Annotated in this window: 52 protein-coding genes (2 of these 52 running past the window's edge); 24 read left to right on the top strand and 28 right to left on the bottom strand. The window is 69.0% G+C overall.

Annotated elements, in window-relative coordinates; translation table 11 throughout:
- The 10 genes from ACFSXZ_RS13470 to ACFSXZ_RS13515 all read right to left on the bottom strand — a co-directional run.
- Positions 1-735: the 5' portion of a glycosyltransferase gene (locus ACFSXZ_RS13470; RefSeq protein WP_378265001.1), read on the bottom strand. Its footprint begins 351 nt before the window's first position; only the first 735 of its 1,086 coding nucleotides appear in the window; its start codon is at positions 733-735; its stop codon lies beyond the left edge, outside the window.
- Positions 736-794: 59 nt separating this feature from the next.
- On the bottom strand, positions 795-3,308 hold the full coding sequence (locus ACFSXZ_RS13475; RefSeq protein WP_378265003.1) for a glycosyltransferase: 2,514 nt from the start codon (positions 3,306-3,308) through the stop codon (positions 795-797).
- A complete protein-coding gene (locus ACFSXZ_RS13480) occupies positions 3,305-4,510 on the bottom strand; it encodes a DegT/DnrJ/EryC1/StrS family aminotransferase (RefSeq protein ID WP_378265005.1) in 1,206 nt (401 codons plus the stop codon). The genes ACFSXZ_RS13475 and ACFSXZ_RS13480 overlap by 4 nt, the downstream gene beginning before the upstream one ends.
- A 391-nt stretch (positions 4,511-4,901) precedes the next feature.
- Positions 4,902-6,179: a nucleotide sugar dehydrogenase gene (locus tag ACFSXZ_RS13485; RefSeq protein WP_378265007.1), complete on the bottom strand. Its 1,278-nt coding sequence runs from the start codon at positions 6,177-6,179 to the stop codon at positions 4,902-4,904.
- A 61-nt stretch (positions 6,180-6,240) separates the two neighbouring features.
- Positions 6,241-7,194: an NAD-dependent epimerase/dehydratase family protein gene (locus ACFSXZ_RS13490; RefSeq protein WP_378265009.1), complete on the bottom strand. Its 954-nt coding sequence runs from the start codon at positions 7,192-7,194 to the stop codon at positions 6,241-6,243.
- Complete coding sequence (locus ACFSXZ_RS13495; protein WP_378265011.1) at positions 7,191-9,098, bottom strand: polysaccharide biosynthesis protein; 1,908 nt, start codon at positions 9,096-9,098, stop codon at positions 7,191-7,193. The genes ACFSXZ_RS13490 and ACFSXZ_RS13495 overlap by 4 nt, the downstream gene beginning before the upstream one ends.
- Positions 9,099-9,241: 143 nt before the next feature.
- Entirely contained in the window at positions 9,242-9,895 is a 654-nt protein-coding gene (locus ACFSXZ_RS13500) for an arsenate reductase/protein-tyrosine-phosphatase family protein (RefSeq protein WP_378265013.1), read from the bottom strand.
- Positions 9,896-9,906: 11 nt separating this feature from the next.
- Positions 9,907-10,974 carry an LCP family protein gene (locus ACFSXZ_RS13505; protein ID WP_378265015.1) on the bottom strand — a complete coding sequence of 356 codons (1,068 nt, stop codon included), beginning with the start codon at positions 10,972-10,974 and terminating at the stop codon, positions 9,907-9,909.
- A gap of 13 nt (positions 10,975-10,987) precedes the next feature.
- The gene (locus ACFSXZ_RS13510; protein ID WP_378265017.1) at positions 10,988-12,586 is read right to left on the bottom strand and encodes a polysaccharide biosynthesis tyrosine autokinase; all 1,599 of its coding nucleotides are present in this window, start codon (positions 12,584-12,586) and stop codon (positions 10,988-10,990) included.
- Positions 12,587-12,808: 222 nt separating this feature from the next.
- Positions 12,809-13,120, bottom strand: a complete 312-nt coding sequence (locus tag ACFSXZ_RS13515; protein ID WP_378265019.1) for a hypothetical protein — start codon at positions 13,118-13,120, stop codon at positions 12,809-12,811.
- A gap of 823 nt (positions 13,121-13,943) precedes the next feature.
- On the opposite strand from ACFSXZ_RS13515, the gene ACFSXZ_RS13520 reads away from it, so the two are divergent.
- On the top strand, positions 13,944-16,550 hold the full coding sequence (locus ACFSXZ_RS13520; RefSeq protein WP_378265021.1) for a LuxR C-terminal-related transcriptional regulator: 2,607 nt from the start codon (positions 13,944-13,946) through the stop codon (positions 16,548-16,550).
- An 88-nt stretch (positions 16,551-16,638) separates the two neighbouring features.
- Complete coding sequence (locus tag ACFSXZ_RS13525; RefSeq protein ID WP_378265023.1) at positions 16,639-16,971, top strand: hypothetical protein; 333 nt, start codon at positions 16,639-16,641, stop codon at positions 16,969-16,971.
- 197 nt (positions 16,972-17,168) lie between these two features.
- Here the strand turns inward: ACFSXZ_RS13525 and ACFSXZ_RS13530 are convergent, their stop codons facing one another.
- Positions 17,169-17,603, bottom strand: a complete 435-nt coding sequence (locus ACFSXZ_RS13530; RefSeq protein WP_378265025.1) for a hypothetical protein — start codon at positions 17,601-17,603, stop codon at positions 17,169-17,171.
- Positions 17,604-18,002: 399 nt separating this feature from the next.
- Here ACFSXZ_RS13530 and ACFSXZ_RS13535 point away from each other — a divergent pair, with 399 nt between their 5' ends.
- The 4 genes from ACFSXZ_RS13535 to ACFSXZ_RS13550 all read left to right on the top strand — a co-directional run bounded on the left by ACFSXZ_RS13535 (position 18,003) and on the right by ACFSXZ_RS13550 (position 23,788).
- Entirely contained in the window at positions 18,003-18,764 is a 762-nt protein-coding gene (locus ACFSXZ_RS13535) for a GAF and ANTAR domain-containing protein (protein ID WP_378265027.1), read from the top strand.
- Between the two features lie 132 nt (positions 18,765-18,896).
- Entirely contained in the window at positions 18,897-21,665 is a 2,769-nt protein-coding gene (locus ACFSXZ_RS13540; RefSeq protein ID WP_378265029.1) for a sensor domain-containing protein, read from the top strand.
- Positions 21,666-22,080: 415 nt separating this feature from the next.
- Positions 22,081-23,190 (top strand): type IV pilus twitching motility protein PilT, encoded by a 1,110-nt coding sequence (locus ACFSXZ_RS13545; RefSeq protein WP_378265031.1) that lies wholly within the window; start codon positions 22,081-22,083, stop codon positions 23,188-23,190.
- Between the two features lie 223 nt (positions 23,191-23,413).
- Entirely contained in the window at positions 23,414-23,788 is a 375-nt protein-coding gene (locus ACFSXZ_RS13550) for a hypothetical protein (RefSeq protein WP_378265033.1), read from the top strand.
- 18 nt (positions 23,789-23,806) lie between these two features.
- Here the strand turns inward: ACFSXZ_RS13550 and ACFSXZ_RS13555 are convergent, their stop codons facing one another.
- On the bottom strand, positions 23,807-25,396 hold the full coding sequence (locus ACFSXZ_RS13555; RefSeq protein ID WP_378265035.1) for an amidohydrolase: 1,590 nt from the start codon (positions 25,394-25,396) through the stop codon (positions 23,807-23,809).
- A 71-nt stretch (positions 25,397-25,467) separates the two neighbouring features.
- On the opposite strand from ACFSXZ_RS13555, the gene ACFSXZ_RS13560 reads away from it, so the two are divergent.
- The 5 genes from ACFSXZ_RS13560 to ACFSXZ_RS13580 all read left to right on the top strand — a co-directional run bounded on the left by ACFSXZ_RS13560 (position 25,468) and on the right by ACFSXZ_RS13580 (position 29,364).
- Positions 25,468-26,193 (top strand): enoyl-CoA hydratase/isomerase family protein, encoded by a 726-nt coding sequence (locus ACFSXZ_RS13560; protein ID WP_378265037.1) that lies wholly within the window; start codon positions 25,468-25,470, stop codon positions 26,191-26,193.
- The gene (locus ACFSXZ_RS13565) at positions 26,190-27,713 is read left to right on the top strand and encodes an AMP-binding protein (protein ID WP_378265039.1); all 1,524 of its coding nucleotides are present in this window, start codon (positions 26,190-26,192) and stop codon (positions 27,711-27,713) included. Before ACFSXZ_RS13560 ends, ACFSXZ_RS13565 begins: the two co-directional genes overlap by 4 nt.
- Complete coding sequence (locus ACFSXZ_RS13570) at positions 27,704-28,339, top strand: TetR/AcrR family transcriptional regulator (RefSeq protein WP_378265041.1); 636 nt, start codon at positions 27,704-27,706, stop codon at positions 28,337-28,339. The genes ACFSXZ_RS13565 and ACFSXZ_RS13570 overlap by 10 nt, the downstream gene beginning before the upstream one ends.
- A 58-nt stretch (positions 28,340-28,397) precedes the next feature.
- Entirely contained in the window at positions 28,398-28,724 is a 327-nt protein-coding gene (locus ACFSXZ_RS13575; RefSeq protein ID WP_378265043.1) for a hypothetical protein, read from the top strand.
- 175 nt (positions 28,725-28,899) lie between these two features.
- The gene (locus ACFSXZ_RS13580) at positions 28,900-29,364 is read left to right on the top strand and encodes a GNAT family N-acetyltransferase (RefSeq protein WP_378265045.1); all 465 of its coding nucleotides are present in this window, start codon (positions 28,900-28,902) and stop codon (positions 29,362-29,364) included.
- Between the two features lie 24 nt (positions 29,365-29,388).
- Here the strand turns inward: ACFSXZ_RS13580 and ACFSXZ_RS13585 are convergent, their stop codons facing one another.
- On the bottom strand, positions 29,389-30,561 hold the full coding sequence (locus tag ACFSXZ_RS13585) for an acyl-CoA dehydrogenase family protein (protein WP_378265047.1): 1,173 nt from the start codon (positions 30,559-30,561) through the stop codon (positions 29,389-29,391).
- Between the two features lie 122 nt (positions 30,562-30,683).
- On the opposite strand from ACFSXZ_RS13585, the gene ACFSXZ_RS13590 reads away from it, so the two are divergent.
- A complete protein-coding gene (locus ACFSXZ_RS13590; protein WP_378265049.1) occupies positions 30,684-31,373 on the top strand; it encodes a 4'-phosphopantetheinyl transferase family protein in 690 nt (229 codons plus the stop codon).
- A gap of 155 nt (positions 31,374-31,528) precedes the next feature.
- Here the strand turns inward: ACFSXZ_RS13590 and ACFSXZ_RS13595 are convergent, their stop codons facing one another.
- Together ACFSXZ_RS13595 and mihF are read right to left on the bottom strand one after the other, a co-directional pair.
- Positions 31,529-32,644, bottom strand: a complete 1,116-nt coding sequence (locus ACFSXZ_RS13595; RefSeq protein ID WP_378265051.1) for an isochorismate synthase — start codon at positions 32,642-32,644, stop codon at positions 31,529-31,531.
- A 112-nt stretch (positions 32,645-32,756) separates the two neighbouring features.
- Complete coding sequence (mihF, locus tag ACFSXZ_RS13600) at positions 32,757-33,068, bottom strand: integration host factor, actinobacterial type (protein ID WP_378265053.1); 312 nt, start codon at positions 33,066-33,068, stop codon at positions 32,757-32,759.
- A gap of 262 nt (positions 33,069-33,330) precedes the next feature.
- Between mihF and ACFSXZ_RS13605 the strand changes: the two genes are divergently transcribed.
- The 5 genes from ACFSXZ_RS13605 (at position 33,331) to ACFSXZ_RS13625 (ending at position 38,890) form a co-directional block, all read left to right on the top strand.
- Positions 33,331-34,959 (top strand): long-chain fatty acid--CoA ligase, encoded by a 1,629-nt coding sequence (locus ACFSXZ_RS13605; protein WP_378265055.1) that lies wholly within the window; start codon positions 33,331-33,333, stop codon positions 34,957-34,959.
- Positions 34,960-35,038: 79 nt separating this feature from the next.
- Positions 35,039-36,226: a peptidase C39 family protein gene (locus tag ACFSXZ_RS13610; protein ID WP_378265057.1), complete on the top strand. Its 1,188-nt coding sequence runs from the start codon at positions 35,039-35,041 to the stop codon at positions 36,224-36,226.
- 272 nt (positions 36,227-36,498) lie between these two features.
- Complete coding sequence (locus ACFSXZ_RS13615; protein ID WP_378265059.1) at positions 36,499-37,599, top strand: S-(hydroxymethyl)mycothiol dehydrogenase; 1,101 nt, start codon at positions 36,499-36,501, stop codon at positions 37,597-37,599.
- Complete coding sequence (locus ACFSXZ_RS13620) at positions 37,596-38,201, top strand: gamma-glutamylcyclotransferase (RefSeq protein ID WP_378265061.1); 606 nt, start codon at positions 37,596-37,598, stop codon at positions 38,199-38,201. The genes ACFSXZ_RS13615 and ACFSXZ_RS13620 overlap by 4 nt, the downstream gene beginning before the upstream one ends.
- Positions 38,202-38,242: 41 nt before the next feature.
- Positions 38,243-38,890 carry a TetR/AcrR family transcriptional regulator gene (locus ACFSXZ_RS13625; protein WP_378265063.1) on the top strand — a complete coding sequence of 216 codons (648 nt, stop codon included), beginning with the start codon at positions 38,243-38,245 and terminating at the stop codon, positions 38,888-38,890.
- 79 nt (positions 38,891-38,969) lie between these two features.
- Here the strand turns inward: ACFSXZ_RS13625 and ACFSXZ_RS13630 are convergent, their stop codons facing one another.
- The 3 genes from ACFSXZ_RS13630 to ACFSXZ_RS13640 all read right to left on the bottom strand — a co-directional run bounded on the left by ACFSXZ_RS13630 (position 38,970) and on the right by ACFSXZ_RS13640 (position 42,043).
- The gene (locus ACFSXZ_RS13630) at positions 38,970-40,277 is read right to left on the bottom strand and encodes a citrate synthase (protein ID WP_378265065.1); all 1,308 of its coding nucleotides are present in this window, start codon (positions 40,275-40,277) and stop codon (positions 38,970-38,972) included.
- Between the two features lie 198 nt (positions 40,278-40,475).
- Positions 40,476-41,414 (bottom strand): carbohydrate kinase family protein, encoded by a 939-nt coding sequence (locus ACFSXZ_RS13635; protein WP_378265067.1) that lies wholly within the window; start codon positions 41,412-41,414, stop codon positions 40,476-40,478.
- Positions 41,415-41,425: 11 nt separating this feature from the next.
- Positions 41,426-42,043, bottom strand: coding sequence for a TetR/AcrR family transcriptional regulator (locus ACFSXZ_RS13640; protein ID WP_378265069.1), 618 nt, complete (start codon positions 42,041-42,043; stop codon positions 41,426-41,428).
- 70 nt (positions 42,044-42,113) lie between these two features.
- Between ACFSXZ_RS13640 and ACFSXZ_RS13645 the strand changes: the two genes are divergently transcribed.
- The gene (locus ACFSXZ_RS13645; protein ID WP_378265071.1) at positions 42,114-43,250 is read left to right on the top strand and encodes an acyl-CoA dehydrogenase family protein; all 1,137 of its coding nucleotides are present in this window, start codon (positions 42,114-42,116) and stop codon (positions 43,248-43,250) included.
- Positions 43,251-43,284: 34 nt separating this feature from the next.
- Here the strand turns inward: ACFSXZ_RS13645 and ACFSXZ_RS13650 are convergent, their stop codons facing one another.
- The 10 genes from ACFSXZ_RS13650 to ACFSXZ_RS13695 form a co-directional block, all read right to left on the bottom strand.
- Positions 43,285-44,499, bottom strand: a complete 1,215-nt coding sequence (locus tag ACFSXZ_RS13650) for an amidohydrolase (protein WP_378265073.1) — start codon at positions 44,497-44,499, stop codon at positions 43,285-43,287.
- Positions 44,500-44,568: 69 nt separating this feature from the next.
- Positions 44,569-45,474 (bottom strand): aldose 1-epimerase family protein, encoded by a 906-nt coding sequence (locus tag ACFSXZ_RS13655; RefSeq protein WP_378265075.1) that lies wholly within the window; start codon positions 45,472-45,474, stop codon positions 44,569-44,571.
- A 144-nt stretch (positions 45,475-45,618) separates the two neighbouring features.
- Positions 45,619-46,890 carry an MFS transporter gene (locus ACFSXZ_RS13660; protein ID WP_378265077.1) on the bottom strand — a complete coding sequence of 424 codons (1,272 nt, stop codon included), beginning with the start codon at positions 46,888-46,890 and terminating at the stop codon, positions 45,619-45,621.
- Positions 46,891-46,976: 86 nt separating this feature from the next.
- Positions 46,977-47,648, bottom strand: coding sequence for a pyridoxamine 5'-phosphate oxidase (gene pdxH / locus ACFSXZ_RS13665; RefSeq protein ID WP_378265079.1), 672 nt, complete (start codon positions 47,646-47,648; stop codon positions 46,977-46,979).
- 258 nt (positions 47,649-47,906) lie between these two features.
- Positions 47,907-48,659, bottom strand: coding sequence for an urease accessory protein UreD (locus ACFSXZ_RS13670; protein ID WP_378265081.1), 753 nt, complete (start codon positions 48,657-48,659; stop codon positions 47,907-47,909).
- Positions 48,656-49,348, bottom strand: coding sequence for an urease accessory protein UreG (gene ureG / locus ACFSXZ_RS13675; RefSeq protein WP_378265083.1), 693 nt, complete (start codon positions 49,346-49,348; stop codon positions 48,656-48,658). Before ureG ends, ACFSXZ_RS13670 begins: the two co-directional genes overlap by 4 nt.
- A complete protein-coding gene (locus ACFSXZ_RS13680) occupies positions 49,338-50,024 on the bottom strand; it encodes an urease accessory protein UreF (RefSeq protein ID WP_378265085.1) in 687 nt (228 codons plus the stop codon). Before ACFSXZ_RS13680 ends, ureG begins: the two co-directional genes overlap by 11 nt.
- Entirely contained in the window at positions 50,024-51,742 is a 1,719-nt protein-coding gene (locus tag ACFSXZ_RS13685; protein ID WP_378265087.1) for an urease subunit alpha, read from the bottom strand. Before ACFSXZ_RS13685 ends, ACFSXZ_RS13680 begins: the two co-directional genes overlap by 1 nt.
- 7 nt (positions 51,743-51,749) lie before the next feature.
- The gene (locus ACFSXZ_RS13690; RefSeq protein WP_378265089.1) at positions 51,750-52,088 is read right to left on the bottom strand and encodes an urease subunit beta; all 339 of its coding nucleotides are present in this window, start codon (positions 52,086-52,088) and stop codon (positions 51,750-51,752) included.
- A 94-nt stretch (positions 52,089-52,182) separates the two neighbouring features.
- Positions 52,183-52,485 (bottom strand): urease subunit gamma, encoded by a 303-nt coding sequence (locus ACFSXZ_RS13695; protein ID WP_378265091.1) that lies wholly within the window; start codon positions 52,483-52,485, stop codon positions 52,183-52,185.
- 241 nt (positions 52,486-52,726) lie between these two features.
- Here ACFSXZ_RS13695 and ACFSXZ_RS13700 point away from each other — a divergent pair, with 241 nt between their 5' ends.
- From ACFSXZ_RS13700 to ACFSXZ_RS13725, 6 genes are all read left to right on the top strand, one after another.
- A complete protein-coding gene (locus tag ACFSXZ_RS13700; RefSeq protein WP_378265093.1) occupies positions 52,727-53,869 on the top strand; it encodes a citrate synthase 2 in 1,143 nt (380 codons plus the stop codon).
- Positions 53,870-54,138: 269 nt separating this feature from the next.
- Entirely contained in the window at positions 54,139-54,993 is an 855-nt protein-coding gene (locus ACFSXZ_RS13705) for an ABC transporter ATP-binding protein (protein WP_378265095.1), read from the top strand.
- Complete coding sequence (locus ACFSXZ_RS13710) at positions 54,993-55,802, top strand: ABC transporter permease (RefSeq protein ID WP_378266444.1); 810 nt, start codon at positions 54,993-54,995, stop codon at positions 55,800-55,802. Before ACFSXZ_RS13705 ends, ACFSXZ_RS13710 begins: the two co-directional genes overlap by 1 nt.
- Positions 55,766-56,941: a sensor histidine kinase gene (locus ACFSXZ_RS13715; protein WP_378265097.1), complete on the top strand. Its 1,176-nt coding sequence runs from the start codon at positions 55,766-55,768 to the stop codon at positions 56,939-56,941. Before ACFSXZ_RS13710 ends, ACFSXZ_RS13715 begins: the two co-directional genes overlap by 37 nt.
- Positions 56,938-57,555, top strand: coding sequence for a response regulator (locus ACFSXZ_RS13720; RefSeq protein WP_378265099.1), 618 nt, complete (start codon positions 56,938-56,940; stop codon positions 57,553-57,555). The genes ACFSXZ_RS13715 and ACFSXZ_RS13720 overlap by 4 nt, the downstream gene beginning before the upstream one ends.
- 22 nt (positions 57,556-57,577) lie before the next feature.
- A protein-coding gene (locus ACFSXZ_RS13725; RefSeq protein WP_378265101.1) for a serine hydrolase domain-containing protein crosses the window boundary here: on the top strand, positions 57,578-57,671 show its 5' portion. 1,280 nt of this gene lie beyond the right edge of the window; 94 of the gene's 1,374 nt are visible here — the first part of the coding sequence; it begins with the start codon at positions 57,578-57,580; the stop codon falls past the right edge of the window.

Here is a 57,671-nt window from a genome sequence, read left to right on the forward strand (position 1 = left end):
CACCGACGGATCGCTCGCGACCTCCCGGTCGACGGCTTCGAGGTCGGTGTTCTCGCCGGGACCGACGGCGGTCAGCGTCACCGAGCTGTCCAGCCGCTTGGCCTCGGCCAGTACACGCAGCAGGAAACCTCGGTTCTTCTCCGGAGCGGCGCGTCCAATGTGGACGAGCGAAGTACCGCGCGTCCGTGGTTCGCGGAGCTCCCGAGCCCGGGCGAAGCGGGCCACGTCGACCCCGTTGGGCAGCACCCGATAACGCGGGTCACGACCGGTGGCACCGGCGAAAGCGACGGAGGCCGCGGTCACGCCAAGCACGTCGGTTGCCGAGACGCGCAGGAATCCCCGCAGCAACGCCCGTTGTGCCCGGCGAGGCAGGGTGTCCGGCCTGCCGTCGCCTTCGCTGCTCATCCGCGCGATCCGCACCCGCACTCCGGCCAGCGCGGCCACCAGCAGTACCAGCCCACTGACCACGCTGATGTGGGACACCACGACATCGGGCCGCACCCGGCGCAGATATCCCCACCACCGGAACGGAAAGAGCGGCTTCGGCCGCACTTGGCACCGGTGCACGACCGCGCCGGCCGCCCGGAACCGGGGCGCCAGCCGCCCCTCGCTGTCCCCGGTGACCACGAAGACCTGGCGCATCTCGGACGGCGGGATCAACTCGCACAATTCGAGCGCGACCGTCTCCACGCCACCCCGGTCCAGCGTGCCCATCACGTTCACGACGGTGGTCATCGTTGTTTCTCCGCGCGCGTTGTGGTCACCTTTACTGCCGCGGGTCGGCACGAAGGGTTTCATCGCCGCCTCGCCGCCGGGACCTGGGCCAGCCACGCCGAGAACTTCCCTTCCAGCAAGGACTGCTCGAAGGTCTGCGCGAGTTTGAGGTTGTCGCGGGACTGCTCTTCCCATGCCTGCTGATCGGTCAGCAGCCGGGCCATCGCGGCGGCCAGCGCCCGGTGATCATCGACCGGGACCAGGCACGACGGGGACAGCAGTTCGGGAATACCGCCGATCCGCGAGCCGACCGCGGGCAGCGCGCGGGCCATCGCCTCGATGAGCGCCCTCGGCATGCCTTCGGTGCGGGAGGGCAGCGCGAACAGCGAGGCCGAGTCCAGCAGCCGCCGGATGGCCGCGCGGTCGTCGACCACCCCGGTGAACCGGACCCGCTCCGCCAGCCCCATCGCATGCGCCAGCTCGATCAACTCGCCGTGGACCCGCCCGCCGCCGATGATCGTGGCGCTGAGGTCCAGACCACTGTCGACGAGCTCGCGAACCGCCCGCAACAGCACGTCGTGCCCCTTGTAGTGGTTCTCCTGGCTGCCGATGGTGACGACGCGGAACGGCGCGGGGCGCCAAGCTCTCGATTGCGCGGCGAGCGTCCCTGGGCGAAGCAGGACGTTGGACAGTCCGATGCTCGGCGTGCCGGGACGGCGGGGATAGCGCCGTTGCAGCGTCCGGTTCGTGACGTACAACGACGCACCGGCGTGACGTACCAGCCAGCGCATCTGGGCTTCGGCGAGCGGTGCGAGACGGCGGCCCACCGAACCCAGCACGCCCGCTCGCAGGACGTCCGCGGGATCCCCGATGACCTCCACGGCGTACTCACGCCGCAGGACACGGCAGACCGCCGCCGCGATCGACCCCATGACGCCGGGCACCCGCAGGATGATCGTGTCGGCCGTGGCGACGGCTCGCGCCACCGCCACCACCAGCGGCACCAGCCGGCGCATCAGCCCGCCGACCCCGACGTAGTACGGCAACGGCACGAGCGTGACCCCACCGGGCAGCGCCACCGTGTCGGCAAGCGCCCGAGGATCACCCCGGCCGACCACCCGGACCTGGTTTGTGGAGGAAGGTGGATTTGCTGGGCCGGAGGCGGCGACAGTGGCCGTCCACCGCGTTGGTTGTCCGCCGGAGGCCGCTGCACGCGGCCGGACACGCTTTTCGTCCGGCCGCCGATCGGGCACGGATGGTCCGTAGGAAACATCCCTTCCTCCACTACCGGGGTGCAGGTAGCGGTCCCAGGACTGGGCGCGCGTGGCCGGATCGAGGGCGGTCCAACCGCCGTCCGGGCGCCGGGCGAATCGGGCTTCGGTGAAGATGCTGAACACCCTCGGCCGCGCTTCGGCCGCGGCGGTCGCGTGTTCCGCGCTGGACTCGATCACGTCCGCGACGGCCGCCGCGATGCGCGCGTCGTCGAACAGTTCGACCGCGAGCCGCCGGGCGCGGGCACCACGTTCGACCAGTTCACCGCGAAGATGTTCGGCGCGGGCCAGCCGGAGGGCGGCGGCCAGTTCGGCGGCGTTCCCCCGGCGGACGACCCATCCCGAGCCGGGCACGACGGTGTCCGGCAGCGCGCCCGCGTCGCTGACGATGCTGGGCACGCCCATCGCGCAGGCCTCGCGCGCGGCACCGTGATTCTCCGACAGGGACGGGGAAACGCTGACGTCCGCGGCCGCGTAATACGGCCGCACATCGTCCACGGTGTCGAGCCAGGTGACGCCGCTGCCGGGATTCGCGGTGCGGAACCGGTCCATCAATTCGAGCCGGTGCCGCTCGCCCGCGGGCCCGAACCCGCCGCCGACCAGGATGAGGTGGCTGTCCGGATACTCGGCGTGGAACCCGCGCCACGCGTCGAGCACCACGTCGTGCCCCTTGATCCCCCGCCCGCGGTGCACGAGCCGCTTGGGCGCGTACACCAGCGCGACCATGACCGCGACGAAGGTGTCCGGCGCGATCCCGAGCGACTCGCGGGCACGGGCGCGCTCCTCGCCCGAGGCCGGCCGAAAATAGCCGAGGTCGGCGCCGTAGAAGATCACCGGCGTCTGCTCCCGCGTGCGGCCGAACGCGCGGTAGTACCGGGCGGTGAACTCGCTGGCCGCGATCGTCACCGTGTCGAGCCGGGCCAGCCGCCGCTCGAACATCCGGATCAGCGCCGACTCCAGGTAGAGCGGGCCCGCGACCATGTGCACCCTGGGCGCGCCGAACCGCAGGCTGGCCAGCCTGGTCGCCAGCGCGGACGCGTAAAGGTGGTAGTGCAGGACGTCCGGCGCCAGTTCGCGGAGCGTACGGCGGAGCCGCAGCAAGCCGGCCGCCGCGCGGCGCGGCGAGCGGAAGCTGAAATCGAACGGGCTGTCCACCACGGCCACTCCGCGCGCGGCCAGCGCCCTGGACAGCGGCCCCTCGGGCGGCGGGAGCACCGCGACCACCTCGTGCCCCCTCGCGCGCAGTTCGTCCACATGCGACAGTGTGAAGAGGCCACCCTGAGCCGTCTTCAACACCAGGACGACCCGGAGCGGGCGGATCACGCCGTCGCCGCCTTGAGCACCTTCACCACCGCGGCGACCACTTCCATCATGTCGCTGGTGTTCAGGCCGGGATGGACGGGCAGGGTCAGCGAGGTCTGCCCGAGTTCGGCGGCGATGGGCAGCCGGGCCGGCACGTCTTCGACCGACTCGAAGGCCCGTTCGCGGTAGATCTCCGCGCAACCGCCGTATCCGCACGGAATACCCTCGGCCATGATCGCCGTGACGATCCGGTCGCGGTTCCAGCCGCGCGCGAGTTGCTCGGGCCGGACGTGCGCGTAGAACCGGTGGTAGGAATGCTCGATGTGGGCGGGCGGATCCTCGACCCGGATGCCGGTCTGGCCACGCAGCACATCGAGCAGGAGCCCGGCGTTGGTCTGCCGCTGCTTCACCCAGTTCGCCAGCTTGGCCAGTTGGAGACGACCGACGGCGGCCTGGATCTCGGTCAGCCGGGCGTTGGTGCCGAAACTGTCGTGCAGCCATCGCGACCGCGGCTGGTGCGGGCTCCGATGCATCTCGGCGACGTTCTTGCCGTGGTCCTTCAACTCCCAGCAACGCCGCCACAGCTTGAGGTCGGAGGTGGTGACGGCGCCGCCCTCGCCCGCGGTGGTCATGATCTTGTCGTCGCAGAACGACCAGGTGGCCAGGTCACCGAAGCTGCCGACCGACTGGCCGAAGTACCGCGCGCCGTGCGCCTGCGAACAGTCCTCGATCACCTGGATGCCCCGGTTCTCGGTCATCTGCAGCAGCGTGGACATCTCCGCGGGATGGCCGGCGAAGTGGACCACGACGACCGCGCGGGTCCGCTCGGTCAGCACCGCCTCGACGGTTTCCGCGGTGACGCACTGGGTGCGCAGCTCGACGTCGGCGATCACCGGCTTCGCTCCACAGTGGACAACGGAACTGGGCACGGCGAAGAAGCTCGCGGCCGGCACGATCACCTCGTCTCCCGGCCCGATGTCGAGCGCGCGCAGCGCCAGTTCCAGTGCCACGGTTTCGTTGGACATCGCCACGGCGTAGCGGGTTCCCACCGCCGAGGCGAATTCGTGCTCGAACGCGCGTCCGTGCGGACCCGTCCAGTAGTTCACCCGGCCCGAATTGAGCACTTCCCGGACCGCGGCGACTTCTTCACCGTCGAAAATGGGCCAGGTCGGCAGCGGCGCGGTGCGGACCGGCCTGCCCCCGTCGATGGCTAATGCGATCATTGTCGGCTCCCGTAGGTCGAAGCGACTCCTTCGAGCCGGGTGGCGGACATGGCGTCCGGACCCGGTTGCCGGTGGGGGACCACGATCTCGGTGTGCTTCCGGCCCGGGAGGAAGCCGGGCCGGCAGGCCCCGGCTGGGCGGGCCCGGTACCGATCCGACCAAAAGCAGGCGGAAACGGTCCGCAGCCAATCTGCTGGTAGACAACCGTTTCCGCCATGGCTGTGGTCGGATTGGCAACGATCGGCGCAGTGTCGCCCAGCCGGGCAAAGGGCCCCGCTCCGCAGCGTTCCGGCGGGGCCGCCTGCTCCCTCGACCGCCCCGCGGCCCGGTGCGGCGAGCAGGACCGTCCGGGCCCCCTGCGCCCGGACGGAGATTCGGATGACGACGCGGTTCACAGGTGCTCCACCTGGCTTCCGCGCAGACGGTTCCGGGTGTCGAGGACCAGGTCGGAACCGCGCTCCACGATCTCGTAGTCGACGTCGTCGTGGTCGGTGAGCAGGACGACCGCGTCGGCCTGCCGCACGCACGACTCGGTCAACTCGACGAGCTTCATCGCCGGCGGGCACCGGTGGGCCTCCACATGGGAGTCCACCACCCGGATCACCGCGCCCTGTTCGGCCAGCAACTCGACCACGCGCAGTACCGGAGACTCACGGATGTCGCCGGTGTTCGGCTTGTAGGACAGGCCCAGCAGCAGGATCACGCTGCCCTGCACCGCCTTCCGCCGCCGGTTGAGCGCGGCGGTGAGCCGCTGGACCACGTAGTCCGGCATGTGGTCGTTGATGTCGTTGGCCAGCGCCACGAACCGGAACTCGCGGTTGAGGTCGTGACGCACCCGCCAGGACAGGAAGCCGGGGTCCACCGGCAGGCAGTGCCCGCCCACGCCCGGCCCCGGACGGAAGGGAAGGAAACCGAACGGCTTGGTCGAGGCCGCCTCGACGGCTCCCCAGATGTCGACCCCGAGTTCGTGCGCGAACATCGCGATCTCGTTGATCAGGGCGATGTTGACGTGCCGGAAGGTGTTCTCCACCAGCTTGGCCAGCTCCGCCTCGCGGGTGGTGGCCACCGGGACGGTGCGCTCGACCAGCGCGTCGTAGAGCGACTTGACCGCAGCCAGCGATCTTTCGTCCACCCCGGAGACGATCTTCGGCGTGTTCGCGAGTGTCCATTTAGGATTACCCGGATCAATCCGTTCCGGGCTGTACCCCACGAAGAAGTCCCGCCCGGCGCGCAGTCCGCTGCCCTTTTCCAGCAGCGGCACGACGATTTCTTCGGTGGTACCGGGATAGCTCGTCGACTCCAGCACCACCGTCGCGCCGGGCCGCAGGTGCGCGGCGATGCCGTCGGCGGCGGACTCGACGTAGCCGAGATCGGGCACGAAGTCCTTCAGCGGTGTCGGAACGGTGATGATCGCGGCGTCGAAGGCTTCCGCGTCCTCGTAGGAGACGGTGGGCCGGTAACGCCCGGTGGCGAGCGCCTGGCACAGCTCCCCGTCCCCGACATCGTCCACATAGGACCGTCCGTCCTTGAGCGACCAGACGCGCACCGCGTCCAGGTCCAGCCCGACGACGGAGAAACCCGCTGCGACCGCCCGCATGGCGACCGGCAGCCCGACATAACCCTGGCCCACCACGACCAACCGGAGGTGACGGCCCATGAGATCGTTCACCCTCGTTCTCCCGCACCATCGCCGTAGCCGGCTCGAGTGCCGCGGCTCGAGACCTTTTCGCTCATGCGGGCACCTCCTTCGCCTGGGGCTCCGCGAGCGACTCCAGCCACGAGATCGTGCGCACCAGACCGTGCGCCAGCGGGACCGGATGGACACGCGGGAACAGCTTGGTGAGCACTCCCGGCTCCGCCTGCGAATGCCTGACGTCACCGGGCCTCGGCGGGCGGTACCGGACGTCGAGTGGACGGCCCAGCAGGTCGGAGAGGACGGCGACGATCTCGTTCACCGTGGTGCGCGTGCCGAAGGCCAGGTTCACCGGCCGTATCCCGCTCATCCGGCTCGCGACCGCTTCCGCCAGTATCTCCACCACCGAGCCGATGAAGGTGAAGTCCCGGCTCTGTTCACCGTCGCCGTAGATGGTGAGCGGAAGGCCGTGCAACGCGTTGAAGACGAACGACGGGATGACCGCGGCGTAGGCATGATTGGGCGCCTGCAACGGCCCGAAGATGTTGAAGAAGCGGAAAACGCAGCACTCGAGACCGAAGGAGGACTGATAGGCCAGCGCGTACGATTCGGCCGCGAGTTTGCTGACCGCGTACGGGCTGGACGGCAGGCAGACCAGGTCGGGCGTCTTCGGGAGCGTGGGGTTGCGCCCGTAGACGGAGCTGGAGGACGCGACGATCACGTGAGCACCGCTTTCCCGCGCGGCCTCGAGCACTGTCATCGTGCCGGTCACGTTGGTTTCGTGGCTACGACGGGGATTTTCGATCGACCTGAGCACCGCGGGCACGGCGGCGAGGTGCACGATCGACTCGGCGCCCGCGCACGTGGCCGCGACCGCCACGGGGTCCAGCACCGAGCCTTTCCGGAATTCGACGTCGAGCCCGTCGAGATTGCTCAGTTTGCCCGTGCTCAGGTTGTCGAGCACCACGACCTCGTAGTCCCGCCGGCTCAGCAATTCCCGGCAGAGGTTGGCGCCGACGAAGCCGGCACCGCCGGTCACCACGACCTTCATCGGGGCTCGACTCTCTTTCCGGACCGGGCCGCCACGACGGTGGCCACCCTGTCCATCTCGACCGGACTGCCCGTCCGCGGGGCGACGATCCGGGGGCTTTCCACGAGTTCGGCCATCGCGGCGGCGCTGCCGAACCGGCTGTGCCGGGCCAGCACGGTCCGGGCCGGCAGCGGCGGCACCTGGATGTGCGAGATCGCGGGATGGACCGGGCGATGGTCCTGCTCGCCCTCGCCGAAGAGTTCCTCGTGGAGCTTTTCGCCCGGGCCGAGGCCGGTGAACACGATCGGCGAGTCGCTCCCGGACATCTCGATGAGCTGTTCGGCCAGGTCTCGAATGCGGGCGGGGGCGCCCATGTCGAGCACCAGGGCTTCGCCGGAGGCACCGATCACGGCGGCCTGGATGACCAGTTGGACCGCCTCCGGCACGGTCATGAAGAAGCGGGTCACGTCGGGATGGGTCACGGTCACCGGAAGGCCCGCGGCGAGTTGCTCGGCGAAGGTGGTCAGTACGGAACCGCGGCTGCCCAGGACGTTGCCGAAGCGCACGGAGAGGTAGACCCCGTCGGTTCGTCCCGCGGCGTCGGCGACCAGCCTTTCCGCGACGCGCTTGGACCGGCCGAGCACGCTGGTCGGGTTGGCCGCCTTGTCCGTGGAGATGTTCACGAACCGGCGCACCCCGGCCCGGCGCGCGGCATCGAGCACGTTCATGGTGCCCAGCACGTTGGTCTTCCATGCCTCGTCGGGATGCCGCTCCAGCACCGGCAGGTGTTTCAACGCCGCGGCGTGGAACACCAGGTCCGGGCGAAGCTCTCGGAGCAGCCCGCGCATGGCGTCGGCGTCCCTGATGTCGGCGAGAACCAGGCTCGGCGAATCGAGCCGGGCCTCGCCGTGGATCGACAACTGCACCCCGTGCAGCGCGGTTTCGTCCCGGTCCAGCATGAACAACTCCGCGGGCGCGAACCGGTGGATCTGGCGGCAGAGCTCCGAACCGATCGAACCGCCCGCCCCGGTCACCAGCACGCGCGCTCCCCGTAGGCGGCCCGAAACCGAGTCGAGGTCGGTGTCGACCGGACGGCGTCCCAGCAGTTCCGTGACATCCACGTTCCGCAGATCGGCCATCTTCATCCAGGGCTGGAGCTGCTCGCTCAACGGCGGCAAGGTCTTCACATCGAGGCCTGCCGTCCTGGCCAGTGCCTTGACCGCCCGGATCTTCGCCGGGGCCGGGTTCGGCACCGCCACGACGAGTTGCCGCGCGCCGGTCTGCCCGGCCACCGCCACCAGTTCCCGCCAGGTACCGCGCACCGGGACGCCGCGAATCCGGCTGTTGCGCAGGGCGGGGTCGTCGTCGAGCAGGGCCACCGGCAGCGTGTTGCCCGCACCGCCGGACACCATCGTCCGCACCAGTTCCCGGCCTCGCACGCCCGCGCCGTAGACGATCACCCGGTGCGCCGAGCGCGGATCAGGCCGGGCCCTGCGGTCCCGGTAGCAGCGGACCGCGAGCCGCGCGGCCACGGAGAGGGCGAGCGCGAGGAACGCCGCGATGAGCGGCACCGAGCGCGGCACCGAGGGAGTGCCGCACAGCACATCCATCCCCAACGCCGCGAGACAGACCGCCGCGGTCACGCCGGCCAGGCCGAGCGCCTCGTCGAGGCTGCCGACCGGATACCGGCCGAGGTACAGCCGGCTGACGGCGCCGGCGATCCAGGTCATCGCCACGGTGACGGCCGTGATCCGGGCGAGGCCGGCCAGGTCGGCCTGACCGAGATCGAACTCGTAGCGCAGCCACGTCGCCCCCGTCAGCGCCACTGCCCAGCACCCGGCATCGACCAGCGGTGCGCCCACCCGGGTCAGCCACCGCGGCGCGGCCACCGAGGCCAGCGGAAAAAAGATGGAGGTTGGTCGCATGGATCGCAGTTCTCCCTAGAATGCGTTCGGCAAATGTTGCCGACAACGCCCCAGGATGCCGCGGGGTCTGGGGAGACATCGAGGATTCGTTCGACCTTGCTGACGTTCAGCTTAGCATTTTCGGAGTCTGCCCGGTCGTCGGTTCACCGTATCGAGTCGATTGCCGGAAAGCGGTTACTCAAGGTTCGCCCGCCATTCCCGGAACCGAGCAACGCGATAAGACCCAGCAAGGATTCCTCGATCAACTTCGCCGCGTGGTGGTGGCCGCCGGGGCCGAGCGAGACGGGGTCGGGAACCGCATCCTCTTCCGGCGGCACATAAAGGGCCGTGCCCCGCAATCTGCGGGCCGCCGCCACCGCCGCCTTCGCCCGTTCCACCGGGTCACCGGGAAGCGTGTCCGGGCGGATCGCCTTGGCCAGTCTCGTCATTTCCCGCAGGCAGAAGGTGGTGCGCAAGGCGGAGGGCTGGAGTTCCACGGCCGCCTTGCGGTGCCTTCGTTCGGCGGTGAGCACCAGATCGGAGCCCGCCACCGTGGGCGCGTCCAGCGGATACGACCGGAACCCGCGCGCGATACCGGCCAGTCCCCACCGGGCCAGCTCCGCACGGCTGAACGGATGCATCGTGGCACCGAGAACCGCGGAAGTCCCGGCGCTGGCCACGGTGAACCGGGCCGCGTCCACCACGCCCAGCCTTTCCCGCAGCAAATGCCGGGCGAGGATTTCGGCGAATGCCGAACGGCAGATTCCCCCGGTACACACGAACAGAATCCGGAACGTGGATTGGCTGGGCAGTGTCATCGGGAGACTCCTCACGAGTCGCCGGGGTATTTTCGGAGATAACGCGCGGGATCGCCGTCGGCGACCGCCTGCCAGAGTTCGGCCGCGCGCGCGTAGTCGAGCCGGGCCACCGCCCTGGTGCCCTCCCAGGCCAGGCCGTTCACCGGCGCGGCCACGAAGGTGATGGCGCGGGCACTGAGCCCTCGCAACCGCCAGGCCATCGAAAACAGTTCGCCGTCGCTCATCGTGTCGTCGACGTCTATCCACCGGCTGAGCGTGTCCAGGAACTCGTAACCCCGGATGGGACTGGACAACAGCCCGTTGGCACCGACCTTGACCAACAGCGCGCGCATGGTCTCCTGCCTGCGCCTGACCCGGTCCAGGTCGCCGTCGGGCAGTTCGTCGTGCCGTCGCACGTAGGTCAGTGCCTGCGCGCCGTCCAGATGGTTCGGACCACGGGAGAAGCTCACTCCCCCCATCGAGACCGGCGAGGCGACATTCACCTCGATGCCGCCGAGGGCATCGGTCACCGCGCGGAGACCGGCGAAGTCCAGCACCGCGAAGTGGTCGACACGGATGCGGGTGAGGTACTCGATGGTCCGCACCAGCAGCGAGGGCTCTCCGCTGTCGTACCCCGCGCTGATCTTGTCCATCCCGTGGCCCGGCACGTCCACCCAGCTGTCCCCGGGCAGCGACACCACGGTGGCGCCGGTGTAGTCCGGCTTGATCCGCACCAGGATGATCATGTCGGCGCGCTGCGCGGCGGACGGGTCCTCGTTCGCGTCGGCGCCCGCCGCCGCAGGCGGCGCGGGGGAAAGCGAATCGCTGCCGACGAGCAGGAACGTCTTCGCCGCGGTGGCGGGCGGCCTGCTCGCCTCGTCCATGCCGGCGAAGACCCCCGAGAACCGGTGGACCTGACCGGTGAAACGCTGGCCGGTCAGGTAGATCCCGCCGATGACCACCACGAGCAGCACGGCCACCGACAGGATCACGATCTTCGCCAGTCTGCGGCCACGCCGCGGGCCCGGCCGCCGGGACGGCGGGCCGCCGGGCTCGGTGTCGGCGGTGCCCGCCGGTTCCGTCGGATGAGCTACGGACATCGCGGCCGTCGCTTCAGTAGACCTGGTCCGGCGCGGGTGACCGGCCCTCTGTGCCATTCGGTGAACGCCCCGCACCTTCGGACGGCGCGTTCGGCCGGTCGTTCTGGCGAGGCAACTCGCCATTCGCGGGCAGGCCACCGGCGGGCAGGCTGCCGGTCAGCGTGCCGAGCGGCTTTCCGTTGCCGTTGCGCTTGGCCGCCCGGCGCGGGCCGGCCGCGACCTTGGACAGCCGCATCGTGCCGTCGAGATCGGGAGCGGTCTCCTCCAGCGCGGAGTAGTACTCGTAGTAGGGGCTCGACGTCGAGCCGGGCGCCATCGAGAGCACCGTGCCCAGGGGCCGTGCGGACACGGCTTCCAGCGCCGCGAAGGCCGCCTTGACCTGGTGGCGCTTCGTCTTGCCGTACCGCACGACGACGAGCGCGCCGTCGCAGGCCGCGGCGAGGATGGCCCCGTCGGTCACCGGCAGGAGCGGCGGCGCGTCCAGCAGCACCGTGTCGTATCGCTGGTTCAACTCGGCCAGTACGTTCGTCATCTGCCGCGAGGCGAGCAGTTCGCTCGGGTTGGGCGGGATCGGCCCGCTGGCGAGCACGTCGAAGAGCGCGGACCCCCACGGTTGCAGGGCCTCGTCCAGGCCGAGTCGCCCGGCCAGCACGCTGGTCAGCCCGACGGCACCTTCGAGGCCGAGGTAGTCGACCGCACGCGGACGGCGCAGGTCCGTTTCCAGCACCGCCACCCGCTGTCCGGCCCTGGCGAGCACGATGGCGAGGTTGCACAGGGTCGTCGTCTTGCCTTCGCCGGGGACCGCGCTGGTCACCACGATCGCCTTGCGGGCCCGGTCGACGTCGATGAACTGAAGGTTCGTGCGGATCTTCCGGAACGCCTCCGCGCGCGGCGAACGCGGATGTTCCTGCACCGTCAGCGGATGCCGGGGCACGTCGGGGTCGTAGGCGATGGTGCCCAGGCTGGGCGCGCCGGTGAGCCTTCTGAGTTCCTCGGCCGATTTGACGGAGGTGTCGAACGCGTGCCGAAGCAGGGCGAGACCGAACCCCGCGATCAGTCCGAAAAGGACACCGAGCGCGTAGTTGACCGCGGGCCGGGGCGCCACCGGTTCCGTCGGCAGCGTCGCCGGTTCGACCACGCGGGCGTTGATCGTCGCGGGCAGATTGTCGGCAGGCCGTTCGAGCTGGGAGACGAGCCGGGTGAACGCGTCGCCCGTGGCGTCGGCGATTTCCTTGGCCAGCAAGGGGGAACGGTCGGTGGCCGTGGCGGTGAGCAGAACCGTGTCGGGCTGGGAGCCGACACTGATCCGTGACGCGATCTCGTCGGCGGACATGCCGAGCCGCAACTGCCCCGCGACATCACGCGCGACCCGCGTGCTCGCCAGAAGTTTCGTGTAGGACTTCACCTTCTGCTCGGACAGCAGGTTTCCCTGATAGGCCGCGGAAGCGTTGTCCGTACCGGACTGGGCGGAGACGTAGATGGTGACTTGCGCCGAATATTCTCGCGGGGTGGACCAGGTCAGGACGGCGGCCACCGCCAGCCCGGCCAGCAGGCCGAACAGGACGATCTTCCACCGTCCACGTGCCACCCGCACATAGTCGTACCAGGTCACGCTCATTCCTCCGCGAGTTCGCGCGCCACGCGGTCGTGTCGGCAGGGCGCTCCTTGCCGAACTCCCTCACGCGAACCAGTTCGGCGCCCACAAAGCAGCGGGAAAGAAGGGGCGCGCTCTGTGGTCACCTTGACAGCCGCGAGTCGGCACACCGCACCTCCGCGAGTTCGCGCAGGTGATCGGCTGGGACTGGGCCGGGGTCGGCTGCCGAGTTTACACACTTCAGTCGCGGTGATCCGGGCCTTCACCTGAAGGTGTGGGCGGACAATGATCTTCCGGCGGTGGCAGCTCTTCGGCGAGAATGGTCTCGACCTTTCGCGAAGCCCGGCGCAGCGAGGTGGCGATCACGAAACCGAGCGGAATGACCAGGAGCAGGGCGAGCAGAATCACCGACCACAGCCAGAAGCCGCCCATCGCCGTTCCCCTTTCCGGGGTCGTGATTCGAAGGCCGGGGACCGGGGCCGGAACGAGTGCGCGCATTCGCCGCCACTCGCGGTAGGCATCGGCACGGCCCACCGCGACGTTACATCGCACGTCGTCGATCAACACCGGCAGCCCGGTCGAGGAGTCGCATTTTCACAGGAACCCTGCGAATACGAAGTTCGGAAATGGCACCGGACGCCGGAAGATCGATGATGCCGTCAAAAATGACATCCTTCATCGAGTCGATCAGCAACAGAGGCGCATTCGAACAGCGACCGAGATCAGAAAAGACAACCAGGAAAGGTGACAGAAGTACACGAGCGAGAGCAGGTCCGGACTCGCACACCCGACACGGTGACAGTGAGTAGTCGCACCTCGAGGCCATGCGGTCATCCAGCGCCGGTCCGGCCGCGGGATCAAGACGCCAAAGGGACCTTCTGGCAAGAACTTCACGCCCACACGACATGGTGCCGCCGCAACACGCGACAACGGGATATCCGGTTACTTATAGTATCCACTGTGGACCACCGGAGAGGCCTGGACAAGGGAGCGGACCAGGGCCGCCGGCCGCGCCCCGGAGGCCGGGCGGCCGACGGCCGGCTTCACCGAACCGGGATAATCCGCGAAAGATCACTTCTCACCACGACGGCACCGACGCCACCGGTGCCCGCCGATCATCGTCACCGCGCGGCTGACGCGACGTCATCCGGCGCGGGTGAAATAGATCCGGAACAAATTACGCCAGACAGGTGATATATGCCGTCCTCCGTGTTCTTCTTGACGCATCGCCAATCACTGTTGGCACGCCCGGGCGAACGCTTTCTCACTCGTTCAGGAGATCTTTCGACCGAGTCGTTCCCCGGTACTAGCAAGCTCGGCGAATTCTCATAGCCTTGGCAGTCCGGACCGAACGGAGAACGCGATCAAGCCCGCCATGCCCGAACCCAAGATCACGCAGCCGCCTCCGCCGCGCGAACTCATCCGGCGCACGCGGCTGGGCGGAATGCTGCCCGACGTCACGGAAACGGAGGACGACCCGGTCGTCACCGTCGTGTGCGCGCCCGCGGGGTTCGGCAAGACCACCCTGGTGTCGGGGTGGGCCGACGCGAGCCGGGGCACGGCCGGTCCGGGCGCCGTGGTCTGGGTGAACGTCGACGCGGCCGACAACGACCCGTCCGTGTTCCTCTCCGGCGTCCTGGCGGCGTTCAACCGCGTCCTGGCGGGCACGCGGGCGGCACGGGTGCCCGAGCCGCGGCGGACCGGGCAGGATTTCGTGGCGTTGCTGGCCGACACCGTGAAGCGGCACGAAGAGCGAATTTGGCTGGTGCTCGACGATTTCCACGAACTGGGCGAACAGATCGCCCAGCAGATCGTGGACACCCTGCTCAGACGGATGCCCCGCAACTTCCGGCTGGTGCTCTCCGGCCGGGTCGACCCGCCGGTCGCCCTCCATCGCCTGCGCATCGCGGGGAGGCTGCGCGAACTGCGCGCGGCCGACCTGGCCTTCTCCCGTGCCGAGACCGCGGAGGCGATCGCACTGCACGGCGTCCACCTCTCCGAGGAACACCTCGACCGGCTGGTCTCGCTCACCGGAGGGTGGCCCGCGGCGATCCGGATGGCCGCGCAGGCGCTGCGGAATTCCCGTGACCCGGCAACGATCCTGGACTCCTTCGTGGAAACCGACCGCGCGGTCGCGGAGTACCTGACGGGTGAGGTGCTCTCCCCGCTGCCGGAGGACCGGCAGGACTTCCTGCGCCGCACCAGCGTGACGGCACAGGTCACTTCGGGCCTCGCGATGGCGCTCACCGGGAGGACCGACGCGGCCGCCGTGCTCGAGTCGCTGGCCCGGTCCAGCTCGCTGATCTCACGGTCCGGCTCGGACGGTGATCGCTACCGGATGCATCCCTTTCTGCGCACGTACCTGATGAGCGAGTTGCGCCGGCAACTGCCCACGCTGTTCGCCGACCTGCACGGCCTCGCCGCCCGGTGGTTCGCCGAACAGGGCGACCGCGTCAGCGCCGCCGCCTACGCCGCGAACGCGCACGACCCGGAGCTGTCCGCGAGCCTGGTCACGCGGCACGGGCTCGGACTGGTCCTCGGCGGTGATTTCCCGGCGCTGCGGGCACTCGCCGCGACGCTGTCCACCCAGGCGCGTGCCGACGCCGAGATCGGGCTCATCCTGATCCTGGGCGACCTGGCCGCCGGGGAACGGGCGGCCGCGGAAATGCGGATCTCCGGGCTGAGCGAGGCGGTGCGGCGCAATCCGGCCGAACGGGTGCGTGATCTCGATCTGGTGGTGCGCACCCATTGGGCCCGGCTGGCCGGCCGGGTGGTGCCCGCCATGGACGAGCTGGGGGAACGGCTGGACCGGATAGCCGATCCCGACCTCCTGATGCTCGCCCTGATCAACCGTGGCACCGCGATGTTCTGGCTCGGTGACCACCAGGCGGCAGGCCGGGACCTCAGCTGGGCGCTGCGCATCGCCACCGCGCACCAGTTCGACTACGCGATCGTGCACTGCCTGAGCCACCTGGCGGGCGTGGCCTCGGTGGACAGCGACTATCCGCGGATGCGCCGCATGGCGGACGAGGCGCTGCGCTTCGCCGAAAAGCACGACCTCGCGGACAGTCCGGTCTGCAGTTTCGCCTACACGGTCGCGGCCTGGGTCGCCTACCAGTTCCTCGAACACGACCGCGCCCGCGAACTCGCCCGCCGGGCCGTCGAGGTCCTCGGCACGAGCAACGACCGGACGGTGGAGTTGTGTGCGTTGTCCTTCGAGGCGGCGGTCGACTTCGAGTGGGGTGACGATCCGCACGCCGCGCTGGTGCGGATGCGGCGGCAGTGGGCCACGGTGAGCCGCCAGGATCCGGTGCAGCCGACGCTGGTCGCGCATCTGGCCCCCATCGAGCAGCGCATGGCGTTGCGTCTGGGCAGGCCGGACTGGGCCGCCGAGGCCGAACGCCGGGCCTCCGCCTGGCTCGGCGACCACGGCGAGGTGCACCTGCTGCGCGCCCGGATGCATGCCCACTACGGCCGGGTGACCGCGGCGCGGGCACTGCTGGACAAGATCACCAAGGGACGGGTGCCCTGCCTTCTGGTGGCCAGCCGCATCGAAGCGCACCTGCTGGCCGCCGTGCTGGCCGAACGCGCGCACGACGGCCGGACCGCCAACCTGGAAATCCGCGCCGGGATCGAGCTGGCCGAACCCCGGCGCGCCCTCCGGCCCTTCTACGACGCGGGACAGGAGATCCGGCAGTTGCTGGTCCCCCAGCTCGGCCGGTTGGGGCGGCTGGATCCGTTCGTCGAAGAGATCCTGGACGCGATACCTCCCGCGCCCGCCGGGGTCACCGCGGAGCTGACCCCGCGGGAAGTCCAGTTACTCAGGGAACTGCCGTCCCTGGCCACCATCGAAGAGATCGCCGGGAGCCTTTATGTGTCGGTCAACACCGTGAAGACCCATTTGCGCAATGTCTATCGAAAACTGGGAGTGACCTCGCGCCGGGACGCGGTGATCGCGGCGCGGGAGCGCGGCTTGCTGTAGCCGCGCCGAAGTTGATGTTCGAGGGTAGCGAGGCCGGTACGCGTTCCACGGGCCGGCGAAACGGGTGAAGACCCGGAGAGAGGGAGTCATGGAAATGGTGTCCGAGGATCTGATCCGAGCGTGGGAAGACGCCTATCGCCGTTACGGCAGCGCCGCCGGCGCCAACGTCGCGCCCGCGTCGCGGGCGGTCGCGCTGGCGTGGCGGGACATCGCGTGCACGAGCAGGCTGCCGTGGTGGGTGCTCGCCGCGGTCGAGTCCGCGGCCGAGGCGTTCGAGGACCAGGCGGAGCAGTGGGAGGCCAGGGCGCGCCAGAGCGCCAAGTCCTGGTCGGGCGTGCCGAACACGCGCACCCCGGGTGACAGCACCGTCACCTCCGGCCATCTCGCCTCGCCGGCCCGGGACGAGGCCCACACGCACTGACCGCTTCGCCCGCGGGATTTTCGCGGAGTAGCAGGTGATTCCGCGAAACGGATCGGCGGTCGCGTCCCGCCTCCAGGCGCGGCCGCCGACACCGGTGCGTCACACCCTTCGCCGACGTCGGTTGTGGACCGTGTCCGCACCGCTGTCGCGAGTGGACGATGCGGTGTCCCGGCCGGACCGAGGGCGGGCCGTGGCGTTCACATGCAGGCCGGCGGAACGCGGCAACTGACCTCGCCGGGATGGATGTCGCCCATTCCCGCGCCGATCAGGCCGGCATAGGGCACTCCCTGTTCGTCCACCGCGAGAATGCGGTTGGTGAACAACGGGGCGATGGCGCCGGTTATGTCGATCACGTTGGCGTGACTGGCCAACTCGAACACCGTGCACAGCGCGGAGATGGTCTCCCGCCGGTCCGGGTCGGTTTCCGGGGACAGCCCGATGATCAGGATGTCGAGGAGGCGGTCGGCGGGGCCGACGTCGATCTGCACCGACGCCCGTTCCGGGAATTCGCCACGATCGCGAAGTTCCCGCACCTCGCGGACGAGATGGGCGGCGATGGCCGGCAACGATCCACCGATCTTGAGGTGGTCGGTGCCCGTGATGCACAGGGTCTGACGGACGGAGTCGATCATGCCAGGCTCGCCTTTCGATGTTTCCGCGGTCCACGGAGAGCACCTGCGAGGTAGTCACCGGGATCTGCGGAAGCTCGATCTTCGGCGGAATCCGAGAACACCACATCGCGGGGCCGGTCGTCCAGAGACCCGGGTCCGCGCTGGCGACACCTCACCCGGAGAGAGTAGTGTATTAGCTCTATCAAGTGAGGAAATGGCCGAAAGCCACTTCGACAGCCGTCGCTGAGTCGAATATGGTCGCTCTTCGGTTCCAAGGCCCCCCGTGTGCGTTACCCACTCCCTCACCCAAATCAGGTGAACGTGGCGTCTGCTTGTTTCGTGGCGAGCGCAACGACGATAAACACAGTCACAGTAAACAATGGACGCCAAAGGGCCCGGATGCCTTCGGAAGGACCCGCAATGTGCCAGGAGCAGCGGCTGGCCGCCGCCTTCACCGAACTGTCGGACGTGCACCGCCAGGACTTCGACGCGGACGCCTACACCGACACGCTGGCCCGGCATTCGGTGGACCTGCTCGACGTCGACGCGGCCGGATGGCTGCTCGCCGGCGAGAACGGGCGGCTGGAGGTCGCGGGCGCGATGACCGACGCGGTCCGGCTGCTCCAGGTCATCCAGCTGCGCGCGGGCGAGGGCCCCGCCGTCGAAAGCTTCCGCACCCAGCACGCGGTGACCGTCGGCGATGTCGCCGCGGAGCGGCGCTGGGAGGCGTTCCGGACCGCGGCGCAGGGCGCCGGATTCACCGGGGTCCACGCGCTCCCGCTGCACCTGCGCGGCGAGACCGTGGGCGCGCTGTGCCTGTTCCGCCGGCGGGCGGGCGAGCTCACCAAGGAGCAACTCGCGATCGGCACCGCGCTCGTCCGGGTCGCGACCGGTTATCTGCTGCTCCAGCGCGCCGTCGGGCGCGCCGAGAAGCTGTCCCAGCAGTTGCAGACGGCGCTCAACAGCCGGGTCACCATCGAGCAGGCCAAGGGCATCCTCGCCGAGCGGAAGGGCACCTCGCTCGACAACGCCTTCGAGATGATGCGTGCCTTCGCCCGCCGCAACCGCAGACGGCTCAACGATGTCGCGTGCGCCGTCGTCACCGGCTCTCCCACGGTCACCGGCCTGATCCAGGCGCCGGTGGAGAAGCCCCAGACGTGCTTGTCCGGTTGGCTCAGCTGACCGCGAGCGCGACCCGCACCGGCATGGGTGGGCCCACGAGCCGAGGCGGGTGAGGGTTCGTGGGTGGAAGGCGCGGCCACGTGGCGCCTTCCACCCACGACCTGCCCCAGCGCGGCCGATCGGAGGACGCCCATGAACCCGGGTACCGACGACACCGCCAGGCTCGCGGTCGGCACGGCGCTCGACCCCGACTTCATCATCGACCTGACGCTTTCCGTGGACGCCAGCCTCGCCTGGCGGATCGACTTCTCCGACGAGTCGGTGCGGTGGAATCGCGGTCTCGACGCCCTGCTCGGCGCGCCGGACCTGCCCGAGCATGAAGTCCGCGAACGGCTTCGCGAGGCGGTCTCTCCGATGTTTCCCGCCGCCCGCAACGCCCCGGCGGGCGAGGATTTCGAACTCGAGCGCCGTTTCCCCGGCCCGGACGACCATCACCCGCGCTGGGTCCGGTTCCGCGCCCGCACCTACGACACCGGATCCAGCACCGGGTTGTTCGGGGTCGCCAGTGATGTCACCGAACAGCGGGAAGCCCGGCAGGCGCTGGCCGACCTCGCCGACCGCTACCGGCTTCTGGTCGACCTCAGCCCCGAGGCGATCGCCGTGCACCAGCACGGTCACGTCGTCTACGTCAACTCGGCCTACCTGCGGTTCTTCCGCGCGAGCTCGACCGCGGAGGTGCTCGGCCGTCCGATCACCGACTTCGTGCACCCGGACTCGGTTCCCGGGCTGTGGAGCCGTATCCGGTCGCTGACCACGCCGGGGGCCACGTCCGAACCCGCGGAAGCGGTCCTGCTGCGCTTCGACGGGACGACCGTGACGGTGGAGTCGGTGTCCGTCCGCACCACGTGGGAGGGAGAACCCGCGTACCAGGTGATCATGCGCGACATCACCGCGCAGAAGGCGGCCGACGCGGCTCTGCGGTATCAGGCCGCCCTGGTCTCGCATGTCACCGACGCGATCATCGCCACCGATTCCGGCGGCGTGGTGACCAGCTGGAACCCGGCGGCCGAGGCGATCTACGGGCATCCGGCGGGCGAGGCCATCGGCCGTGACGTCAGCGAGTTGATCGGAGCGAGGCTGGACCTCGACGAGGTCATGCGCGCTGGTGGCGTGGTGCGCGCGATGCACCGCAGGAAGGACGGCGCCAAGCTGACCGTTCGCGTTTCGGCGGCGAGTATGGACACCGGTTACGTGCTGATGTGCTCGGACGAAACGGCACAGCGGCGCGCCGAACGATACTTCGCCACGGTCGTCGCGTCGCTCGAGGAAGGCGTGCTCGTGGTGACGCCCGACGGGCGCATCGAATCGGCGAACCCCGCCGCGCTCGGCATCCTCGATCTCCCGTCGGACGAAGTGGTGGGGCGGCGGGCACCGCTGGCCGCGCTGTTCGACGAGGAAGGCAGGGCGCTCCGCGAAGAGGAGTACCCGCTGACGGTCACGAGGCTGAGCGGAACGCCGCAGAACAGCAGACTCCTCCGGATACGGCGCGGTGACGGCAGTGACGTCTGGCTGTCCATGAGCTGCCGTCCGCTGAACCCGGACTCCGACCCGCCGCACGCGGTGGTCACTTCGTTCAGCGACAACACCGAGCGGCGCACGATCGCGGAGCGTCTGAAATACGACGCCACCCACGACGCGCTGACCGGGCTGGCCAACCGCAGCGTGGTGGTGAGCGTGCTGGCCGAAGCGCTCGGCGAGTCGTACCGGAACGAGATCGCGGTGCTGTTCATCGACCTGGACAAGTTCAAGGTCATCAACGACTCGCTCGGACACGGCGTCGGCGACCAGGTGCTGCGGGTGGTCGGGCGGCGGTTGCACGGCGGCGTGCGTGCCACCGATCTCGTCGGCCGGCTCGGTGGGGACGAGTTCGTCGTGGTCAGCCGGGACATCGCCGACGCGAGTGAGGCCAGGGCGTTGGCCACCCACCTGCGCGCCACCCTGGTGGAACCGATCAAACTGGAGGGCAGGGAACTGCACATCGACGCCAGCATCGGCATCGTGATGGCCGCGCCGACCGACCGGCGCAGCGCCGAAGATCTGATCCGTGACGCGGATGTGGCCATGTACCAGGCGAAAACGACCGGTCGTGGTCGCTACGAGTTCTTCGACGTGACGTTGCGGGAGCGCATGCAGCGGCGCCTGCGGTTGGAGCAGGAGCTTCGCGAAGCCGTACGGCTGAACGTGCTCTGGGTGGCCTACCAACCGGTGGTCGCGTTGCCCGGCGGCGAGACGGTGGGTGTCGAGGCGCTCTTGCGATGGGAACAGCCGCACCTGGGTGTGGTTTCGCCGGTCGAATTCATCCCGCTGGCCGAAGAAAGCGATCTGATCAGCGCGATCGGCATCCAGACCCTGCGGACGACCACCGTGGAGATGGCCTGGCAACGGCAGTTGCACGGGGTCGACTTCGATCTCGCGGTGAACCTCTCGGCCCGGCAACTCGACGATCCGGACCTGCTGGTCACCGTGCAGCACGCGCTCCACAGCGCGAAGTTGCCGCCTTCGGCGCTGTGCCTGGAAATCACCGAAAGCGCGCTGATGCGCGATCCACTGCTGGCGGCGAAGAAACTCGACTCGCTCCGCAGCGCCGGGGTGCGGGTGGCCATCGACGATTTCGGGACCGGCTACGCCTCCCTGTCCCAGCTCCTCCGCCTGCCGGTCGACATCCTCAAAATCGACCAGTCGTTCGTCGCCGACCTCGGCGAATCCCCCGATGCCACCGGAATCGTCAGCGGCATCATCGCGATGGCACACGCGGTCGGTCTCACGGTCGTCGCCGAGGGGGTCGAAAACGAACGGCAACGTGACGTTCTGTCCCGGCTCGGCTGCGATCAGGCTCAGGGACACTTCTTCGGCCGCCCCGGATCACCCGCGGATATCTTTTACCAATCCGGCCAAAAGTAGGCGGAGACGGACCGCAGCCAATCCGGCTGCACAGAACCGTTTCCACCGTGGCTGTGGTCGGATTGGTAACGATCGACACAGTACCAATCCGGCCAAAAGTAGGCGGATACGGACCGCAGCCAATCCGGCTGCACAGAACCGTTTCCGCCGTGACTGTGTCGGATTGGTAGGCGACCAGCACAGTGCCGCAAGACGGTGACGTGCCACTTTCGGGTATTTCTCTGCGCAACGCCCTTCACCCGGTTGCGTCGGGTCGGCGACCCGGTGGACAGTTGAAGGCGCAGGCCAGAGGGCCGGACCGCCGTCTCCCCGTACGTCACGGCCCCCCGGATGTGTCACCGAATACGACCTGGCAAGGAATTTCGGTGACGTTTTATCCCCGGTTCCCACCCGTTCGTGATCGGAGGAGGTTGTCGTGCATGGTCCGCCGATCGGCAGCAGAATCGACGCCCTACTGGAAATGCTCTGGCGGGCCAACGGCACGGAACTGTTGCTCACCGCCGGTATGCCGCCACAGATGCGTGTCCACGGTGACCTCCGTCCCATTCCCGGCCAAGGACCGCTGACCACCTCGGCCACCGAGGCGGTGGTCGCGGAGGTGCTTCTGCCGGAACAGGCCGCCGTGTGGAAAACGGCACACGAATACGATTTCACCTTCGGCTGGCGGAGCACCGCGCGGGTCCGGGGAATAGCGTTCAGCCAGCGGGGTACCACCGCGCTGGCACTGCGGATCATCCCGCGCACCGTGCCGACCATGGCGGAACTGGGCCTGCCGCCGGTGATGACCCAGTTCGCGCGCAGCCGGGAGGGTCTGGTGCTGGTGACCGGACGCCCCGGATCGGGGAAGTCCGCCACGCTGGCCGCGATGATCAACCAGATCAACATCGAGCGGGCCTGCCACGTCATCACCGTCGAGGATCCGATCGAGTTCATGCACGAGCACCAGCGTTCGGCGGTCAACCAGCGGGAGATCGGCTCGGACACCGCGTCCTTTTCGGACGCGTTGCGGGCGGCGCTGAGGGAGTCGCCCGACGTGCTGCTCGTCGGTGAACTGCGCGATCTGGACTCGATCCGGCTCGCGCTCACCATCGCCGAGACCGGCACCCTGGTCTTCGCCACGTTGCAGGCCAAGGACACCGCGGAATCCGTGGCGCGCGTCATCGACGTCTTTCCGGCGGAGGAGCGGGCCCAGATCCGGGTTCAGCTTTCGGCGGCCTTGAACGGTGTGGTCAGCCAGTGCCTCGTGCCCAGGATCGGTGGTGGCCTGGTCGCGGCCTACGAGGTCCTGCTCGCCGTCCCGGCGGTGCGGGACGTGATCAAGGAGGGTGACCCGGCCCGGCTCCGTGAGTGCGTGGCCGGTGGCGCGCACGCGGGCATGATGACCTTCGAAATGTCGCTCTCCGAGCTGGTTCGCGCCGGCGAGGTCGCCTACGAAAACGCGGTGGCGCGCAGCCTGTATCCGCAGGATCTCCACCTCGAAGACACCGCTGAACGGCCGCTTTCACTCGATGGTGCCACCCGATAGCGCGAATACCGTGCCCGTCACCGGTTTTCGTTGACCGATGCGTTCACCCGTCACCTCAACGGTGGGTTCGCGGTTCACCATTTTCGGAGCGAAACCCGCCGTGCGCCTGTTTGACAACCTGGTTCCCCGAGAGCAATATTCGTGACCGTCTCCGGGCCTTTCCGGCTGATTTCCGCCGACCGGCGGAAATATTTCGGAGCGCGTCGAAGAAAAGGGAATCGTGGTGACCACTTGTATTCGTGCTGCCTTCACGGGCGCGGCCGTGGTGGCGGGTCTGCTCGGCCGAGCGAGCGTAGCGCCCGGATCGCCGCGTGCGCTGCCCGCGCCCCGCGTCTCGTTCGACGAACTCGGAGCCCAGTTCAGGACGCTGGCCACCGCTGGAGACGTCACGACGATCGGGGCGGCGCTCGGCACGGTGATCGCGGGCCTCGAGACGCAGGCTGTCCTCGTACCGGGCGATTACGAACCCACCTACGTGTGGCTGCTGGGCAAGCTAAGGGGCCTGCGTGACGCCTGTGCCGAAAGGCGCGACACCGGCACCATCGTCCGGTCGGTCAACGCGCTGGCCACGGAACTCGCGGACGCCCTCCATTCCTGAACGCCCCCGCGGACAATCTCAAGGCGCCTGGTAAGCGACATCGCCACCGACCACGGTGGCCAACACCCGTACATCGTCCAAACCGGACTCCCGGGTGGGATCCGCGGACAGCACGGCGAAATCGGCGAGCTTGCCGGGCTCCAGCGTGCCCACCTCGTGTTCCCGGAACGCCGCGTAGGCGGAGCCGTGGGTATAGGCGCGCAACGCCGCCATGGGCGAGAGTCGCTCGGCAGGGCCGAGCAGGTGACCGGCGGCCGTGCGGCGCCGGACCATGTCGGCCAGACCGAGTAGCGGAGCACCGCTGACCACGGGACGGTCCGAGCTTCCCGGCAGCACACAACCGGCGTCGACGAAGGACTTCAGGCGATAGCACCAGTTCTCGCGCTCCGGCCCCAGCGCCGCGCGCATGCCGTCGCCGATCTCGGTGATGAAGCGTCCCTGCGGGACCGGAATCAGCCCCAGCGAGGCCACCCGCGCGAGCTCACCGGGCGGAAGGACGGCGCAGTGCTCGATCCGGTGCCGGTGGTCTTCGCGCGGATGCGCGGCCAGCGCCGCCTGGTAGGCGTCCAGCACGACCGAGATCGCGCGGTCGCCGATCGCGTGGGTCGCGATCTGCCAGCCGGAGGCGTGGGCGGCCAGGATCGTGCGGGCCAGTTCGTCCTCCGGGAGCTGGAAATAGCCCCGGTTGCCCTCGTCGCCGGTGAAGTCGTCCCACATCGCGGCCGTGCGGCCGATCAGGGAACCGTCGGCGAAGAGTTTCATCGGGCCGATGCGCAGCCACTCGTCGCCCAGTCCCGTGCGCAGGCCGAGATCCAGCCCGAACCCGGTGTCCTCGGGTAGTTCGTGCAGGACCGCGGACGACACCATGAGCGTGGTGCGCACACCCAGCAGGCCGCTGTCCCGCGCGCGTTGATAGGCCGCCACTTCGACCGGTGTCTGCCCGACGAGACCACCGCCGACGCCGGCTTCCTGCACGCTCGTGATGCCCTCGGACAGGTAGACCTCGCTCGCGCGTGCGATCCCGCGCACGACGGTTTCCGTGGGCACCGGATAGTTCAGCGGCCGCAGCAGCAACTGGGCCTGTTCACGCAGCAGTCCGGTCGGTGAGCCGTCCGCGTCCCGCACCACGTCACCGCCGGTCGGCACGTTCGCCAGGTCGATGCGCTCCAGCACGGTCGAGCCGACCACGCACATGTGCCCGGAGGTGTGCTTGAGCTGCACCAGGTGCCGCGGCGCCGCGCGGTCCAGCCCCTGCCGGGTCGGATGTCCGCCGGTCAGGCGGTTCTGGTCGTAGCCGCGGCCGATGATCCATCCCCCTTCGGGAACCTCCGCGGCCCGCCGGGCGATCGCCTCGTACACCTCGTCCACGTGCCGGCACTCGCCCAGCGGCACCTCGTCGAGCCCCATCCCGAACCACGCCATGTGGTTGTGCGCGTCGTGGAACCCGGGGACGACGACCGCGCCCCCCAGGTCCGTTCGCCGCCGCGCGGACATCTCCGCCGCTTCCGCCCCGACCGCGACCACGCGGCCGTGGAGCACGGCCACCGCCGAAGTCCAGGACTGCCCGCTCAACACCCGCGCGTTCTCGAACACAGCGTCCACCAGCATGCCTCGACCGTACGCGCATCACCGGCCGTGCGGGGCTATCGATCGATCGATCGGCTGGCTAGCCTGGGAGCATGGACACGGTCGAGGTATCCGGCGACGACTCCGTCGCGCACATCCGGCTGAACCGCCCGGAGCGGCTGAACGCGGTCAACGCGGCGCTGGTGGAGGATCTCCTCGCGGCGCTCGATCACGTTGCCGGCTCCGACGCGGCAGCGGTGGTCCTGAGCGGGCAAGGGCGTGCGTTCTGCGCGGGCCATGACCTCAAAGAGCCCGTCCCGACCGGGGATTCCCGGGCCCGGCTGGACCGTCTCCAGGAAGTCACGCGCCGTCTGCGTGCGCTGCGTCAACCGGTCGTCGCCGCGGTGCACGGCTACGCGATCGGCGCGGGCGCGGAGTTCGCGCTGGGGTGTGATCTCGTGGTGGCAGGCGAGGACTCGGTGTTCGCGTTTCCCGAGGCGACGCTGGGACTGTCCGTCACGGGTGCGGCATCGCGCCTCCTGCCCTCGCTCGTCGGACCGCTCAAGGCGAAGGAGTTGCTCCTTCTCGGCGAGCGGATCGACGCGGCCACGGCCGAACGGCTGGGGCTGGTCAACGTGGTGGCGCCGGATCCGCTCGACACGGCGACCGCGTGGGCACGCAAGATCGCCGGGCATCCCGGCGCGACGCTCGCCAAGCGCGCGCTCGATGCCTCGACCGACATCGAAGCCGCGCTCGAACTCGAAGTGAGCCACGCGTTGATCACCGAAGTTTCCCCCGCGGTGGCACGTTCGGCCGAGGCCTTCCGGAGCCGGCGATGACCCCGCTCACCGCGGTCGACAGCCTGCCCGCGCTGGTGAGCCGCGCGGCACGGTCGTGGCCCGACGCCGAAGCGTGGGTCTTCGACGAGCACGGCACTCGTCTCACCTTCGCCGATGTCGACCGCGAAAGCACCCGCTTCGCGCTCGCGCTGGCCCGGCTCGGCGTCCGCACGGGCGACCGGGTCGCGGTGATGATGCGCAACGAACCCGCGTTCCCGTTGCTGTGGCTGGCTTTGGCGAAGCTGGCGGCCGTCCTGGTGCCGGTGAACATCAACTACCGGGAACTCGACGGCGCGCACGTGTTGCATCACTCCGGCGCGCGATTCGCCGTGGCGGCACCGGAATTCACCGGATTGCTCAACCGGATCGCGCCCGGAACCGCTCTGGAACGGGTGCTCACCGTCGACGAACTGCCCACAGCAGGCGGAGATGGCGAGTACACGGTTCCCGGTGAGGTGCCCGTCAACATCCAGTACACCTCCGGCACCACCGGCGCGCCGAAGGGTTGCGTCCTCCCGCACCGGTACTGGGTGACCCTCGCCCGCGGTCTGGTCACCGAGTTCCCCGCGATCTCCGCCGAAGACACCATCCTGACGGCCCAACCGTTCCACTATGTCGATCCACAATGGAACGTCGCGCTGGGGCTGGCGTCCGGGGCCACGCTGGTCGTGCTCGACCGGTTCCACCCCTCCACGTTCTGGGACAAGGTGCGCCGGTACCGGGTCACCTGGTTCTACTGCCTGGGCCTGATGCCGACGTTGCTGGCCCGGCAGCCCGTGTCCTCGCTCGACCGGGAGCACCGGGTACGGGCGATCAGCGCGTCGGCGATCCCCAACGACCTGCACGCGGAACTGGAACGGCGCTGGGGCGCGCCGTGGTTCGAGGCGTTCGGCATGACCGAGACCGGCGGTGATCTCCGTGTGTCCGAAGTGGACCACGACGAGCTGGTCGGCACCGGGTGCGTGGGCACCCCGGCGCCCGGTCGCGAGGCGATGATCGCCGACTCCGACGGACGGCCGGTGCCCCGTGGCACCGTCGGCGAACTCCTCCTGCGCGGGACGGGCATGATGCACGGTTACCACGAAGATCCGGAGGCCACCGCGCGCGCGTTTCGCGGCGGCTGGTTCCGCACCGGTGACCTGGCCACCATGGACCCACGCGGTCGCGTCTTCTACGTCGGGCGCACCAAGGACATGATCCGCCGCAGCGGCGAGAACGTCTCCGCCGACGAGGTGGAACGCGCGCTGCTGTCGCATCCGGCGGTCAAGCTGGCCGCGGTGGTCGCCGAGCCGGACGAACTGCGGGGCGAGGAGATCCGGGCCTTCGTTGTCCTCGACGGTGAAGCGACCGCCGGCCAGCTCGCCGAATTCTGCGCGGGCAAGATCGCCTACTTCAAGGTGCCGCGGTACTGGACGATCACCGATTCGTTGCCACTCACGCCTTCCGAGCGCGTCGCCAAGGGTGAACTGCGTGAATCGCGTCTGCCGCGCTATGACCGGGTGAACCACGAATGGCGTTGAACACCGGCGAACGGGTCCGCGCTTCGGCCGTCAAACTGTTCGCGGGCAAGGGTTTCCACGGCACCGGCATCCGGGACCTGGCGCAGGCGGCGAAGATCTCCTCGGCGAGCCTGTATCACTACATGGGCACCAAGGAGGAGCTGCTCGCCGGGATCATGCGCGAGTGCCTGGAACGGCTGCTCCTCGCCGCGAGCCGGCTTCCCGGCGAAGACCCGCCGGAACGGCTTGCCGCACTCGTCGCGCTGCACGTGCTGACGCACGCGACGCAACCGGACCGGACGCGAGTGGTGGACCACGAGTTGCACGTGCTGTCGGCGGCCGCACGGCGCGGGATCGTGCGGCTGCGCGACGAGTACGAGGATCTGTGGACCGTCGCGATCGAAGACGGTATCCGGGCCGGCTCCTTCCACGACGGTCAGCCAGGCGTCACACGGCTCGCACTGATCGAGATGTGCAACGGCGTATCCCGTTGGTATTCACCGCGCGGCCCGCTCTCCCTGGAAGAACTGGCCGATCACTACGCACGGTTGGCGAATCGGATGCTGGGTGGCCGGGAAAACGATTTCTCGATCGTCGTCGGACAGGTGCGATCAGTGGTATCGACGGTGTGGAAGAAGCCCCTCTAGCTGGGGATTTACCGTGAGTCACTTGCGCGCGGCGATGGGGTTGAGGGACCCTCGAAGGGTGACTGAGCAAACGATCCATCTGGAACTGGACGACTCGGGTCTCGCACCGGAGTTGCCGGTGCCGACAAACCCACGGGACGGGGTGCAGGATGTGCCGTACCGACCGGTGGAATTCCGCGACGACGACCTCGCCGCAGCGTTGGAGCGCTGCGCGGCCTGGATCCGCTCGACGCAGGAATGGCTCGGCGAGCCACTCGACGTGATCGCCATTCATCTCGACTACGACGAGCGCGAAGGCGCCCCGTACTACGACGTGAAACTCCTGTGCAACGAGGAGGACCTGGCCGGGGCGCCGCTCGCGCTCCGCAACAAGTCCGGGGGGTAGTGAACCGGGTTCACGCGGCCGGGTGCCCCGGCCGGTGAATCCGTGGTCGTCGTGAAAGGCAGATCCGAAGAAGGGACCATCGGCGCGGTGACCGGCGGAACGGGTCGTACCCGTTGAACGCCCGGCACCGCGCCGATGTCTTTCCCGGCTACCGAGCCGTGACAGGATCGCGCACGTGGATCGGATTGGACTTCGCGCCGCGGAGCCGCACGAAGCGGCCGCGATCACCGAACTGGCGCGCCGGTCGAAGGCACATTGGGGGTACAGCCCGGACTTTCTCGCCCTGGTGCGCGACATGCTGACCGTGCACCCTGACGAGATCCGGGAAGACCGAGTCGTCGTCGCCGACCACGCGGGCACGTTGCTCGGCTACTACCGGCTCGAAGGGCGGCCGCCGAACGGTGAACTGGCGGACCTGTTCGTCGAGCCGCGGGCGATCGGCACCGGGCTGGGTCGCAGGCTGTGGGAACACGCCGTCGCGTCGGCGAGGAAACGCGGATTCCGTCAACTGGAGCTGGAGTCCGATCCGAACGCGGAGTCGTTCTACCGGCACATGGGCGCCGAACGAGTCGGTGAGTTCGAAGCCGCGTCCGGACGTCTTCTGCCCATCATGCGGATCGAACTCACCGGCCCTGACTAAAGGCGCGCGATTTCCCTGGCGATCTCAGCCGAGTACCCCAGTGACCGGGACATGGCCCTTGAGCAGGTTACGCGCGATGGTGCGGCGCTGGATCTCGTCGGTGCCCTCGTAGATCCGCAGCAGGCGCAACTCGCGATACCAGCGTTCGACCGGCAGTTCCCGCGTATAGCCCATGCCACCGTGGATCTGCAGCACCCGGTCGACGATCTCGTTGGCCTTCTGGCCACCGTAGAGCTTCGCGATGGACTGCGCGTGCCGTGAATCCAGGCCCGCGTCCACCTGCCAGGCGGCGTGCAACACGAGCCAGCGCAACGCTTCCAGTTCGACACCGGAGTCGGCGATCATCCACTGGATCGCCTGCCGCTCGGCGATCGGCGCGCCGAAGGTCTCGCGCGTGTTGGCGTGCTCGATCGCCATGGAGATCAGGCGTTCGCAGGACCCGATCGCCCTGGCCGGCAGGAGATACCGGCCCCGGCCGATCCACCGCATCGCCAGGCCGAAGCCCTGCCCGACTTCCCCGAGGATGTTCGTCGCCGGCACCCGCACGTCGGTGAAGACGAGTGACGCCGGACCCCATTCGCCCATGGTGTCGATGTACTCGGACTTCCAGCCCATGTCACGATCGACCAGGAAACAGGTGACCCCGCCGTCGACCCCCTTGGCCGGGTCGGTGACGGCGAACACCATCACGAAGTCGGCCTCGTTGCCGCCGGTGATGAAGGTCTTCTCGCCGTTGATGATCCAGTCGGAGCCGTCCTGGCGAGCCGAGGTGCGGATGGCCTTGGCATCCGAGCCCGCCCCCGGTTCGGTGATCGCGAAACACGACTTGCGCTCACCCGCGATGGTCGGCAGCAGGTAGCGCTGTTTCTGTTCCTCGTTGGCGTCGAAGAGAATGTTGTCCGCCGCGCCACCGAAGCTGAACGGTACGAAGGTCTTGCCCAGCTCGGCTTCCAGCAGCGCGGTCATCACGGCGGACAACCCCATACCGCCGTATTCTTCGGGGGTCTGCACGCCCCAGAATCCGGATTCCTTGGCCTTGAGCCGAAGCTCGGTAAGCTCGTCACCGGTCAGGCCGGGCTCGCCACGGCGTTCGCGCCGGAGCACCTCTCCTTCCAGCGGAATCAGTTCTCGCCGAACGAAGGTGCGAACCCAGTCGCGCACCTCCCGCTCCTCGGTACTCACAGTGAAATCGACCATGACGAACCTCCCGGCTAAGCGAGCGCTTAGTCAGGCTACGTGGCGGTAGCGGGCGGGCACAAGCGTCGAACGACACTTTCCTACGGTGCGGCGCGATCGCGCGGGAACGGTAAGTTGGGGTGGTGATCGAGTGCGGTGTGTGGTGGGCGCTTCCGCTGACGGCCGAACCCCGTTTCCTGACCCTGCTCGACTCCTTCGAGCAGGGCCGGTATCAAGCCTACCGCCAGGAGATCGACCAGCGTCGGTTCCTCACCGGACGAGTGCTGGCCAAGACCGTGGTCGGCGAACTGCTCGGCCGCCCGCCGGAGGCCGTGCGATTCGACGCGACCTGCAGCGACTGCGGAAAGCCGCACGGCAGGCCGACGATCCCGGGCGCACGGTTTTCGATCTCGCACTCCGGGGACCGGATCGGGCTCGCGGTCACCTCCGACGCCCCGGTGGGCCTGGACGTGGAAGCCGCCACGCGCCGCGCGGACGAGTCGCTGATTTCCTATGCCCTCAACGAAACCGAGCTACGAGACCTCGCCGGTTCCGGTGCCGAGTCCAGGACCGGGGAGTTCTTCCGGTACTGGACTCGCAAGGAGGCGCTGATGAAGGCGACCGGGCGCGGCCTGAAGATCCCGTTGCAGAGCATCACGCTGTCCGGCCCCGGCGAACCCGCCCGGCTGGTGGACTCGGCCGACGCCGGACTCGACCCGGAAACCACCCGGCTGGCCGACCTCGATCCGGGCGAGGGCTACCGGGCCGCCCTCGCCGTCCTGACCACCGACGAGATCGAGGTCAGCGAGCACCGCTGGACCCCGGCTGTTTGAGAGCGTTTGCTCGGCCGTAGGCGGCAACGGAGGTGGACCACAACCCGGATGGCCGCCGGAGGCCGCCGCACGCGGCCGGACACGCTTTTCGTCCGGCCGCCGGTTCAACACGGATGTTCCGTAGTAAACATTCATTGCTCCACTACGACGCGGGGCTAGAGTTCGAGGCCCATGGCGTTGAGGAGGGTGCGGAACTTGGCGGAGGTCTCGTCGAGTTCGGCTTTCGGGTCGGACTCGGGCACGATCCCACCGCCGGCGTACAGCCGTAACGACCGCGGCCCGGTCTCGGCGCAGCGGATCGACACCGCCCACTCGCCGTCACCGTCGGCGTCGGTCCACCCCACCGCGCCGGCGTAGTACCCCCGGTCGAACGGTTCCAGTTCGCCGACCAGTTCCCGGGCCTGCTCGGTCGGGGAACCGCAGATCGCGGGGGTCGGATGCAGGGCGGCGGCCAGGCGCAGCGCGGTGATGTCACGGTCGAGAAGCTCGCCGGTGACGACCGTGCCGAGATGCCACATGGTCGGGGTCGAGACCAGCGACGGGGCGGACGGCACGTCCAGGTGACGGCAGAACGGGCGCAACGTCTCGACGATGGCCTCGGTGAGCACGGCGTGCTCGATCTGATCCTTGCGCGAGCGCGCGAGCCGCTCGGCGTTGTCCCGGTCGCTCACCGGATCGGCGGAACGAGGCGCGGAACCGGCGTGTGGATGGGACACCACGCGGCCACCGGTCCGGGAAAGCAGCAGTTCGGGGCTCGCACCGGTGAGCGTTCTGCCGTTCGGCAGGCCGGCGGCGAAGATGTAGCCGCCCGCGCCGTCGGCCACGAGGTTGTTCAGGATGGCGCCCGGGGAGACATCGGTGTTGAAGTCCAGCTCCAGGGCGCGAGCGAGGACGACCTTGCGCATGCCCCGCTTGCCGAGCTCCCGGACCGCCCGCTCGACGGCGTCCACGTGACGTGCCGGCTCGGGCACCGCCCGGACGGTCACGGGCGCCGGGATCATCAGGCGCGTGGCCACCCGCGCGGGTCCGGTGATACGCGAAATCTCCGGAAGCGTGACGTGGCCGGGAGCGCTTCCGGTGTCGAACGGCAACACGCCGACGGCGAGACCGCCGGGCGCCTCCGCGAGGGCCGCGGAGACGGCTTCACTGAGCGCGACGGCGTCGGTACCGGTGAAGGCCCGGCGCGCGCCCGAACCCACCACGGTGTGCCGGCCGGTCGCGAAGAAGAAATCTCCTGGCGTGTAGTGGGTCAGTGGCTCACCGGAGTCCATGACTCCCATTCTGCCGCCTCACCCGGCCAGGGGCGCGCGAACGCCGTGCGCCGGCCCGGGTGGAACGTGTTGCGCGGACAACACCTTCCACCCGCCGGCCGCGAACCACGGGCTACTTGAGGGCCTCGATGAGGGCTTCCCGCTGGCGTTCGCCGAGGCCGGCGGCGCGCCGATCCGGGTCGATCCCCGCCTGTTCGAGCAGCGCGGCCACCTTCACGGCCCCGAGACCGGGAACGGCCTTCAGCAGCTGCGTGACCTTCGTCTTGCCGATGGTCTTGTCTTCCTTGGCCTTCTGGAGCACCTGCTCGATGCTCTGCTTGCCGGATTTGATCGAGGCGAGCAGCTCGGAACGCGCCTTACGGGCCTCGGCCGCCTTGGCCAGGGCTTCCGCACGCTGCTCCGGAGTCAACGTAGGCAAAGCCAACGTCCTAGTCCTTCCTGTATCGGATATCCGCTCTCGCGGCGACGGCCAGGTGATCACTAAGTGCTTGCACGCGCAAGCGCTGGCCAGGCCGTCTGGTCCACGGCCCCAGTAAACGCCACCTGGGCCGATGCCGCGAAATCGACACGCGAGCACTCGCCCGGTCGAGGGGTGCCGATCTAGAGTCTCCGGTGAACCGCTTCCGCCACCCGGCCGGGTGAGGCGGGCTCGCGCAAGCGGCAACGGCGACGACTTGGAGCGCGGCATGTTGAGCACGATGCAGGACGGACAACTCTCCCTCGCCACCCTTCTGCGCCACGGCAGCCGCGTGCACGCGGCCAGCGAAGCGGTCACCTGGACCGATTCCGGCCCCCGCCGCGAGACCTTCGCCGACATCGGACGCGACGCGGCCCGCCTCGCCAACGCGCTCCGGGGCCTCGGCGTCACCGGTGACCAGCGGGTCGGCACCTTCATGTGGAACAACGCCGAGCATCTCGTCGCCTACTGCGCCGTCCCCGCGATGGGGGCGGTGCTGCACACGCTCAACATCCGGCTCTTCCCCGAGCAACTGGTCTTCGTGGTCAACCACGCCGAGGACCAGGTCGTGCTGGTCGACGGCACGCTCGTGCCGTTGCTGGCCAAGCACCTGCCCGAGATGAAGACCGTCCGTCACGTGATCGTGGCGAACGGCGACGCGGCCGCGCTCGAGGCACCGTCGGGCATCGAAGTGCACTCCTACGACGAACTGCTGGCCAGGCAGCCCGACACCTTCGAATGGGTCGAAGTGGACGAACGTTCGACCGCCGCCCTGTGTTACACCTCCGGCACGACGGGTGACCCGAAGGGTGTCGCGTACTCGCACCGGTCGATCTGGCTGCATTCGATGCAGGTCTGCATGAGCGACAGCATGCAACTGGCCGAAGACGACAAGGCACTGGCCATCGTGCCGATGTTTCACGCGATGGCATGGGGCCTGCCCTACGCCGCCCTGATGGTCGGCGCGTCACTGGTGCTCCCCGACCGCTTCCTGCAGCCCGAGCCGATGGCACGAATCCTCGCCGTGGAGAAACCGACCTTCGCCGCCGCGGTGCCGACCATCTGGCAGGGCCTGCTGCAGCAGCTCGACGCGAATCCGCAGGACATTTCGCATTTGCGCGAGGTCGTCGTGGGGGGATCGGCCTGCCCGCCGTCGCTGATGCACACCTTCCAGGAGCGCTACGGCGTCAAGGTCCTGCACGCCTGGGGCATGACCGAAACGTCTCCGCTGGGCAGCGTCGCCCGGCCGCCCGCGGCCGCGACCGGCGAAAAGGCCTGGGACTACCGCTACACGCAGGGCCGTTTCCCCGCCTCGGTGAGTGCCCGGCTGATCGGCGACTCGGGTGAGGAGCTGCCCTGGGACAACGAGGCCGTCGGCGAACTCGAGGTGCGCGGGCCGTGGGTCGCGGGGTCCTACTACGGGGGCAGGGACATCGACCCCGAGAAGTTCCACGACGGCTGGTTGCGCACCGGTGACGTCGGCAAGATCAGCGCCGACGGCTACCTCACGCTGACCGACCGGGCCAAGGACGTGATCAAGTCCGGCGGTGAGTGGATCTCGTCCGTCGACCTGGAGAACCAGGTGATGAGCCACCCGGCGGTGGCCGAGGCGGCGGTGATCGGGGTTCCGGACGAGAAGTGGGACGAACGCCCGCTGGTCGCGGTCGTGCTGCGCGAAGGCAGCACCGTGACCGCCGCGGAACTGCGCGAATTCCTGGCCGGCAAGGTCGCCAAGTGGCAGCTTCCCGAGCATTGGGCTTTCGTCGACGAGGTGCCGAAGACCAGCGTCGGCAAGTTCGACAAGAAACGCCTGCGCGCCTCCCACGCGGACGGCAAACTCGACGTGGCCCATTTCTGAGGCTTTCGCGAAGGGACGGGCGGACGTTTGCACTCCGTTGGAGGTTTCCTGGAAGCGCGGGTGTCATGAAAATTGTCGGATGTTCCGTCGCCTGCTGCTGCCGCTCGTCGTCGTCGCCCTGACGGCGAGTATGACCGTCATGCCCGCCGAGGCACAGCCCCACAGCGCCCCCGTGAACTATCACGAATTCGCCGAACTCGGAGGCCTCCGGCTCGACCGGCCCGCCGGTACCCGGTCCTACCTCGGCCGGACCTACGAGTACCGCGAATGGACCTCGACGCTCTGGCGTCCGGGCTTCGACGCCACCCAGTTGATCGCGTCGTGGAACGCACGGACCCCGGAGGGCACCTGGCTCCAGGTCGAGGCCCAGGGGCTGACCGGCACGGGCACGACCACCGCCTGGTACGTGATGGGCCGGTGGGCCGGCAACGACGCCACGGTCCATCGCACGAGCGTGCCGGGGCAGGACGACGCGAACGCCACGGTGGACGTGGACACCCTCGAAATGAAGCCCGGCGTGACGCTGCGGTCGTACCGCCTCCGGGTCGGCCTGTACCGCGAAGCGGGCACCGGCCTCAGCCCGGTGGTCACCCGGGTCGGCGCGATGACCTCGAACATCCCCGACCGCTTCGACGTGCCCGCGTCACGGCCCGGCCCCGCCTCCGGCATCGAACTCCCGGTCCCGGAATACGCCCAGAACATCCACAAAGGACACTTCCCGGAATACGGTGGTGGCGGGGAGAACTGGTGCAGCCCGACCTCGACCGAAATGGTGGTCGAGTACTGGGGAAGACGACCACGCGAGGCCGACCTGGCCTGGATTCCCGTCGGCTATCCCGACCGCACCGTCGACTACGCCGCGCGCCAGACCTATGACTACTCCTACGAAGGCACCGGGAACTGGCCGTTCAACACCGCCTACGCCGCCGAGTTCGGGCTGCGCGGGCACATCACGAGGCTGCACTCCCTCACCGACATCGAGGACTACATCGCCCGCGGCATTCCGGTGATCACGTCCCAGTCCTTCCTGGCGAGCGAACTCGACGGCGCCGGATACGGCACGGAGGGTCACCTCATGGTCATCGTCGGGTTCACGCGTGACGGGGACGTGATCGCCAACGATCCCGCGGCGAACAGCGACGGCCGCGTGCGGACCGTCTACCGGCGGGCCCAGTTCGAAAAGATCTGGCTGCGCACCAAGCGGTACACCGAGTCGGGTGGAGTCGCGAACGGCAGCGGGGGCATCGCCTACATCATCACCCCGTGACGGCCCGGCCGTTGTCGCGCGCCACTCCCCATTCGTGGCAAGCTACCAGCAGGGATGGACTCGCGCGACCGGCACCGGGCTTGAGGCGGTCACAGGCACTAAGCGCGGTTCAAGCCCGCCGGCGTGTGAGGCACAAGACAGCGCGACGGCACCGTGCTTGGGGCGCGCGAGGCATAAGACACGCGCGACCGGCACCGGGCTTGAGGCGGTCAGAGGCACTAAGCGCGGTTCAAGCCCGCCGGCGTGTGAGGCACAAGAAAGGGTGGTTTTCGATGCCGCACGAAGTACAGGGAGTCGTCTCCCGGGCCAAGGGCGAGCCGGTCTCACTGGAAACCGTGCTCGTGCCCGATCCGGGCCCCGGCGAAGCGGTCGTCTCGGTCAAGGCCTGCGGGGTCTGTCATACCGACCTCCACTACCGCGAAGGCGGTATCAACGACGAATTCCCGTTCCTGCTCGGGCACGAGGCGGCCGGTTACGTCGAACAGGTGGGCGAGGGCGTCACCGATGTCCAGCCCGGTGACTTCGTGATCCTCAACTGGCGCGCGGTCTGCGGCACCTGCCGGGCCTGCAAGCGCGGTCGTCCTTGGTACTGCTTCTCGACGTTCAACGCGGCCCAGCCGATGACCCTGGCCGACGGCACCAGGCTCAGCCCCGCGCTGGGCATCGGCGCGTTCCTGGAGAAGACGCTCGTGCACGCCGGGCAGTGCACCAAGGTCAACCCCGAGGCCGAACCCGCGGTGGCCGGTCTGCTGGGGTGCGGCGTCATGGCGGGCATCGGGGCCGCGATCAACACCGGCGCGGTGACCCGCGGTGACTCGGTCGCGGTGATCGGCTGCGGCGGAGTCGGCGACGCCGCCATCGCGGGCGCCCACCTGGCCGGCGCCACCACCATCATCGCGATCGACACCGACGACCGGAAACTGGCCTGGGCCAAGGACTTCGGCGCCACGCACACGGTCAACTCACGCGGCCGCAGCCAGGACGAGGTAGTCCAGGCCATCGCGGACCACACCGGTTCCTTCGGCGCGGACGTGGTGATCGACGCGGTCGGCCGCCCGGAGACCTGGAAGCAGGCCTTCTACGGCCGCGACCTGGCGGGCACCGTGGTGCTGGTCGGTGTGCCGACTCCGGAGATGCGCCTGGACGACATGCCGCTGGTCGACTTCTTCGCGCGCGGTGGCTCGCTGAAGTCCTCCTGGTACGGCGACTGCCTGCCCTCGCGGGACTTCCCGATGCTGGTGGACCTCTACCTCCAGGGCCGGTTGCCGCTGGACAAGTTCGTCACCGAGCGGATCGGCGTGGACGGTGTCGAGGAGGCGTTCGCGCGGATGCACCGGGGTGAGGTCCTGCGCAGCGTCGTCGAGTTCGCTTGATCTTCACCGACGAGGACTTTCCGGCCGATCCCTATCCCGGGGCTCGGCCGGAAACGTCCTTCGTGCACATCGGTGGTCGTGGCTACGCGTTGCCGGACACGCTCGACGTCGACGGCCGCGTCCCGGTGCTCGCCTACGGATCCAACGCCTGCCCGTCGAAGGTGACCTGGCTGCGGGAAAATCTGGGACTCCCCGGCGAGGTGGTGGTACTGCGCGCGCGATGCACCGGGATCGCCGCGGTGTGGGCCGCCGGATTCCGCGCCCGGGACGGGCAGCGAACGGCCACGCTGACCGCGATGCCGGGGGTGACCGAAACGCATGCGGTCTGGCTCGCCACCCCCGAGCAACTCGCCGTTCTCGACATCTGTGAAGGCCGGGGAAAGCGCTATCACCTCGCCCGCCTTTCCGGGGCCGTGGTGCTCGAGGACCTCGACGGCTCGGCCCCCCGGGACGTTTTCGCCTACGTGGGGGCGAACCAGGCCCGGATGCCTCTGCTCGTCGACGGCAGGCCGGTTCGGCTCGCCGAGTCACCCCAGGCCGAAGCCATCGGACTGGCCGGGATCGCCGCGCCCTCGCACGGCCTCGACGCCGTGATCGTCTAGGATCGCGCGCCTCAATGATCGTTCGGCGAATGGTGCGGCACATGGATGACGGCAGTTCTCCCGGCTCTCCGGATCACGCGTCCAGCGCACTGGCGGAGACCCGCGCCCGTAAGGGCACGGCCCGGGTCTCCGACGACACTCTGCTCGATGCGGCCCGGGAATGCGTGCTCGCGGTCGGACTGCGCCGCACCACGCTGGCCGAGATCGCGCGGACCGCCGGGGTCAGCCGCATGACGCTGTACCGGCGCTTCCCGGATGTCGGAAACATCCTGTCCGCGCTGATGACCCGTGAGTTCGGCATTGTGCTGCGCCGGGCGTCCGAACAGGGTGCCGGGGCACCGACCGCGCGGGAGCGGCTCACCCGCAGCGCGGTCGCGTCGGTACGCCTGCTCAACGAAGACCCCCTCATGCGGGCCGTGGCCGACAAGGACTCCGAAGTTCTGCTGCCCTATGTGGTCGGCAGGCTCGGAGGGACGCAGAAATTCGGCGAGGAGGCCATCACGGCGCTCCTGCGAGAGGGCCGTGAAGACGCTTCCATCCGCTCGGGCGATCTGGCGGTCCAGGCGCGGACGGTGCTGCTAGTGGTCCAGTCCTTTGTCCTGTCGCTGCATGCCGCCACGACCGACATCGACGCCGAAGCGCTGCTCGCCGAGTTCTCGCACCACCTGGACGCCGCTCTGCGCCCGTAGCGGCCCGTCTCGCCAAATGAGTCCATAATGGACAAAGGCCACCCGGGTGTCACACCGGGTGGCCTCGACGATCGCGAACTCAGCGCTCCGAGAGGGAGACGTAGTCGCGCTCCTTTTCGCCCGTGTAGATCTGGCGCGGCCTGCCGATCTTGGTGGCCGGGTCCTGGATCATCTCGCGCCAGTGCGCGATCCAGCCGGGCAGCCGCCCGAGCGCGAACAGCACGGTGAAGAACTTGGTCGGGAATCCGAGCGCACGGTAGATCAGCCCGGTGTAGAAGTCGACGTTCGGGTAGAGCTTTCGCTCGATGAAATAGTCATCGGAAAGCGCCGTCTCCTCGAGTTCCTTCGCGATGTCGAGGAGATGGTCCTGGACACCGATCTTGCCGAGGATCTGGTCCGCGGTGCGCTTGATGATCTTGGCGCGGGGGTCGTAGTTCTTGTAGACCCGGTGCCCGAATCCCATCAGGCGTACGCCTTTTTCCTTGTTCTTGACCCGCTCGACGAACCGCGCCACGTCGCCGCCCTCGGCCTGGATGCCGTCGAGCATCTCCAGCACCGCGCTGTTCGCGCCGCCGTGCAACGGGCCGAACAGCGCCATGATGCCCGCGGAAATGCTGGCGAAAAGGTTCGCCTCCGACGAACCGACCAGCCGCACCGTCGAGGTGGAGCAGTTCTGCTCGTGATCGGCGTGGAGGATGAACAGCAGGTCCAGAGCCTTGGCCACGTCCGGGTCGACCTGGTAGGGCTCGGCGGGCAGACCGAAGGTCATCCGGAGGAAATTCTCGACCAGGCCCAGCGAGTTGTCGGGGTAGAGGAAGGGCTGGCCGATCGACTTCTTGTAGGCGTAGGCGGCCAGCGTCGGCACCTTGGCCAGCAGCCGCACCGTGGACAGTTCGACGTTCGGCTCGTCGAAGGGGTTGAGCGAGTCCTGGTAGAAGGTCGACAGGGCGGACACCGCGCTGGAGAGCACCGGCATCGGATGCGCGTCGCGCGGGAAACCGTCGAAGAAGCGTTTCAGATCTTCGTGCAGCAGAGTGTGCCTGTTGATCTTCTGGGTGAAGTCGTCGAGCTGCGTCGCCGAGGGCAGCTCACCGTAGATCAGCAGGTATGACACTTCGAGAAAGTTCGAGTGCTCGGCGAGCTGCTCGATGGGGTAGCCCCGGTACCGGAGGATCCCTTCGTCACCGTCGATGTAGGTGATGGCGGAAGACGCGGCCCCGGTGTTGACGAAACCAGGGTCGTAGGTGATGTAGCCGGTCGATGCCAGTAGCTTCCCCAGTTCGATACCGGGAGCGCCCTCGACGGCGTTGACCACCTTCAATTCGTGCTCACCGGTCGGCAGGCGCAGCGTTACCGTGCCGCCGGACGCCGCAGTCGCGTCGGACATTCCAGTCCCTCTCACGGTCACACGGGCCGGCGGCGCCTGCAGGTCGGCACAGGCAGCCATTCTCGTTCGCTCGTGACCGTTATCGAAGGTCTCGGCGCACACCGCCCCGCTGGGGTATGAATTCTCTTCTCACGCTAGTCCACCCGGGGGCGCTTGTGGAGCCAATGTGTTACGTAGCGCAAAGCAGCGAGATCGAATTCACACCATTTCGGCCGAAGTGGGCGGCTCGGCACCCCGGCGCGACACCGTGATCGCCGCGGCCTTCGCGGCGAAACCGAGAGCGAGCCTCCAGTCGTCGAGACCGATGTCCGTGACCCGGCGCACATTCCGCTTGTGCAACCACGCCAGCAGCGCACCGAGCACGGTGTCGCCGGCGCCGATCGTGTCCGCGACGATCACGGGCACGGACGGCGCGGTGACCGCGCCGGATCCGGTGTGGACAGTGATTCCCTGGGCACCACGCGTCAGCACCACCGCGTCGACACCCGCGTCCAGCCAGCCTTTCACCGCGGTGGCCGGTTCGACGCCGCCGGTCAGCCACTCCGCGTCGTCGTCCGAGACTTTGAGCAACCGGACATCGGGCAGCCAGGAAGCGAACCGTGCGCGGTAGGCGTCCGGGTCGGTGATCAGGTCCGCGCGGATGTTGGGGTCGAGCGCGGTGAGCACACCCCGGGCGGCTTCGCGGCGCAGGATCGTTTCATAAGCACTCGCGCCGGGTTCCAGGACCATGCCCAAGGTCCCCAGCGACAGCACGGACACCTCGGCGGGAAGCGGGCCGGGATCGGCGAACAGCCGGTCCGCGGTCCCCTCGGTGTAAAACGTGTAACTTGCCGCGCCGCGCTCGTCGAGCGCGACCACGGCCAGCGTGGTGGGCTCCTCACCGGGCTGGATCATCGACACGTCGACGCCCGAGGCGATCAGCCGTTCCCGCAGGGCCCGGCCGAACGCATCGCCGGAAAGCCGCGACAGGAAGGACGTCGGTGCGCCGAGCCTGCCCGCGGCAAGCGCCACGTTGTAGGGTCCGCCGCCGAGCGCCGGCACGAGCGTCGTCAGGCCGACGCCCGCGGGCCGTCCACTGTCCACTATGGATTCACCGGGCACCAGATCGACCAGCGCCTCACCACCGACCACGATCACGGTCGTTGATGCTATCCGCCTTCGGAAGGGGCGGGCGCCATGCCGTGCAGGAGCAGTTCCGACAGGGCCGTGAAGGCCTCCGCGTCGGAGACACCGGTCCGCGAAGCCAGCAGGCCGGTTTGGATGCTTTCGATCAGCACTCCGGCCATTTCGGCGATCAGCGTCGCGTGCACCTCCCGGAACACGCCTTCGGTCACCCCCTGGCTGATGAAGGCCCGGATCCGCGCGGCGGCCGCGCGGCCGTTCAGTTCGTACGCCGCGCGCGCGGGGGCGAAGTCGTTGATGTCCCGCATGAACTCGTCCGAGGCGCGGCTGAGGTACTCGGAGATTCCGGCCAGGTACTCGCCGATGATCTCGCGCGCGTCGGTGAGCCCGGCGATCCGGTGTTCCAGCATCTCCGCGGCCCCCTTGAAGAACCGGGTGACGATACGCACCGCGAGTTGTTCCTTACTCGGCGCCAGCGCGTAGAGCGTCGACTTCGAGCAGTGAGTCTCCGCCGCGAGATCGTCGAGAGTGAAACGGACGAAACCCCTGCTGAGGAACAACCCCTCCAGTTCGGTCAGCAGCGCGTGCTGACGCACGGTGAGCTGACGGTCACGAGGAGCGGGAGCCGGGACACGATCGGGCATCGGAACACCGTAATGCTGTACTGTGAACGATCCTCCAGTACTATTGTCAGTACTGCCTCGGGAGGTCGCCATGCCGGTCGAACGCCTGCTGCCGGACGTCGCGGCGCGGGATCTGCTCGCGCTCGCCACCGAGCTGGCCCGCGAAGAGCTCGCGCCGCTGGCGGCCGAATACGAGGAGAAGGAGCGGTTTCCCCGCGATCAGTTCCGGTTGCTGGGCAGGTCGGGCCTGCTCGGACTGCCCTACCCGGAGCGGTGGGGCGGCGGCGACGTGCCCTACGAGGTGTACCTGCAGGTGGTCGAGGAGATCGCGGCGGCGTGGATGTCGGTCGGGGTCGGGCTTTCCGTGCACACGATGTCGTGCTTCGCGCTGGCCCATCACGGCACCGACGCGCAGCGGGAGCGCTGGTTGCCGGAGATGCTCGAAGGGTCGCTGCTCGGCGCGTACGCGCTCTCCGAACCGCACGCGGGATCGGACGCGGCGTCTCTGTCCACCCGCGCGCGCCTCGACGGTGACCAGTACGTGGTGAACGGGACCAAGGCGTGGATCACGCACGCCGGCCAGGCCGACTTCTACACGACGATGGTCCGCACGAGCGAGAAGGACGTTTCCTGCCTCCTGGTCGACCGCACGACCCCCGGGCTGTCCGCCGCCCCACCCGAACGGAAGATGGGCCTGACCGCGTCCACCACGGCCGAACTGCTGTTTTCCGACGCCCGCGTGGACGCGGACCGGTTGATCGGGGCCGAGGGCGCGGGCCTGCGCATCGCACTGTCCTCTTTGGACTCCGGGCGGCTCGGGATCGCGGCCTGCGCGGTCGGCCTCGCCCAGGCCGCGCTCGACGAGGCGGTCGCCTACGCGAAAGGCCGCACCCAGTTCGGCAAACCGATCATTCAGTTCCAGGGCCTGGAATTCCTGCTCGCGGACATGGCCGCGGCCGTCGGCTCCGCGCGCGCCACGTATCTGGACGCGGCGCGGCGGCGCGACCGCGGCTTGCCGTTCCGCCGCGAGGCGTCGATCGCCAAGCTCATCGCGACCGACGCCGCGATGAAGGTCACCACCGACGCCGTCCAGGTGCTCGGCGGCGCCGGCTACACCCGTGACTTCCCGGTGGAGCGCTACATGCGGGAGGCGAAGGTCCCGCAGATCTTCGAGGGCACCAACCAGATCCAGCGAATGGTCATCGCCAGGGAACTACGCTGCGCGTAGCTCGTTGAGGGCGGGGCTGCGCCGCGCGTAGCCGTCACGGTTCGCGGTAGCGGCGTTCCGCGACGACGTCCCGGCCGCCGGCTTCGTCGAAGTGGTAGACCTCGCGGCCACGGATGAACACGCGCAACGCGCGGTTCATCACGTCCAGCGGGTCGCCGGACCAGATGACCACGTCCGCGTCGAGCCCCGGCTTGAGCGCGCCGATCCGGTCGTCCAGGCCGAGCATGCTCGCCGGGTTCGCGGTGAGGGCGCGCAGCGCGGCGTCCGGTTCCAGGCCGTCCTTGACCGCCAGTGCCGCCTGGTAGACCAGGAAGTTGATCGGCACGACCGGGTGATCCGTGGTGATCGCGAGCTTGACCCCGGCCCGCTGGAGAATGCCGGCCGAGCGCATCGTGCGGTTCCGCAGTTCGACCTTCGCCCGCGTGGTGAACAGCGGACCGAGAATGACCGGCACCTCGTGCCGCGCCAGCACATCGGCGATCAGGTGCCCCTCGGTGCCGTGGTTGACGACCAGCTTGTACCCGAACTCCTGGGCCAGCCGGATCGCGGTCACGATGTCGTCCGCCCGGTGGGTGTGCTGGTCCCAGTAGAGCTCACCGTCGAGAACCTTGGCGAGTGTCTCCAGGGTGAGGTCGACGTCGAACGGCTTGCCCTCGGCGCGCGCGTGCTCGCGCTGGGCCGCGTAGTTACGGGCTTTGGTGAACGCCTCACGGATGATCGCGGCCGTGCCGAGACGGGTCGACGGGGTTTGTTTCATTTCGCCGTAGACCCGTTTCGGGTTCTCGCCCAGCGCGCTCTTCACGCTGACTCCCTCGGCGAAAACGAGGTCGAGCGCGGTGCGGCCCCAGGTCTTCACCGCGACGGTCTGTCCACCGATCGGGTTGCCGGACCCGGGCTTGATCACCACGCTGGTGACCCCGCCGGACAACGCGTCGTCGAAGCCGACGTCGAAGGGGTCGATACCGTCGATCGCCCGGAAGCGGGCACCGTTGGGATCGGTCATCTCGTTGGTGTCGTTGCCCGACCAGCCTTCGCCCTCCTCGTGCACGCCGAGGTGGACGTGAGCGTCGACGAAGCCGGGCAGCACCCAGGCGCCCGCCGCGTCGATCAACTCCGCGTCCTCCGGGATGTCCACGTCGGCTTCGGTGCCGACCGCGACGATCCTGCCGTCCTCGATCAGAACGGTGCCGCCCTCGATGGGTTCTCCGTCGATCGGCACCACATAGCCGCCCACTATCGCGCTCGCCATGAATCGACACGCTAACGGATCAACGCGGGTTCGCGCTGTAAGACCCTTGTGACCCCGGCGGGTTCGCCGCTACCCGTGAACTTTCACACCCCAGCTTCCCCGCCACGAGCCGCCGGGGGGCAACTCGATCAGGTCAGTACCCGAATTCAGCGCGTCCGCCGGGCAGGTCATCGGTTCCAGGGCGATCGCGCGGCCCCGGCCGGTCAGCTCGTCCGGAGTGAACGCCTGAACCCAGCGGAAGTCCGGGTCCGTCCAGAGGTCCACACCACGCTCGCCGTGGGTGAGCACGTGGTGGTGGCGGCCGTCGTCGGCCGCGGCGAGCCCGGTGAACGCGGTGTCGAGACTGACACCCGCGAGGACGCGGCCGGAGGAGAAGTCGTACTCGGTGCCCTCCACGTCCTGTTCGTCGGCGAAGGGCCAGGCACCCTCGACGTAGGGGCGGACCCGGGTCGCGGACAGGGTCAGCGTCAACTCGTCGGTCGGCACGTCGCCGATGCGGAAGTACGGGTGGGTGCCCACGCCGACGCCGATCGGCGCCTCACCCTCGTTGCGGATCTCGTGGGTCACGGTCAGTTCGCGCGGCGCGATCTCGTAGCGGATGCGCGCGTGCAGCGGGACCGGCCAGCCCGCCTGCTTCTCGACCTCGATCTCGAGCGTGATCGACGACTCGGCGTGCTCGACCAGCGTCCATTCCCGGTGGCGGGTCAGCCCGTGAATGGCGTTGCCACGCGCGGGCTCGGTCACCTCGAGCGCCTGCTCCTCGCCCTGATACACCCACGTGGCGCCCCTGGTGCGGTTCGGCCAGGGCAACAGCACCTGGCCCGCTCCCTTCGGCGGCCGGGCGTCGGCGTCGAAGGTCTCGAGATACGGCACGCCCCCGATCTCGAAGGCGCGCAGCCCCGCGCCGATCTCGGTGACGACGGCGCGTGCGGCGCCCCGGGTGATCTCGAACTGCGCTCCGGTGGGATTCGACATGCCAGAAACCTACCGACGGACCATCCGTCCCGCGCGAAAGGCGCCCCGCACGCGGGTTTTTTGGGGAGGAAGGCGTGTTTGCTACGGACTATCCGTAGTAAACATTCATTCCTTCAAAACGCCGTTTGACAGTGACGCGGGCCGTCACTTGACGGCGGCGGCGCGGTAGCGCCAGAAGGCGGGCAGCGCGGCGACGGCCACCGCGATGAGCACGACCACCAGGAGACCGCCACCGGTCGCGGCCGCGCGGGTGCCGACCGCGGCGCCGGTCCAGCCATGCACGACGTCGGCGATCCGGGGCCCGCCGGCGACGACCACGATGAATGCGCCCGACATCCGGCCGCGCATCTCGTCGGTCGCGGCGACCTGGAGGATCGACTGGCGGTAGATCGCGCTGACCATGTCCGCGGCCCCGCCGATCACCAGGAAGGCCACGGCCAGCCACAGCGAACCGGCGAGCCCGAACCCGGCCACTCCCAGCCCCCAGAGGGAGATCGCCACGACCACCGCGACGCCCTGCCGCCGGACGCGGCCGAGCCAGCCGGACAACAGGCCGATGACCACCGATCCGATCGGGATGGCCGCGAACAACCAGCCGAGTGCCAAGCCACCGCCGTGCGGGTCGCCGAAGGTGCGCTCCGCCATCTCCGGGAACAGCGCGCGGGGCATGCCGGCGACCATCGCGATGATGTCCACCACGAACGACGCGAGCAGCACCTTCTGCGTTGCCATGTAACGGAAACCGTCGAACACGTCCCGCAGCCCCGCCCTGCGGACCTGACCGGAAAGCGGTGGCAGCGCGGGCAGCCGCCACACCGGGTACAGGGTGATCACCAGCGCGATGGAGTCGAGGAGGTAGAGCGTCGGCAGGCCGAGCACCGGCATCAGCGCTCCGGCGGCCATCGGCCCGAACACCGTGCCGAACATGTTCATCGTGCTGGTCAACGCGGTGGCGGCGGGCAGCAGTTCGGGTGCGACGAGCCGGGCCACGATGGCGCCGCGGGTCGGCATGTTGATCGCGAAGAAGGCCTGGTTGAAGGCGAGCAGGACGAGCACCAGCCACACCGAGCCCAGGTTGAGCGCGGCCTGGACCCACAGCATCGCCGACACCAGCGCGATTCCGGTGTTGCCGAAGATGAGCAGCTTGCGCCGGTCCACCGTGTCGGCGATGGCGCCGCCCCAAAGCCCGAAGACCAGCAGCGGTACCAGCGCCACCGCGCCGGTGAGACCGACCCAGGCGGACGAGCCGGTCAGGTCGAAGACCTGCTTCGGGACCGCGACGGTGGTGAGCTGGCTGCCGATCGCGGTGACCGCCGTCCCCGCCCACAGCCGCCGGAACGGCGCGTTCCGCAAGGGTTCGATGTCGATGACGAGTGATCCGAACCGCTTGCGCCGAGTCCCCGCCTCAACATCCACAACGCACTAGCTTAGCGCTGCGAAGTATTTTTTCGGGAGTGATTTAGCGCGCTCTCGCTGGTCACCGCGCGGGAGCGCGCGAACACTCAGGGAGCAACGCGCTTGACGCTCCAGCCGTCATCGGTGCGGGAGTACCGAAGACGGTCGTGCAGCCGGCTCCGCTGGCCCTGCCAGAACTCCACGAGATCCGGCCGGATGCGCCAGCCTCCCCAGTGCGGCGGGAGCGGCACACGGTCGACGCCTTCGAAGCGGCGCTCGATCGAGGTGAGCGCGCGGTCGAGATCGGTCCGGCTCGCCACCACCTGGGACTGCGGCGAAGCCCACGCCCCGAGCTGCGACTCGCGAGGCCGCGACGCCCAGTATTCGGCCGTTTCCTTGACATTGACCTTCTCCACCTCGCCACGCACGGTGACCTGGCGATGCAGGGAGTACCAGGGGAACGTGACCGAGGCGTACCGGGTGACAGTCAGATCGTGACTTTTCGCCGAGGTGTAGTTCGTGTAGAAGACCACGCCTCGCTCGTCGAGTCCCTTGCACAGCACGGTTCGAGAGGACGGCCGTCCCTGTGCGTCGGCGGTGGCCAGCACCATCGCGTTGGGCTCCGTGACACCTGCGGCGATGGCTTCGTTGAGCCACTTCTGCAGCTGTTCGGTCCAGGTCGGGGCAAGATCGGCCTCGTCGAGCGAATCCCCTTCGTACGCCACCCGCATACCGGGAAGGCGCACCGCCACATCTTCGATCCCGCCGACCTCCGTCATGTTCCTGACCTCTCCCGCGGTGAAAAGTGGACCGTGCTGATCGTTACCAATCCGACGGCGGCCACGGCGGAAACGGTGCCTGACAGCAGCCAGGCTGCGGACCGTATCCGCCTACTTTCAGCCGGATTGGTAACTGCCGACGGTAGGGCCTTCCCGCCGTGGACGAAACCCGCCGAACGGTGACAAGCACCACCCCGCCGTCATCCGATGTCTTCCCCGAATTCGCCCGTCGCACGCCTGCTGGTCGCGCGACGGGCGTCACGCGAGCGTGGCGCCCGGGTCGGAAGCCCAGCCGGGATGCAGTCCCCGTGCCTGCGCCAGGTCCCGCCGCGCCGAGACGGCACCGGTGGCCAGAGACGTGATCAGCGATCCGCCCGCGGCCAGCGGCGTGAGCGACCACCAGTCCCCTGAGACCGCACCGGCCGGATCCTCGCCCCAGACGAGTACCTCCGTGGCGACGACGCGACGGCCCGCCAGGTAGGCGAGGCTGTCCTCCAGCGCCGGATCACCGGTCGTCAGCGTCTGGTGGAGCAACGGAACGTCGTTCCGTACGACGCGTTGCGTGGCCCGCAGGCACCCCGGGCGTTCGCCCGTACGGCCGAGGACGAGTACTTCCCGCGTGTGCAGGCGGGCGCCGCGATCCAACGACGCGACGAGTTCCGCGGTGTGCCGCGCCCGAGCGGTCACCACGGCCGGCTCCGGCAGATACTCCAGGACGCCGGCCTCACCCACTTCTATGTCCACAGTGGACAAGCTTTCGGCGGCACGCGAACCGGGCAGCGCGAGGGTCGCCGCGACACCGGACAGCCGGAGCCGGGCACCCGGACCGACCCGCACGCTCAGGCGCAGTTCGTCACCGCCGAGCGGCGCGGTGGCGGACCCGACGAGGTGCACGACGGCGGGTCCGTGGCCACGCCGGGGAATGAGCGTCAGCGGCGAAGCCGAGCGGATCTCCCGCAACACCGTCCGCCCGTGGCGGAGTTCGGCCACCAGCCGCGCGTGCGCCTTCACCCGGAGAGCCGCTCGCGCACCCAGGCCGCCACCCCGGGGGCGTTCGGAGTGTCCACAAGGGACTGTGTGAGCACGGGTAGCGCGCCCCGCATCCGGTGCGCGTCGGAGGTCATCACCTCCAGGTCCGCGCCGACCAGGTGCGCGATGTCGGTCTTGTTGATGACCAGGAGATCCGCCGTGGTCACGCCCGGTCCGCCCTTGCGCGGCACCTTGTCCCCGCCCGCCACGTCGACGACGAAGATCTGGCCGTCCGCGAGCCCGCGGCTGAACACCGCGGTGAGGTTGTCGCCGCCGCTTTCGATGATCACCAGGTCGAGCCCGGGGAACCGCTCCTCGAGCCGTTCCACCGCGTCCAGGTTCGCGGTGATGTCGTCGCGGATCGCGGTGTGCGGGCACGCCCCGGTCTGCACCGCCTCGATCCGCTCGGCGTCCAGCACACCGGCCGCACGCAGGAAGTCCGCGTCTTCGGTGGTGTAGATGTCGTTGGTCACCACGGCGAGATCCACTTCGCCGCCCAGCGCCCGGCACAGTGCCGCGACCAGCGCGGTCTTCCCGCTGCCGACCGGCCCGCCGATGCCGAGCCGGTACGCGCGGCCGGTGGCGGACGAGGGGGCGTGCCGGTCCGGCCCGGCCGCGGTGGGATCGAAGTTCACCGGGTGGGCGTGCCCGTGTCCGTGTTCAACTGGCAAAGAGACGCACCTCTTCCTTGTGCCGCCGCAGATGGGCTTCGGCGAACAGGTCGAGCGCCGGAGCGCCCGGGCCGGGCAGGTCCGCCGGGGCGGCCCCGGCGACCGCGCTCGCCCGTTCCGCCACCGCCTCGATCTCGCGCGCCATCGCCGCCACCACCGCGTTCACGGTGAGCGGGTCGAAACCGAGCAACCGCACCGCCGCGCTCGCCGGTCCGCTGATCGCTTGGTACGCCACGAAAAGCGCGGCGTCGCGGGGTGAGGCTCCGGCCACGCCGGCGAGTGCCCCGGCGATCACCGCGTGGTGCGGGCGCGGCGTGACCGTCAGCAGGCCGTCGATCACCGGTGAGGGCCAAGCGACGCGACCCGCCCGGGCCGTGCCCCGACCCTGCGCCCGGGATGCCTCCCGCTGCGCGAAGGAGGGGGTGCGCGCGTCGAGTTCCGCATCCAGGGCGGCCCAGTGCCGCTTGTGGACACCACGGGCGGCGGCGTGTGCCGACGCCGCGGCGAAACAGGCGGCCAAGGACCCGGCGCCGGACAACCTCCCGGACAGGAACCCGGGCAGGTCCGCTTCACTCGTGATCAGCTTACGGGTGGCGACCTCCTCCAGCCCGCCCGAATGGACGTGCGCCCCGCCGGGGAAGCGGGAGTCGGCGAACAGGAGCGCGACCGTGTCCATCAGAAGAGGAAATAGCGTTGTGCCATCGGCAGTTCCCGCACCGGGTGCGGTTCGATCAGTTCGCCGTCCACGTGAACCGCGAAACTGTCCGGATCCACCCGGATATCGGGCAGCGCGTCGTTGAGCACCATGTCCGCCTTGGTGACCGACCTTGTGCCGGCGATCGCGACCACCTCCCGCCGCAGTCCCAGCCGGCCCGCCAGATCCGCCTTCACCGCCGCCTCGGTCACGAAGTGCAGGCTGGAAGCGGCCGCGGCGGCGGGTTGCGCCCCGAACATCGGCCGCGCGAGCACGGGTTGCGGCGTCGGGATCGAGGCGTTCGCGTCCCCCATCGCCGCCCACGCCGGGAACCCGCCCTTGACCACCACATGCGGCTTGACGCCGAAGAACTTCGGCTCCCACAGCACCAGGTCGGCCAGCTTGCTGACCTCGACCGACCCGATCTCGTCCGCCATACCGTGCGCGACGGCGGGATTGATCGTGTATTTGGCGACATAGCGTCGTGCCCGCAGGTTGTCCGCGTCACCGTCACCGGGCAGGGCGCCGCGCCTCCGCTTCATCGCGTGCGCGGTCTGCCAGGTCCGGATGATCACCTCGCCGATCCGGCCCATCGCCTGCGCGTCCGAACTGATCATCGAGATGGCGCCCAGGTCGTGCAGGACGTCTTCCGCGGCGATCGTGGACGGCCGGATCCGGCTCTCCGCGAACGCGAGGTCCTCCGGCACCGACGGGTTGAGGTGGTGGCAGACGATGAGCATGTCGAGGTGCTCGTCGAGGGTGTTCGCGGTGTGCGGCCGGGTCGGGTTCGTCGACGACGGCAGCACGTTGGGCAGACCGGCGACGGTGATGATGTCCGGCGCGTGACCGCCACCGGCGCCCTCGGTGTGGTACGCGTTGATCGACCGCCCGGCGATGGCCTCCACTGTGGACTCCAGAAAGCCGGCCTCGTTCAGGGTGTCGGTGTGGATCGCGACCTGCGCGCCGTATTCGTCGGCCACGGACAGCGCGACGTCGATCGCGGCCGGGGTCGAGCCCCAGTCCTCGTGCAGCTTGAGCCCACCCGCGCCCGCCTCGAACTGCTCACGCAGCGCCTCGTGCCGGACCGTGTTTCCCTTACCCAGCAACAGGATGTTGACCGGAACGGCGTCCATCGCGCGCAGCATCCGGCCCAGGTTCCACGCGCCCGGCGTGACCGTGGTGGCCTTGCTTCCCTCGGCCGGCCCGGTGCCGCCGCCGACCAGGGTGGTCACCCCGGCGGCGAGCGCGGTGTCCACCAGTTGCGGGCAGATGAAGTGCACATGGCAGTCGATGGCACCGGCGGTGAGGATCTTTCCGTTGCCGGACAGCACTTCCGTGGCGGGCCCGATCACCAGCGCCGGATCCACACCGTCCATCGTGTCGGGGTTCCCGGCCTTGCCGATGCCGGTGATCCGGCCGTCGCGCACGCCGACGTCGGCCTTGACCACGCCCCAGTGATCCAGCACCACCGCGCCGGTGATCACCAGGTCCGGCGCGCCTTCGGCGCGGGTGGCCATGCCCTGCCCCATCGACTCGCGGATCACCTTGCCGCCGCCGAAGATCACCTCATCGCCCGCGCCGGCGCCCATGCTGCGGTCTTCGGTGACCTCGATGACCAGATCCGTGTCGGCGAGGCGGATCCGGTCGCCGGTGGTGGGTCCGAACAGTTCGACGTAGCGCTCCCGGTCGACGCTGCTCATGACGCGCTCACCTTGACTGCCGCGACTTGACAAGATCATCGAAACTCCCCTGCCGCGATTTCCGGCTCAGCCCGGGCACGACCCGCCGCCCCGCCAGCGGCACGAGATCGACTTCCCGGTCGACACCCGGTTCGAACCGGACCGAGGTGCCCGCCGGAATGTCCAGGCGGTGGCCCCGCGCCGCTTCCCGATCCATCTCCAGCGCCGGGTTGACCTCGGCGAAGTGAAAGTGCGAACCGACCTGCACCGGCCGGTCACCGGTGTTGACCACCCGGAGCCGGATCCTCGGCCGTCCGGGGTTCAGCTCCACCGGCCCGGCGGCGGGAATGATCTCTCCTGGACGCACCCCGCCCCCTCAGTGTTGGTCTTGAAACCCGTACCTTCGGGGGCGGGTTCGACTACTCATTTCGTGCACGAATCTCACGGTCGAAGTCCTTCTGTCAGGTGATCGGGTCGTGCACGGTGACCAGCTTGGTGCCGTCCGGAAAGGTCGCCTCGACCTGGACCGCATCGACCATTTCGGCGATGCCGTCCATCACCTGTTCACGCGAAAGCACGCTCCGGCCGCCGGTCACCAGATCGGCGACCGATCGGCCGTCACGCGCGCCTTCGAGCACGTAGTCGGTGATGAGTGCGACCGCCTCCGGGTAATTCAGCCTGACGCCGCGCTCCAGCCGCCGTCGCGCCACGTCGGCCGCGACGTGAACCAGGAGCTTGTCCCGTTCCTGAGGGCTCAGGTGCACCCCGTAGGTCTATCACCGCGATGACACCCCCGCCCGGTGACGAAACACAGGATTTACACAGAAGAGGCACTCCGACCTGAATCGTTCTCGTAATCGTGACCGAAACCACCACTTCTTTCGCTTGTTACCCGCGCGTATCAGGAGCACCCTGTGGTCAGTCCGTGCGAGGGCGCGCGTTCCGCGGGTCATCCGCACGTAACACAAGACATCTGTCGGGGAACGCGCACGGAAGGGTCTTCAAGTGACTACCTCAGCGCCTGTAGCGAACGAGCGGTCGACCACCGGGGACGATGGTTTCCGTCCCGGTCTCGAAGGGGTGGTCGCGTTTCACACCGAGATCGCCGAGCCGGACAAGAACGGCGGAGCGCTGCGGTATCGCGGTGTGAATATCGAGGACCTCGCCGGGAAGGTCAGCTTCGGGGACGTCTGGGGCCTGCTCGTCGACGCCCGGTTCGGCCACGGCCTGCCGCCCGCCGAACCCTTCCCGCTTCCGGTACACACCGGGGACGTGCGTGTAGACGTACAGGCGGCGCTGGCGATGCTCGCCCCGATCTGGGGGTACAAGCCGATCCTGGATCTCAGTGACGCCGAAGCGCGCGACCAGCTCGCCCGCGCGTCGGTGATGGCACTGTCCTATGTGGCCCAGTCGGCGCGCGGCGTCGGCGTTCCGGCCGTGCCGCAGTCGCGGATCGACGACGCGGAGACGATCACCGAGCGGTTCATGGTCCGCTGGCGCGGTGAGCCCGATCCCGCACACGTCAAGGCGATCGACGCCTACTGGGTCTCGGCCGCCGAACACGGTATGAACGCCTCCACCTTCACCGCCAGGGTCATCGCGTCGACGGGAGCGGACGTGGCCGCGGCGCTGTCCGGCGCGATCGGCGCGATGTCCGGCCCGCTGCACGGCGGCGCCCCGGCACGCGTGCTCCCGATGCTCGAGGAGGTCGAGCGCACCGGCGACGCGGTGAAAATGGTCAAGGGAATCCTCGACCGCAAGGAACGGCTGATGGGTTTCGGGCACCGGGTGTACCGCGCCGAAGATCCCCGCGCCCGTGTGCTTCGCCGCACCTGCGCCGAACTCGGCGCGGAGCGCTACGAGGTGGCCGTGGCGCTCGAACAGGCCGCGCTGACGGAGTTGCGCGAACGCCGTCCCGACCACCCCATCGAGACCAACGTGGAGTTCTGGGCCGCGGTGATTCTGGATTTCGCGCAGGTGCCGCCGCACATGATGCCCGCGATGTTCAGCTCCGCCCGCACCGCGGGCTGGGCCGCGCACATCCTGGAGCAGAAGAAGACCGGACGGCTGGTGCGGCCCTCGGCCAAATACGTCGGTCCGGGCCCGCGCAAGCCCGAAGAGGTCGAAGGCTGGGACCTGCTGCCCTGAGCCTGTCCACCGTTCGACGGACACGGGGATTCACCGGCTCGGAGGTCCCGCGAGCCGGTCCGCGCGGCACATCATGGCCTCATGCCAGACAACTTTTTTGAGAGCAAGGTGGCTTTGCTCGGCCGGAGGCGGCAGCGGCAACCGCACACGGCACGAACTGCCCGCCGGAGGCCACTGCACGCGGCCGGACACGCTTTTCGTCCGGCCGCCGATCAGACGCCGATCATCCGTAGTAAAGCCACCTTGCTCCACTTCACAGGGGGGCCGGCATGAAGCCGGCGGTGCGGGTGCGTGGCCTCCGCAAGGAATACCCGGGCCAGGTCGCGGTGGCGGAGGTGGACCTGCGGATCGAGCACGGCGAAGTGTTTGCCCTGCTCGGCCCCAACGGTGCGGGCAAGACCACCACGGTGGAGATCCTGGAGGGGCACCGGAAACGGACGGCGGGCGAGGCCGACGTCCTCGGCGAGGACCCGTGGGCGGCCGGGCGTGCCTGGCGCGCCCGCATCGGGATCGTGCTGCAGACCGTCAACGACGCGGCGAACCTGACGGTCGCGGAAACCGTCCGGCATTTCGCGCGCTACTACCCGAACCCGGGTGACCCGGAGGAGGTCATCGAGCAGGTCGGGCTGACCGAGAAGGCCGGTGCCCGGGTGCGGTCGCTCTCCGGCGGCCAGCGCCGTCGGCTGGATGTCGCGATCGGCATCGTCGGGCGTCCGGAACTGCTGTTCCTCGACGAGCCCACCACGGGGTTCGACCCCGAGGCGCGCCGGCGGTTCTGGACGCTGATCGCCGGCCTCGCCCACGGCGGCACCACGATCGTGCTCACCACGCACTATCTCGACGAGGCGGAGGCGCTCGCGGACCGGGTCGCCGTGCTGGCCGCCGGACGTGTCGTGGCCGAGGGCACCCCCGCGGAACTCGGCGGCCGGGCCCGCGCCGAGGCCGTGGTCCGCTGGTCCGACGAAACCGGACGGCACGAAGAGCGAACTTCCTTTCCCACCAAGCTGATCACGGAGCTGTCGGACGGGCGTGAACTCGCCGAACTGACCGTGACCAGACCGAGCCTCGAAGACGTCTACCTCGATCTCATCGGTGCCACCGGCGAAGAAAGGGAGGCGGCGTGATGACCACCATGGCGTTGCCCAACCCGGTTTCCCTCGGGCTGGCCCGCGGCACGGTGGAACTGCGGCATTTCTTCCGGCAGAAGGAAGCGGTCGTCTTCACCTTCGCCATGCCCGCGCTCCTGCTGACCCTGCTCGGCTCGATCTTCGGCGGGAGTTACGACGGCACGGGCGTCACGGCGGGCCAGGTGTTCGCCGCCGGAATGATCGGCTCCGGCATCGTGTCCACGTCGTTCGTGAGCATGGGCACCGGGGTGGTGTTCGACCGGGAAGACGGCACACTCAAGCGTCTGCGTGGCGCGCCCGTCCCGCCGGTCGCCTACTTCCTCGGGAAGATCGTGCTGGTCGCGATCTCCAGCCTGGCCGAGGTGGTGCTGCTCCTGCTGGTCGGCACGCTGTTGTTCGGCCTGAAACTGCCCACCACACCGGAAAAATGGCTGACGCTGGGCTGGGTGTTCGTGTTGGGGACCACCTGTTGCGGTCTACTCGGTATCGCGGCCAGTGCGCTGGCGCGATCGGCGAACGGCGCCACCGCGCTCATGAACCTGCTGTACGTGGGTTTCCAGTTCATCTCGGGCGTGTTCGTCACCCCCATCACGACGTTGCCCACCGCTATGGTCGACGTCGCGTCGTTCTTCCCGGTCAAATGGATCTGTCAGGGCCTGCGCTCGGTGTTCCTGCCGGATTCGATGGCCTCCTACGAAATGGCGGGAACATGGGAACTGGGCAAGGTCGCGCTGGTACTGGGGGCGTGGTGCGTGGCCGGGCTGGTGCTGTGCCGCCTGACGTTCCGGTGGACGGACGCCCGGTAGACGCGTGGTTGCGGTTCTTCTGGCTGTGGCACGTGGGCTTCGCGCTGGACTACGCCTTCACGGCGTGGCTCGTGCTGTCGGACGGAGGACCGCCCGCGCCACGACTGACCAGTGTCGCGGCAGTGGCCGTCCTCGCGATCCTGTCGGCGGCGTTCCTCGGCCGGGCGCTCCGCCGGCGCGGCACCGTGGCGTTTTCCGTGGCGATGTTGGCCGTGACCACGGTGGCGGTCCTCGCGGACGCCTCCGCGGGGTTCGTGCTGTTCTCCGTGTGCCCCATCGTGTCGATGTGCCTGACACGGGTGACAGCCGCGCTGCTCACCTCGTTGGCGATCCTGCTGCCCCCGCTGTCGGTGCTGCTGCGGTACGGACCGCACGAATCCTCGCTCGCCGTCCTGGTGCCGATGAGCGCGTTGATGATCGTGTTCAGCGTGTGCATGGGCACCTGGTTCGGGCGGGTGGTACGCGAAAGCCAGGAACGCGGCGCGCTGATCGAACAACTCGAAGCCAGCCGTGCCGAGGTCGCCCGCCTGTCCCACGAGGCGGGCACCTCGACCGAGCGGGAGCGGCTGGCCCGCGAAATTCACGACACCCTGGCACAGGGCTTCACCAGCATCCTCACTCTGCTCCAAGCCGTCGAGTCCGAAATGGACAGTGATCCGGTGATGGCACGGCGCCATGTGGAACTGGCATCCCGCACGGCACGGGAGAACCTGGCCGAGGCACGAACGATGGTCGCCGCGCTGACCCCGTCCGCGCTCACGACCGGGTCACTGGCGCAGGCCGTTCGGCGGCAGGCGGAACGACTCGCCGAGGAGACCGGGATCGACGTCCGCTGCCGGATTCCCGACCGTCTTCCGGCCCTGCCGACGGTGACCGAGGTGGTGTTGCTCCGGGCGGCGCAGGAGGCACTGTCCAATGTGCGCAAACACGCGAAGGCCAACCACGTGTCGCTCGACCTCGACGCGGAGGATTCCTTGGTACGCCTGATCGTCACGGACGACGGAGTCGGCTTCGGCCAGGACGGCCCGGCGCGCGGCTTCGGCCTGAAATCCATGCGTGACCGGGCTCGGCAGGTGGGAGGAACGATGACAGTGCGGGCCGGGGAACGCACGACGGTGACCGTGGAGGTGCCGGCGTGATCGCGATCCTCCTGGTCGACGACCACCCGGTCGTCCGTGAGGGCCTGCGGGGGATGCTCGAGGCCGAACCGGACCTGACCGTCGTGGGCGAGGCGTCCTCCGGCGACGAGGCGGTGGCGGCCAACCGGGCACACCATCCCGACGTGATCCTGATGGACCTGCGCATGCCCGGGCTCGACGGCGTCGGCGCCACCCGCAAGATCCTCACCGACACACCCGGAAGACGGGTGGTCGTGCTGACCACCTACGAAACCGACGCCGACATCCTTCTCGCGGTCGAAGCCGGGGCCGCCGGTTATCTGCTCAAGGACGCCACACGAACGGAACTGGCCGGGGCGATCCGGGCCGCGGCGCGCGGCGAGACGGTGCTCGCGCCGTCAGTGGCCGGGAAACTGGTACGGCACGTACGGGATCCCGCGCCCGCGCCGTTGTCCGCCCGTGAGGTCGAGGTGCTGCGACTGGTCGCGCGAGGCCACACGAACGCGGAAATCGGCCAGGCCCTGCACATCACCGAAGCGACCGTGAAGACGCACCTGCTGCGGGTGTTCGCCAAGCTCGACGTGTCCGACCGCACCGCCGCGGTCACCACGGCCATGGCACGAGGCATGCTCTGAGAGACTCGGGCAAGATGGCTTCATGCTCCCGGCCACGGAAAACGCCCTCCTCCGCCGTCTCGCCACGGAACAGTCGACCGGTCGCGCGCCGTCGTTGGCCGCCGCCGTGGTCCGGG

It is taken from the genome of Amycolatopsis pigmentata, assembly GCF_042684065.1.
Classification (GTDB): domain Bacteria; phylum Actinomycetota; class Actinomycetes; order Mycobacteriales; family Pseudonocardiaceae; genus Amycolatopsis_E; species Amycolatopsis_E pigmentata.

Coding starts and splice junctions, on each gene's coding strand:
- ACFSXZ_RS13555 (WP_378265035.1), bottom strand. CDS start 25,396: ATGCTGGTGGACGCTGTGTTCGAGAACGCGCGGGTGTTGAGCGGGCAG.
- ACFSXZ_RS13495 (WP_378265011.1), bottom strand. CDS start 9,098: ATGCGACCAACCTCCATCTTTTTTCCGCTGGCCTCGGTGGCCGCGCCG.
- ACFSXZ_RS13710 (WP_378266444.1), top strand. CDS start 54,993: ATGACCACCATGGCGTTGCCCAACCCGGTTTCCCTCGGGCTGGCCCGC.
- ACFSXZ_RS13480 (WP_378265005.1), bottom strand. CDS start 4,510: ATGATCGCATTAGCCATCGACGGGGGCAGGCCGGTCCGCACCGCGCCG.
- ACFSXZ_RS13540 (WP_378265029.1), top strand. CDS start 18,897: ATGAACCCGGGTACCGACGACACCGCCAGGCTCGCGGTCGGCACGGCG.
- ACFSXZ_RS13570 (WP_378265041.1), top strand. CDS start 27,704: ATGGCGTTGAACACCGGCGAACGGGTCCGCGCTTCGGCCGTCAAACTG.
- ACFSXZ_RS13645 (WP_378265071.1), top strand. CDS start 42,114: ATGCCGGTCGAACGCCTGCTGCCGGACGTCGCGGCGCGGGATCTGCTC.
- ACFSXZ_RS13560 (WP_378265037.1), top strand. CDS start 25,468: ATGGACACGGTCGAGGTATCCGGCGACGACTCCGTCGCGCACATCCGG.
- ACFSXZ_RS13505 (WP_378265015.1), bottom strand. CDS start 10,974: ATGTCCGTAGCTCATCCGACGGAACCGGCGGGCACCGCCGACACCGAG.
- ACFSXZ_RS13630 (WP_378265065.1), bottom strand. CDS start 40,277: ATGTCCGACGCGACTGCGGCGTCCGGCGGCACGGTAACGCTGCGCCTG.
- ACFSXZ_RS13535 (WP_378265027.1), top strand. CDS start 18,003: ATGTGCCAGGAGCAGCGGCTGGCCGCCGCCTTCACCGAACTGTCGGAC.
- ACFSXZ_RS13685 (WP_378265087.1), bottom strand. CDS start 51,742: ATGAGCAGCGTCGACCGGGAGCGCTACGTCGAACTGTTCGGACCCACC.
- ACFSXZ_RS13615 (WP_378265059.1), top strand. CDS start 36,499: ATGCCGCACGAAGTACAGGGAGTCGTCTCCCGGGCCAAGGGCGAGCCG.
- ACFSXZ_RS13500 (WP_378265013.1), bottom strand. CDS start 9,895: ATGACACTGCCCAGCCAATCCACGTTCCGGATTCTGTTCGTGTGTACC.
- ACFSXZ_RS13520 (WP_378265021.1), top strand. CDS start 13,944: ATGCCCGAACCCAAGATCACGCAGCCGCCTCCGCCGCGCGAACTCATC.
- ACFSXZ_RS13705 (WP_378265095.1), top strand. CDS start 54,139: ATGAAGCCGGCGGTGCGGGTGCGTGGCCTCCGCAAGGAATACCCGGGC.
- ACFSXZ_RS13650 (WP_378265073.1), bottom strand. CDS start 44,499: ATGGCGAGCGCGATAGTGGGCGGCTATGTGGTGCCGATCGACGGAGAA.
- ACFSXZ_RS13655 (WP_378265075.1), bottom strand. CDS start 45,474: ATGTCGAATCCCACCGGAGCGCAGTTCGAGATCACCCGGGGCGCCGCA.
- ACFSXZ_RS13625 (WP_378265063.1), top strand. CDS start 38,243: ATGGATGACGGCAGTTCTCCCGGCTCTCCGGATCACGCGTCCAGCGCA.
- ACFSXZ_RS13565 (WP_378265039.1), top strand. CDS start 26,190: ATGACCCCGCTCACCGCGGTCGACAGCCTGCCCGCGCTGGTGAGCCGC.
- ACFSXZ_RS13680 (WP_378265085.1), bottom strand. CDS start 50,024: ATGGACACGGTCGCGCTCCTGTTCGCCGACTCCCGCTTCCCCGGCGGG.
- ACFSXZ_RS13525 (WP_378265023.1), top strand. CDS start 16,639: ATGGAAATGGTGTCCGAGGATCTGATCCGAGCGTGGGAAGACGCCTAT.
- ACFSXZ_RS13490 (WP_378265009.1), bottom strand. CDS start 7,194: ATGAAGGTCGTGGTGACCGGCGGTGCCGGCTTCGTCGGCGCCAACCTC.
- ACFSXZ_RS13640 (WP_378265069.1), bottom strand. CDS start 42,043: ATGCCCGATCGTGTCCCGGCTCCCGCTCCTCGTGACCGTCAGCTCACC.
- ACFSXZ_RS13605 (WP_378265055.1), top strand. CDS start 33,331: ATGTTGAGCACGATGCAGGACGGACAACTCTCCCTCGCCACCCTTCTG.
- ACFSXZ_RS13585 (WP_378265047.1), bottom strand. CDS start 30,561: ATGGTCGATTTCACTGTGAGTACCGAGGAGCGGGAGGTGCGCGACTGG.
- pdxH (WP_378265079.1), bottom strand. CDS start 47,648: ATGACGGAGGTCGGCGGGATCGAAGATGTGGCGGTGCGCCTTCCCGGT.
- ACFSXZ_RS13610 (WP_378265057.1), top strand. CDS start 35,039: ATGTTCCGTCGCCTGCTGCTGCCGCTCGTCGTCGTCGCCCTGACGGCG.
- ACFSXZ_RS13595 (WP_378265051.1), bottom strand. CDS start 32,644: ATGGACTCCGGTGAGCCACTGACCCACTACACGCCAGGAGATTTCTTC.
- ACFSXZ_RS13530 (WP_378265025.1), bottom strand. CDS start 17,603: ATGATCGACTCCGTCCGTCAGACCCTGTGCATCACGGGCACCGACCAC.